The sequence below is a fragment of the Paenibacillus sp. ICGEB2008 genome, assembly GCF_000307675.1.
GTDB classification, from domain to species: domain Bacteria; phylum Bacillota; class Bacilli; order Paenibacillales; family Paenibacillaceae; genus Paenibacillus; species Paenibacillus polymyxa.
In genome coordinates this window covers 1-57671 of sequence record NZ_AMQU01000018.1, presented here as the reverse complement: position 1 = coordinate 57671, position 57671 = coordinate 1, and the positions used below count along the sequence as shown (strand labels likewise).

The window sequence follows — 57671 nt, the reverse complement described above, 5'->3', positions numbered from 1 at the left end:
GAAAATGAATATGTCGTTTTGGATGTGCATGGTGTAGGGTATCGGGTATTTTGTCCCAATCCTTACGCGTTCGCCAAAACGGAAGGACCGGTGGTTATTTACACTCATCATCATGTAAGGGAAGATGCTATTTTACTGTTTGGGTTTGCAACCCGTGAGGAGCAGCAATTATTCCGTAAACTGATCGATGTATCTGGTATTGGACCGCGTGTGGCACTTGGGATTTTGGGAGGCGGTACGCCTGCTCATGTGGTGACGGCGATTTATCAGGAGAATATCACATTTCTCACCAAATTACCGGGAATTGGTAAAAAGACGGCACAACGTATGATTCTAGATTTGAAAGACAAGCTGGACGGTATTGGGGCGTTGGGAATGGCTACCGGATTGTTTGCGGAGCCTGTTGTAGAAGAAGGCCAAGGTTCGTATTGGAGTGAGGCGCGTGAAGCGCTTAAGGCGCTCGGTTACACGGATGCTGAACTAGATAAGGTATGGAGCAAAATGAAGAAAGATGCGAAACCTGATGATTCAGCTGATATTTTGATGAAACGGGCTTTGCAACTGTTGTTTGCCGGATAGGACGCTGATGTCCGTGGATAGGATTCTGGTAAAAAGAGGAGCGATGGAATATGGATGACCGGATTATTTCCGCCAATTTGATGATGGAAGACCAGACGGCGGAGTTAAGCCTTCGCCCCCGTTATCTAAATGAATATATCGGGCAAAATCAGGTTAAGGAAAATCTGAAAGTATATATTGAAGCAGCCAAGATGCGTAAAGAAGCATTGGACCATGTATTATTGTACGGACCGCCTGGATTGGGTAAAACCACGCTGGCTAACATTATCGCCAATGAGTTGGGGGTTAATTTACGTACGACTTCAGGCCCTGCAATTGAAAGACCAGGAGATTTGGCAGCATTGCTAACCAATCTTCAAGAGGGTGATGTTTTGTTCATTGATGAGATTCATCGCCTTCATCGTACAGTGGAAGAAGTTATGTATCCGGCGATGGAGGATTTTGCACTGGACATTATGATTGGCAAAGGTCCGAGTGCACGTTCGGTGCGTTTGGATTTGCCTCCCTTTACTCTTATAGGTGCTACTACACGCGCTGGGTTGCTCTCTGCGCCATTACGTGACCGGTTTGGCGTTATTAGTCGGTTAGAGTTTTATACGACAGACGAGCTGGCTTACATCGTGTCTAGGAATGCGGATATTATGGAGATTGAGATTGTCGGGGACGCGGCGGAGGAAATTGCATTGCGTTCACGGGGAACACCGCGGATTGCCAACCGACTGTTAAAAAGGGTACGTGATTTTGCCCAAGTGGCCGGAGACGGTATTATTCATTCAGAGTTGGCTGCTGAAGCACTAAGGAGACTTCAAATAGATCCACTCGGGCTGGATGAAATTGATCATAAAATGCTTAAGGCTATGATTCATTCATTCCGGGGCGGACCTGTAGGATTGGACACCATTGCTGCGACCATTGGCGAAGAGAGCCAGACGATTGAGGATGTGTATGAGCCTTATTTGTTACAAATTGGTCTTTTACAAAGAACACCTCGGGGACGAACGGTGACTCCGGCGGCATATGCTCACCTTGGAATTCCAATGCCAACAGACCCACGGTGACTAGAAAACCATGGTGAACTTTTAAAAATCATTGAATGCTATTCGAAAGTATGACGATATGAAATGGATAGACAGATAAATTGAGGTAAGAAGTGTGTAAGTCCGATTCGAGCGGGTTCAAAATTTGGTTTATTCCGCCGATGTATTTAAAGGGAAATACGCAGGTCGAGATCCGATAAATCATGTAATAAAAGTGATAGTCAGCTAGAATTGGGGGAGCTAGAAATGAGTGGAGAAACATTGAACCGAAAAAAAACTTTCGGAGCGTGGACAGGCGCCTTCAAACGAGCAGCAGTTATTATGGTATTAGCTACAGCTTGCATACCTTGGTCTTCGGGTGTTCACGCTGCTGCCGCCCAAGAAGATATTCGTGTAGTGATCTTTGCGGATCTAGGTAGCAAATATAAAGCGACAGTCCCCGCTGTAACTTTGAAATCATCAGGAAGCCTGAGTGTCGGCCAGAACAGTGGGGGCAGCTTTCAGGCTTGGATGGGACTGCCGGACAGTACGGCTCGTTTTAGTGTAGACAGCTATCGAGTGAAGGTATTTGAAGGAAATGAAGCGACTGCGATAAAAGCGGCTCAAGCTCTACAAAAGACTAATGATAAACCTACTGTTTTTATCGGTTCAAAAAACGGTAGCTCTGTCTATCAAGTGTATGCGGGATTATATGCTAGTGAACAGTCGGCACAGGCTGCTGTGCAGCGGATTTCCTCAGCAACCGGAGCACAGGCCGAAGTTAAGGGAAACAAACATTGGTCGACGGGAAGCTACGGAACCGAGCAGGAGGCTAATCTTGTTCGCACGACTATTGCTGCCGCAGGCTTTGATGCTTTTACAGTAATTCAATCAAGAGGCCAGTACGCTGTATGGGTTGGAGAAGAAAGTAATGACAGCAAGCTGTCGGCCTTGAAAACAGAACTGGAGAGCAAGCAGCCCAGACTCACCCTTTCCAAAGTGAATACTACTCAAACTGGTCTGATTCTAAGACAGGAAGCAGGAGTAACGACAGGCTCACAGGCGATGTCTCATTACATGCTAAGTGGCTCTAATAACAGCAAGGTAATTGTCAACGGCGGTAATAATGGAATCCAAGTGGTCGAAAGATCACAGCGTACATATCGCGGCGACATGGAGATTGGCATGACGTCAGGACAGCTGGCGCTTGTAAATGAAGTCCCTTTGGAGCAGTATTTGTATTCCGTAGTAGGAGCAGAGGTCTATTCTTCATGGCCAGATGAAGCGCTCAAGGCTCAAGCGGTAGCTGCTCGCAGTTATGCGCTTGCCCAAGGCAATCGGTTTCAGATCGGCAATGTGGTAGATGGCACCCTAAGCCAAGCTTACAACGGTAAGAGCTCAGAACATGCGAATGTCAACGAGGCTGTAGATGCAACAGCTGGTGAAGTTATTAAGAGTGGCGGCAAAGTGGTCGAAGCTGTATTCTCTTCTAATGCGGGCGGTGTGACAGCAGATGCTTCCGAGGTGTGGAATAGTGGTGGTGAAGCGTTTGCGAGCGTGGACAGCTCGGGAGATACTTCGGCACAAAAAGGAGCACAAGAGTGGTATCACGTACTTCTCTCCAGTGGCAAGACAGGCTATATTCGCGAGGATAATGCTAAGGAGCTGGAGGGAGTCACAGAAGCAGGGTTAGACAAAATAACCGTCACTGCGGAAAATACAAATGTGCGTCCTATTCCCCAAATCCAATCAACGGTTACCCCCGTAGCAAAGGCGCAGCCGGGCGAAGAGATGATTGTTTTGGAAAAGGTGCCTCAGTCCGGAGACTATGCATGGGTTAGAGGTCCCTTTACAGCAGCTCAAATTGCTAAGTCCTTGCAAGGAAAAATAACTGGCACGGTACCATCCTCTATTAATCAACTTGATGTCACCAAACGAGGTCCGTCAGGGCGAGTATTGGAGGTTGAAGCAGATGGCACTCCTTTAAAAGTGAAATATCCGGACATGTATCGCTCAGCGATGGGGGGACTGCCGAGCACATTGTTTGATATTGCGAGTACCGGCAGTTATACTGTATTAGGCGCTGATGGAGCTACTACTCATATAAGCGGCACACAAGGCACCCAAATTCTGTCTGCATCTGGCACCAGCACTTCAAGTGGTAACGGGGTGGTCGTCATGAATGAAGATCGCCATGCACGGGTCATCGACAAAACGCAAAGCTTTATTTTTACAGGTAAAGGGAATGGTCATGGCTTGGGCTTATCACAATGGGGGGCCAACGGTTTGGCAGAGCAGGGGTATGATTACAAGAAAATTTTGCAACACTATTACAAAAATGTGGATATAGTTAAGGACTGACCAATATATGAACGTAAACGACTACGATTTTGAACTACCTGAAATATTAATTGCACAGACGCCTTTGCTTGAGCGGACCGCTTCTAGATTACTGACGTTAAACAAAAACAACGGCGAAGTGGGACATCATACATTTTCGGATATTGTGCAGTATCTTCAGCCAGGGGATACGCTGGTTCTGAATGATACCAGAGTAATTCCTGCACGTTTGTTTGGCATCAAGCAAGACACTGGGGCTAAGGCCGAGGTTCTGCTGCTTAAACAACTGGAGGGAGACCGATGGGAAGCATTGGTGAAACCCGGCAAAAAGCTGAAAAAGGGAGCTGTTATTGTTTTCGGTGATGAGCTGAAGGCAGTTATTGAGGAAGAAGGAGATATGGGCGGCAGGGTACTTTCATTTTCATATGATGGTATTTTTCAGGAGATTCTGGATCGCTTGGGGCAGATGCCGCTTCCTCCGTATATCAAGGAACAGTTGGATGATCGTGAGCGGTATCAAACCGTTTATGCTCGGCACGAAGGTTCTGCTGCGGCACCAACGGCAGGGTTACATTTTACAGAAGAATTACTGGACCAAATTAAAGAGAAGGGCGTTACGGTTGCCTTTATCACACTTCATGTCGGTTTAGGGACGTTCAGACCGATGTCGGTGGATACGATTGAAGAACATGTTATGCATGAAGAATACTATTCATTGTCACAGGAAACGGCAGATGTACTCAATGCAACCAAGGCACGCGGTGGGAGAGTCGTGGCAGTGGGAACAACCAGTTGCCGAACGCTGGAGACGGTGGGCAATAACTTCGTAGATGGTGTGCTACAGGCCAGCAGTGGCTGGACACAGATTTTTATTTATCCAGGCTATGAATTCCGTGTGGTGGATGCAATGATTACGAATTTCCATTTGCCTAAGTCCACCTTGGTTATGCTGGTCAGCGCACTAGCTGGCAGAGAGAATATTATGCATGCTTACCAGGAGGCGATTGACCAAAAATATCGGTTCTTTAGCTTCGGGGACGCTATGTTCATTTATTAATTAAGGATGGTAGAGAAAATATGGCACCAGCAATAAGATACGAACATATTAAGACCTGCAAGCAATCAGGAGCACGTCTGGGGCGTGTACACACCCCCCACGGAGTTATTGAGACTCCAACCTTTATGCCTGTGGGAACTCAAGCAACTGTTAAAACGATGAGCCCTGAGGAACTGAAAGCGATGGATGCTCAAATTATTTTGAGTAATACGTACCATCTGTTTCTTCGTCCTGGTCATGATATTGTCCGTGAAGCGGGCGGACTGCACAAGTTTATGAATTGGGATCGTCCTATTTTAACAGACAGCGGCGGATTCCAAGTGTTTTCCTTAAGTGAAATGCGTAAAATTTCAGAGGAAGGTGTTCATTTTCGCTCTCATTTAAATGGAGATAAGAAGTTTCTTTCTCCGGAAGTGGCAATGGAAGTCCAAAACTCACTTGGCTCGGATATTATGATGGCCTTCGATGAATGTCCACCGTTTCCGGCTGAGTATGAATACGTGAAAAAGTCACTGGAGCGTACCAGCCGTTGGGCTGAGCGTTGTTTGAAGGCACATGCGCGTCCTCATGATCAAGGTCTGTTCGCCATTGTACAAGGAGGCATGCATGAAGATCTGCGTAAGCAAAGTGCGGCAGATTTGACTTCCATGGATTTCCCGGGGTATGCTATTGGTGGACTGAGTGTAGGTGAACCTAAGCATTTGATGTATGAAGTGCTCGATTATACGGTTCCTCTGCTTCCTACCAACAAACCACGTTATCTGATGGGCGTAGGTTCGCCGGATGCTTTGATTGAAGGCTCCATTCGTGGTGTGGATATGTTCGACTGTGTACTTCCAACCCGAATTGCTCGCAATGGGACAACGATGACAAGTCAAGGACGTCTTGTCGTTCGGAATGCGAATTATGCAAGCGATTTTGGCCCGCTTGATCCGGCTTGTGATTGCTACACTTGTCGCAATTATTCACGTGCTTACTTGCGACATTTAATTAAAGCAGATGAAACCTTCGGGCTCCGACTGACAACGTATCATAACTTGCATTTCTTAATACAATTGATGCGTAATGTCAGACAAGCGATTATGGATGACAGGCTGCTTGATTTCCGCGATGAATTTTTTGAGCAGTACGGTCTTCATGATAATGATAAAGGCTTTTAAGTTTTAGGGGAGAGTATACGAAAGGGGGATTTAATGTGTTTCATTTTGCTACAGCTGCGGCTGCACCTGGTGGAGCTGGCGGACTTTTTCAAATGATCTGGCCACTGGCTCTGATGTTTGTAATCTTCTATTTCTTGCTGATTCGTCCGAATCAGAAAAAACAAAAGCAGCGTCAATCGATGCTTCAAGCTTTGAAAAAGGGAGATAAAGTAATTACAATCGGAGGTCTTCACGGTACAATTGTGGAGATTACGGACGATGTGGTTGTTTTGCGTGTGAATGATGTGACAAAGCTGACCTTTGACCGCAGTGCAATTAGTAATGCGATTGCAAAAGACACTGCAACTGAGGAAGTTGTTTCTAAATCGTAATATGCGATTGTAATGCAAAAACCGAGCCTTAGAGGGGGCTCGGTTTTTTTGTGTTGCATACATGTCGACTTACTTGCTGAAGTTAATGCCAAACATCCCGCCACCTGCTCCTATGACAAACGCGATTCCTAAGTGCATTAGGTCTTTACCGTTCATGCCTGCATCCAATGCCAAAAAACCGACTAGAAGAACGATTAGTCCATACAGAATGCCTGTAATACCGCCTTGATACCAGCCTTTGTTCGTGGATCTTTTACCAGCGACGAAGCCGCCAGATAGCATGGCGAATGCGTGGACGATGTACGTATACAATGATAAATCCTGTTCTTGCATCTGTGTCATCCACAAGAGTATTGAAAGAATCAATGCGCCAAACAGCATCCATGCAAAGGCATAAAATAAGCCGGATAAAATGGGATGGGCCAGACGAAACGAACACCAGCGGCGAATGAGCTCCATGGATAATTCCTCCTGTACCAAGGTTTGAACTATTATCATTCTATGGCCAAGCTTCCCGGGTTAGTACCAAGTCGTAAGCAGTCTTTCTCTTTATTTCAATAATTTAGCCTTTTGTTTTTTGTATGAGCCAAGTGAGGAACGGTCAGAATACGTGTACAATGAACGGCTAATGTCTTGCCGCAAGTACAGGAGAGGAGGCGAACCTATTGAGTCACGATATTTTTGCTCATATTTTTCGGACGCTGCTCATGTATTTTATTGTATATCTGGTGATGCGCTTGATGGGTAAAAGGGAGATCGGAAAACTGTCTGTTTTCGATCTCGTCATATCCATTATGATTGCGGAAATTGCTGTGTTCAGCCTGGAGGATATAAAACGTCCACTTTATGAAGGGTTGATTCCTTTAGGAGTGCTGTTAATTTTGCAAATCGGGATTTCCTATTTCAGTCTGAAAAGTCGGCGTCTGCGCTTACTATTTGATGGTAGGCCCAGTGTATTGTTCTCCAATGGACAACTAAACAAGGACGAAATGGCGAAGCAGCGTTATAACTTAGATGACTTGCTGTTACAACTTCGTGAACAAAATATAGAAAGTTTGGACGAGGTTGAATATGTCATTCTGGAAACAACAGGTAAACTCACGGTGATTAGCAAGGATATTTACGATGGCGCTAAACGCGAAAAAATAAAGCAGGAACAAAGCGAGAATGATTTGATAAGCAAAGAGCACCAGGAAAATAGAGTCCACCCTTCTCCACAAATCGGTGGAAAGTTTAGATATGAGGGACTGCCGATTCCATTAATTATGGATGGCAAGGTGCTGGATCGAAATTTGGAACGGATGGATATGAACCGTTTTTGGCTTAAAAATCAGATTCAAGCGAAGGGACACAAAGATTTTAAGGATGTTTTCTTATGCTCGGTCAACCATAGAGGGGATGTATATATTACACCACCGGTCTATGGAGAATCTTCAGATTAGCTTTTTTTTATGCTTTAAACCATCTTCTCAGGATTGGAATGCGTGTGAGGTTGTCCCAGTCGATCATTTTGATCAAGGTCATCAGGAAAAGGTACAGAATAATTCCCAAGCCTGCGGCAAAAATAAACTGGAGCCACATTTGATCGAAAATCGTTAAATGTCTGTAGGTATATAATACCGCTGCCGCCATAATGATCATGCCTATCCCGGTTTTCCAGAAGTCAAGTAAACGTACACGAAAGCGAAGCAGTCTGCTGACACTGAAGCCATGTAGGAGGGTAACGATAGCACTGTTAATACAGATGGCGATGACAGCTCCGTAGATACCGTACTGAGGCTGGGAAGCAAGCCATACAATCAGCCCAATTTTGATAATGGCTCCGACAAAGGTGTTCAATAAGGCGCTTCCAGGACGGTCTAACGCCTGAAGTGCTGCCTGAAGCGGGGCCTGAATGTACATAAAAAGTGCAAAGGGCGCCATGAGTTTAAGCATGCCCGCAATATCGCCATTATTGTAGAGCAGCAGACACAGCGGCTCTGCTAATACATACATAATTACGGCAAATGGAGCTCCTGCGACTAAAGCAAGACGAAGCGATTGATGCAAACGTTTGTGAATGGCGGTAATATGCCCTTTCGCTGCTGCTTCGGATAACGAAGGCACGAGTGAAACAGCCAGCGAACTGGTAAGGGCTCCAGGTAGTAATAACACAGGAATAACCATGCCTTGCATCGCTCCATATTGTGCAGTTGCCACGCCAGTTGCAATGCCTGCTACGGCGAGGCTGCGCATGCATAAGATAGATTCGAGCAAATAAGATAAGGAACCGACAAGCCTTCCAGCAGTAACGGGAACGGAAATCGACATAAGACGTGACAAAACGGATGATTGCTCGATATGAACTTCTGAAGGTAAAGGCGCCTTCGGTTGAAGAATGTGATCTTTTCGCTGGTTCCAGGCGTATTGCCACAGCAGCACAACCATGCCAATGAATTCACCCGCCAAAGCACCAAGCATTGCACCTGCAGCAGCGTAGGCTAGCCCATGGGGAAGTAACAAGTAAGCAAACCAAATGACGCAAAAAATGCGCATGACGGTTTCCGCAATGGAGGAGCTTGCGGAAGGGATCATATTTTGTTTTCCTTGAAAATAGCCCCTATAAGCTGAGGAAACAGCAACAATGACAATCATCGGGCTCATACTCACGAATGTATAATACACACGGCTGTCGGTCAGGAGATGGCTTGTGATCCAAGGTGCAAACACAAGACAGATTGCCATGGCGATCAGGCTGAGTGTAATGGTGAAGCGCAAGCTAGTGTGCAAAATACGCCGCGACATTTCGGGTTGCCCCGCCGACTCAGCTTCAGCTACAAGCTTGGCTACCGCAAGAGGGATGCCGCCGGTAATAAGAGTCACTAGTACAATAAAAAAGGGATACCCCTGCTGGTACAAGCCGACTCCTTCGGGGCCGATGATACGCGGGAGTGCGATTCGGGGAATAAAGCCCAGTAGCCGATTGATGATTCCCGCTGCCAATAAAATAATTGCTCCATGAATGAATGTCTGCTTTTTCAATCGCAACTCCCTCTTCCCCAAAATGAAATTCTGCGTCTATGTGTTTCTTTAGAAGATATGCTGAACCTGTCCATGTTCATGACAAGCTTTTCAGCTTAGAAACAAGGTGATCCAGACTACAAGAGGGAGAGTGGTGAATTCTGCTATTGACGAGCGAAATGAATGCATATATTGTTGATTTACGGCTATTTTTCGATGAAAAGAAGGGTTTTCCAAGATCAGGACAGAAATGTTCTATAAAGCAGTCAATAACCCCGCTAATTGCTGATCTGCGGAACCGATAGTCGCTGGGAGGAGGAACGGCCATCGTGGGTATGGAAGAGCTGGATGAGCAGGATTGGGATGACGCAATTGAGATACTCTGTCAAAGTAAGGCAGACGAGCTGATCCTTGTAGGTTATGAACATGTCACCAGTAAGGACGTGTGGAATTGCGTCAGCCATAAATATGAAAAGGAGGGTATTCCTCCGCTGCACAAGCTCGTTAACGATATACTTTCCCTTAAAGCGACGAGCTTTATGAACTATTTGACGATGTCCGCATTACGGGGCTCCACTTTCGAATAGAAGGGGGTCTTTTTTTGCGTTCAAATTGACTGCTTTTTGAGGGGTAGCTATAATAGGAATATTGAGAATGAAAGGGGAACATGGGACGGAATGAAAAGAATTCTAAGTTTCATCGTGGTCGTGCTCATAACTACTGGTGTTATGGTCGGGACAAGCCCGGGCCTACTAAAAAGTTTAAAACTAGGCCTCGATTTAAAGGGAGGCTTTGAAATTTTATATGAAGCCCAGCCTTTGGAAGCCGGGCAGCGTGTAACCAGCCAGTCTCTGATACAAACAGCACAAAGCTTGGAGAGACGTATTAATGCGCTTGGTACGACTGAGCCGGAAGTAACAACTGAGGGGAGCAATCGTATTCGCGTGCGGCTTGCTGGTGTCTCTAATGAGGCGGAAGTCCGCTCCATGCTGAAAAAACCCGCAGAGTTAACCTTCCGTAGTGCAACGGCAGCAGATGCTAAAAAGCCGGGTCAATACAGCAAAATTGAGCTCCGCGGTAATGATTTTGTGGAGAATGGTGCTGTGGTAGGCTATGACCAGCTGAACAAGCCTGAGATTAGTATCAAAGTAAAAGACAAAGCTAAATTTGCAGAAATCACAAAGCGACTTATGAATAAAGAGTTGGCTATTTTCCTGGATGATGAATTACTGTCTGCACCTACAGTCCGTAGTGAATTGACGGATGGCAGTGCTTCGATTACAGGTAGCTACACACGTGATGAGGCGAACAAGCTAGCAGATACGATCAACCTGGGTGCTCTTCCGCTTAAACTGACGGAAAAATATTCTCAGAGTGTAGGGGCTACACTGGGTCAGCTGTCACTGGATCAGACGATCCGTGCTGGTTTGATCGGCTCGGTCATCATTCTGATCTTTATGATTGCAATGTTCCGTGTACCGGGACTGATAGCTAGCTTCTGTCTCATCGTTCATACCTGGCTGGTGCTTGCGATTTTTTATTTGGGCGGTTTCGTGCTCACACTTCCGGGTATCGCAGCCTTCGTACTTGGGATCGGGATGGCGGTGGATGCCAATATCATTACGTATGAACGGATTAAAGAAGAAATCAAGTCAGGCAAAACGATTCGTTCTTCTGTCATTGCAGGCAGTAAGGCATCGTTCCGTACTGTTATGGATGCCAATATTACGACAATTATAGCGGCAGCCGTCATGTTTGGTCTGGGTACAGGCTCCGTTCGAGGATTCGCTCTCGTGCTCATCGTTGATATTGTCGTGAGTATTTTGACAAATATCTTCTTCTCGCGCTTCTTGCTCAATCTGCTGGTTAAAGCAGATGCTGTGAAGAAGGCCAAGTATTTTGGTGTGAAGGAGAGTGATATCAGTGCGCTTTAATTGGGACTATAAATATGTCAAGATGAGCAAGTGGTTTTACACGTTCTCGATTATTATCACATTGCTTGGTATTTTGAGCTTATCGATATTTGGTTTGAATTACGGGGTTGATTTCCGTTCCGGTTCCAACGTGGATGTTAATTTGACTAAGACAGTTACACAAGAACAGATTCAAGCTTTGCTGAACAAGAACGGGATCGGCAAAGAGGTGGATTATACACCAGGTAAAGAGCGTTTCGGCATTCGTTTTTCACAGGTATTGACGGATCAGCAAGTGAATGAATTCAAAACCTCTTTTAACAAAGAGCTTGATCCGAAGGCATCATTTGAGGTCAATACGGTGGATACAGAAATGGCGCAAGAGCTGGAGCGAAATGCAATCTGGGCGATTTTGCTGGCCTCTGTGGCTATTGCTATCTACATTTCGATCCGGTTTGAATGGCGTTTTGCGGTTGCTGCAATTGTTTCGCTGCTGCATGATGCGTTTCTCGTCATTAGTATATTCTCGATTTTCCGGCTTGAGGTGGATTTGACCTTTATTACGGCTATTCTGACGATTGTCGGTTTCTCCATTAATGACACCGTCGTTATTTTTGACCGTATTCGGGAAAATCTGCGATTTGCAAAGAAAAAGTCCAGAACCGACTTGGAGCAAGTCGTCGATCACAGTATTGCACAGACAATGACACGTTCACTCGCAACTGTGTTTACAGTGTTTATTGCCTCCGTCTGCCTATTCATTTTTGGCGGCGAATCTATTCGGATGTTCTCGCTTGCGATGGTTATCGGTTTGCTGTTCGGAGCTTACTCTTCCATCTTCATTGCCAGTCCGCTGTGGGTAGCCTTGAAGGGGAAACAAAAGACGCCTACAGCTGGTGGAGCGGCCAAAACTGCAAAGTCTTAAGTTACGCAAATACCAGTAGTATAAATTAAAGAGAAAGCCGCGTCTGCTTGGGCGCGGTTTTCTAAGGTTTTAAGAATTCGGTTATATTGGATTGGAGCTTTATCGGGAAATGGTTAGTTCAGGATTGAGGGGGAAACGTTGTGAATAGCGAACGCAGCCGATCATTAGAAACTGCGGCGTTGAGCGGAATTGTAGGCAATCTCGCGCTGGCTGTTCTAAAGGGAACCGTCGGTTATGCAGCAAACAGCAAGGCGTTGATGGGGGATGCACTGCACACGGCTGCGGATAGTGCTTCCCGTTTGCAGGAGATGCTGTTTTCCAAGGGTGGTGCAGATCACGGAATGCTGGCGCGGTTGCGGAACGGTGAAAAAGTTCGGACGGTTATATCTGTGGTGCTGGCTATTTTAGTGCTGATGAGCGGACTTCAACTAGCTATTTCTGCTATTCGTTCATTAAGCAGTTCGGAACCGCAAGCTCCCGGTTTGTACGCATTAATTACCGTGTTTATTGCTTTGGTGTTGAGAGAAGCGTTGTTTCAGTTTCAATATCGCTACTCGATTAAACACGGCCATAAAGCGGAAGCGGATCGGTACGCTAACCATGAACGGTACTCGCTATATGCATCGCTGATTGCATTGATCGGCATGATCGGTGCAATGACTGGCGAGGCAATGGAATGGCCTGCATTATTATATCTTGATCCAACTGCAGCTTTGCTGGTAGCCTGTCTGGTGCTGCGTAAAGGATATCTAATGGTAATGAATACCGCTTACCAGGTGCCTGCACAGCCCTTGCAGGAGGAAGACTCCCAGCGCTTTATGGAGACGATTCAACGGGTATATGGTATTGTAACGGTTGAACACTTACATGCTCAGGAAACGGGTCATTTCATAACAGTGGATGTGACGATAAGTGTTAACCCGCGGATTACGGTGCAGGAGGCGCAGGAAATTGCTGATCGAGCCAAAAATTTACTGTTAGCCCGTTTTCCACAGGTAACTCATGTACAAATGCAGTTCATTTCTTACCAAGCCGGGTATCCTTATAAATCCAATCATGAACTGCCAGATAATGATGCGTCGTCCTTGCTTCAATAAGGCAGGCCGACTATGAAAGAAAGGTGAATAGGATTGCTTCATTCGCAGTACAGATGGAAGACCCCGGAGGTTAACCTGGAAGCGGCTCAGCCGTTAACAGAAGAGCTGGGGATTTCACCATTGTTGTCCCGGCTTTTAGTGAACCGGGGCGTCACTACGGCCGGGGAAGCAAACCGCTTTTTGTACGGAAGTGTGGACGATGTACATGACCCATTTCTGCTTCTTGGCATGAAAGAGGCCGTGCCGAGAATTCGCCAGGCTCTGGAGCGCGGCGAGCATATATTAATCTATGGAGATTATGATGCGGACGGCGTATCCAGTACATCATTGATGATTCAGCTTATGCGTTTTCTGAAGGCATCTTATGATATTTACATTCCCCATCGTTCTAATGAGGGATATGGTCTGCACAATCATGCTCTAGATTGGGCACATCAGCAGGGAGTGACGCTGGTCATTACAGTGGATACGGGAATTAGTGCAGTAGAGCAAATTGCTTATGCGACTTCCTTAGGAATCGATGTGATTGTGACTGACCATCATGAGCCGCCTGCTGTGCTTCCCGAGGCTTATACTTTGATCAATCCGAAGCTACCGGATTGTCCCTACCCGTTTAAAGGCCTTGCAGGCGTTGGTGTTGCCCTGAAGCTAGCTCAGGCGCTGTTGAGTGAAGTACCCGAGGAATGGTTCGAAATCGCTGCTATTGGTACGGTAGCTGATTTGATGCCACTACATGGTGAGAATCGGACGATAGTACGTAGAGGGATTCAATCCATGAGAAACTCCGCATTTCCAGGGATTCGAGCGTTGCTTCATGTAGCGGGCGTGGAGATATCCACAGTGACTTCGGTCAACATCGCATTTGCATTGGCTCCGCGGATTAATGCGAGCGGGCGTCTAGATCATGCGGGTCGAGCGGTTTCTCTGCTGACGACAGAAAAAGAGGAGGAAGCAGACCAACTTGCGCATGCGCTGGATCTGCTCAATCGTGAGCGTCAACAAGTGGTCGAACGCATTGTGGAACAAGCCGAGCAGCAATTAGCATCCAAACTAAATGAAGGCAAGCTCCCATCTGTGATTGTTTTGGCTGGTGAGGGCTGGAATGTTGGTGTCGTCGGAATTGTGGCATCCAAGCTATTGGATCGGTATTATCGTCCGACCATTATTCTGGGCATAGATGCGGAGACAGGCATGTGCAAAGGCTCTGCTCGTTCTATTCCTGCATTGGATATATACAGTGCTCTTACAGATTGCCATGAGCTCATGGAGCATTTTGGTGGACATCCTTCGGCAGCGGGGATGACGCTGTCCCGTGACAATCTGGAATTATTCGAAGAACGGCTAAACTGCTATGCAGGTTCCATTTTGACACCGGAGGATTTTATCCCTATAGCTGAGGCTGATATGGTCTGTCGTCTGGATGAGGTGTCTTTACAAGTGGTTGAAGAACTGGAATTACTTCAGCCTTTTGGGATGGGAAATCCTTCTCCACGATTCATATTACAGGGGCTTCAATTGCGCGAGGCTCGTAAAATGGGACGTGAGAAAAACCATGTGAAGCTACTATTGGAGCAGAATGGTTTATCGTTGGATGCGATTGCCTTCCGACGTGGCGATTTGGCTGATTTTTTACAGCAGCAAACGGACATAGATCTGTTGGGCGAGTTATCAATTAACGAGTGGAACGGTAAACGTTCACTTCAGCTGATGATGCAGGATATTCGTGTGCAGGCTCCGCAAATTTTTGATTATCGTGGAGTATCGGACCCACTTGCCGAACTGGAGCGAGGGCTGAGGATCTTCCATCCAAGCTTAGAGGAAAGAAAGAATGATGTTGCGGTGTTGATCCATCCGTCATCCCGGCTTCGGACATCAAGCTCCGTGGGCGCTGAATCCTTATGGTTATACGATAAAGATGGCAGCGTTACTCCTAGTGATGGTCAAAAAGATACACAGCACTCTGTGAAGTCGCTGTTCGTACTGGAGCCGCCAGATACACCCGAGCAGTTTCATGCATTATGGTCTACCTTTGAGAATGTAGAGAACGTATTTCTTCTTCATTCGATCAGTGAGCGTGGCGGCCGGCTCGTGAGCCCCGATAGGGAGCTGTTTAAGCGTATTTACATTGTGCTTTCTCGAATGGGAACACAGCTAATTGATGAAAAAGCAATGCTACCTGCTCTTAGCAGGCAGTGCTCGTGTTCAGTGCGCATGTTATCCAAAGTATTGGACATCTTCGAGGATCTTGAATTTTTGACTCGTACAGATGGTCAATTTCGTTTTGTATCCAATCCGCCCAAGCGGGATTTAACTGCTTCTCCGCGCTATCAGGAATTGTACAATATGGCTGAGATGGAGCAGTATTTACTGGATGCGGACACCAACCAGATGACGAGCTGGATCATGTCGCTTATGAAAGGTGCGTCTTGAGATATTACCTTGTAGTTTTGTAAAATGTATATACTAATTAGAAGTTTACAGTAGGAGGAACTAAGTTGGACTACAAAGAATATATTCGGGTAATTTCCGATTTTCCACAACCAGGGATTAGTTTTAAGGACATTACGACCCTAATGAAAAATGGTGAACTGTATCGCAAGGCGATCAACGATATGAAGGAACTGGTATCTGATTTAAAAATTGATTTGATTGCAGGTCCGGAAGCACGTGGATTCGTTGTTGGTGCACCTCTGGCTTATGCGCTGGGTGTTGGTTTTATTCCCATCCGTAAAAGTGGGAAGTTGCCTGGAGAAACCATTGAGGAAGCATACGGTTTGGAATATGGTAAGGATACTCTGGCTATGCATAAGGATGCGATTGAGCCGGGGCAAAATGTTCTGATTGCTGATGATCTGCTTGCTACAGGCGGAACCATTGCTACATCCGTGAACCTGGTACGCCAACTTGGTGGCAATGTGGCAGGGGCTGCTTTCCTTATCGAGCTGTCTGATCTCAACGGACGGGCGAAGCTGCCTGACGTAGATGTATTTACCCTAATTAAGTACTAAGTGTTTAGAAACCGGGGTTTCCCGGGAAATATTTATACATGGATTGCCTTAATAGTCCGATGTAACATCTCTTTATCTAAAGAGTTGCTCCATCGGACTATTTTTTGATTGTAATTAAATTGGATTTTCTTATTGTAACAAATTACCACGGCTTTTATTGGAAATTAGTTATAAAAAAATAAAATAAATGTCGATAAAAGTGTAAAAAGAAACAGAGGTGGATATACATTGGGTATATTTCAATTTAAGAGTTTACAAGCACGGACACTTTCTACCTTGGTTCCGTTAGTACTTATAACGCTGATTTTAATCAACTTTTTGTCTTATTTTTTTGCCAAACAGAAGCTGGATACGGAAATAAGCCAAAATGCTGCTCATTCCTTGTCGAGGGTTCAAGCAGATATTGCAGCTAACGTAGATCGTCATGCTTTGCTTGTTTCGATGCTGACTAAGAGTGCGGAACAACTGGGAACAGAAATGAACATTGAGGGCTATGGACGACTCTTTGAACAAGAGCTGACATTAAATGATATGACTTACGGGTTAGGGATTTATTTTGCTAAAGATGCGTATGACCCAGGAGTGACATACCGTTCAATATATGTGCATAGAGACGGCGAGCTAGTCAAGCAATCGACTGAATATGACGATCCGCAATATGACTATTTAACGCAGCCTTGGTATACAGAAGCCGTGGAACGTGGTAAAGATATAAATTTCACAGAGCCTTTTTACGATAGCAAGCTGAACATCAATATGATTACGGCAGGGAAAGCATTTTACGACAGGGAGGGGAAACTATTAGGTGTCATTACAGCCGACCTAAACATGACGAGTATCCAGACGTATATTGAAAAAATGAAGTTTGGTACTCAAGGTAGTGCGATCTTAGTGGATAAGAATGGAGCCATTCTGTCATCCGGTCTTCAGTCCTTAAAAGCAGGCGAGCCGTTAAAAAACACGATGAATGCGGAAGCAGCACAATCTATTCAAAGTGGTATGTCTGGACAACTATCCGTACCCATTGATAATGAGGATTACCGGATAATGTACGAAACACTCCCACAAACCGGATGGAAAATCGGTGTATTACTGCCAGAATCGGATTTGAATCGCTCTGCGAATGAAATGCTTAAACTTCTGCTGATTGTTAGTGTTATAGGTATTTTACTAATTATAGGAGCGGTATTGATTAACAATTCAGGCATGATCAAAGAGATTAAAAAAATTAGGCAGATGACCAATCGTATGGCACTTGGTGATTATACCGTTGAATTACCACATCATCGTAAAGATGAATTTGGCCAAATGGCTGATGGGATCAATAAGGTGATTGTTGCAACCAGAGGAATGGCATCACGCTTGAGCGAAGAGTCAGGTGTAATCTCAGGTGTATCTTTAAAAATATCTCAGGAGATTTCCGGAGCGACTAAAGATGCGCACCATAATGCAGGAGAACTGGCGCAGGTAAAGGAAGGGGCAGAGCTTCAGTTGACCGCAGCAGCAGAAAGTGCGACTGCGATGGAAGAAATGGCTGTTGGCATACAGCGTATTGCTGAATCTATACAGCATGTATCCGAGGCTACCACTGAGATTGAACATAAGGCACAACAAGGAAATGAACGGTTGAACGTGGTCAGCCAAGGAATGCATAAAGCGAAAATGTCTATGGATGAGGCAGGCAGGGTAGTAAGCTCGTTAAATGAGCGGTCCGCTCAAATTGGCAGCATTATTGGAATGATTCAGGATATTAGTGGGCAGACCAAGTTGCTGTCGCTGAATGCTTCCATTGAAGCCGCTCGTGCTGGGGAGCATGGCCGAGGGTTCGCTGTAGTGGCTTCAGAAATTGGAAAGCTGGCCGTAAACGTAAGCGAGTCTGCGGAGCAAATTACAAGTCGAATCCTATCCATGCAGGAAGAAACCAAATTCGCTTTGGAAGGAATGCAGCAGGGGGCTCTGGAGATGGATGAAGGCGTATCTATTTTACGTGAGGTGGAAGAACGTTTTATGGCGATGAATCAAGATATTCAGCAGGTGGCGACAGAAGTGCAGGAGGTCTCATCTGCCTCTGAAGAAATGTCGGCAGGCTCAGAAGAAGTTGCTGCATCTATTGGTTATCTTGCAGATATTGCGAAAGCTTCAGCTGAACGTGCAGGCCAAGCCTCGGAACGATCCGAACGGCAGTTGAAGGATCTGGAAGGTATGGACAGTTCTGCCAAGTCACTTACAGGTGTTTCTGATACGCTTAATCAGGTCGTATCCCGTTTTCGTGTGTGATATCTTATTTTAACAATAAATAAAAAAGCCGTGCATAAAAAGACGCCGCTCCATGTAAGAAGGATACTTACACGCTTGTCTATACAGCCTGAGCGTGTTCATCCATAACTAACATGGAGCGGCGTTTTAAAATTGAAAAGTAGATATTAATCTGGTGTTTTTTCAGTTAAAGGTTCCTGCGTTTTATCATTCGACCAGCCGAGCACATCAACCAGCTTGAAGAACAAACTCAGAATAATACCGATGATTGTCGCCAGGGCCATACCTTTCAAGGTGACAGCACCCCAAGTGAGCGTAGTACCGCTGATTCCGACCACAAGCACGATGGTAGCGAGCAGCATGTTGGTTGGCTTGGCGAAATCAACTTTTTGCTCGACGAAGATTCTAAGACCAGAGGCGGCGATCACACCGAATAAGAGCAAGGATACGCCACCCATAACTGGAGATGGAATATTAGAAACAATCGCTGAGAACGTACCCGAGAAGGATAACAGAATGGCAATAATAGCCGCTCCGCCAATAACCCATACAGAGTATACCTTAGTTAATGCCATAACACCGATATTTTCACCATAAGTCGTATTAGGTGTAGAACCAACAAAACCGGAAATGATGGTAGAAATCCCGTTACCCAGCAAAGAGCGGTGGAGACCAGGATCTTTGGACAACTCACGTCCGACGATGTTGCTCGTCACTAGCAAGTGACCAATATGCTCTACGATGACGACCAGAGCAACCGGAAGAATCGTCAGCATAGCCGAAGCATTAAAGGTTGGAGTGGTAATTGCGGGATGAGCGAACAAAGGAGCGTCCGCAATAGCCTGCGTATTGACCATACCCATGAAATAAGCAAGCACATAGCCCACCACGATACCGATTAGAATATGAATGATTTTGGCAAATCCGCGAAACAACACCGCACCCAGAACAGTAACACCGAGCGTAACGAGGGAAAGGGTGATCGTTTTGGGATCTGGCGTCCAGGCTTTAGTAGGATCGGCATTAATAATGCCTGCCATGCCTGCAGCAACCGGAACCAGTTCCAGACCAATCAAGGCTACGATTGATCCCATGACAGCCGGTGGAAAAACGATGTCTAGCCAACGTGTCCCGGCGTATTTGATTACCAGTGCAACGAGACAGAAAATAATACCTGTAACGATGAAAGCACCCAGGGCCATTGCATAGCCATTGCTGCCAGGGTTACTTTTAAGCACAAGACTGACAGGAGCGATAAAAGCGAAGCTGGAGCCGAGATAGGCAGGGATTTTGCCACGGCAGATCCATATGTACAACAATGTTCCGATACCGTTCATGAGCAAAATCATGCCGGGATCGACGCCAAAAATATTGGGCACCAGCACGGTGCTGCCAAACATGGCAAACAAATGCTGTACGCTGAGCAGGATCCCAGGTCCTGCTGGAAGCTTTTCATTAACTTGAATTTCGCGTTGCAACGCAGTTCACTCCTTAGTTCTTTCAATTATTCTTATATACATTAATTACTTTTCGTAATTTTTTCAATATAATTCGTTTCATTTCGTCAACAATCCTGATTTTACTTAACCATGTGTGACAAAATAATGCGACAGTGCCAAACCTGTAATAGTTGACGTGTGGCGTGCTAAGCGTCATAATTGTAGGAAATCACTTTTAAAAGGGAACCTTTGCGCGACATTGATCGGCGGGTTCCATTTTGCATAGAAAGGACACGGAATAGAGCAGAATGGGGATAGAGCAATTACTTAAAAAGGCCGGGGCCTATACCAGAGAAGCAGATCTTATCCGCATCAGGGACGCCTATGATTTTGCCGAGCAGGCCCATTCCGGCCAGACTCGTAAGTCCGGTGAACCTTATATTCTGCATCCGCTTGCGGTTGCTGATATCGTCGTTAATATGCAGATGGATACCATCTCCATTATCGCCGCTCTTTTACATGACGTTGTGGAGGATACGACGGTGTCTTTGGCGCAGATTCGCGAGCATTTTGGCGATACATGTGCGATGCTTGTCGATGGTCTGACGAAGCTGGAGCGTATCCAGTTCCGTTCCAAGGAAGAACAGCAGAACGAAAATTATCGAAAAATGTTTATTGCCATGGCACAGGACATTCGTGTCATCGTCATTAAGCTGGCAGATCGTCTGCACAACATGCGTACCCTGAAATATCAATCGGAAGAAAGCCAGCGTCGAATCGCTTATGAAACGTTGGAAATTTTCTGTCCGGTTGCAAACCGATTGGGTATTTCAGCGATTAAATGGGAAATGGAAGACATTGCTTTGCGCTATCTGAATCCTCAGCAGTATTACCGCATCGCTAATTTGATGCATAAGAAGCGGGCAGAGCGCGAGCAATTTATTGATAATGTCATACAGCGTATCAGAGAGAAGCTGGAAGAGATGGGGATTCAGGCTGATTTGTCTGGACGCCCTAAACATATTTACAGTGTGTTTAAAAAGATGACGACAAAAAACAAGCAATTCAATGAAATATACGATTTGCTGGCGATTCGAATTATTGTGGATAACATTAAAGACTGTTATGCCACATTGGGGATTATCCATACGTTGTGGAAACCGATGCCGGGGCGGTTTAAGGATTATATTGCCATGCCTAAGGCTAATATGTATCAGTCCCTCCATACGACCGTAGTAGGTCCCAACGGAGAGCCTACAGAAGTACAAATTCGCACAGTGGATATGCATCGCACAGCTGAATTCGGGATTGCCGCCCATTGGGCCTATAAAGAAAACAACGGGGCAAATAACACAAACTTTGAGGACAAAATCACCTTTTTCCGAGAAATTCTGGAGCTGCAAAACGAGGCGAAGGATGCTTCGGAATTTGTGGAATCACTCAAAATGGACTTTTTCTCAGACCTTGTGTTTGTCTTTACTCCTAAGGGGGAAGTCATTGAGTTACCGGCTGGATCGGTTCCGCTGGACTTTGCTTTCCGTATCCATACCGAAGTTGGCAATCGAACGATTGGCTCTAAGGTAAATGGAAGAATTGTTCCTTTGGATTATCGTCTGAAAACTGGCGATATCGTGGAAATTATGACGTCCAAGCACTCCTATGGACCTAGTCAGGACTGGCTTAAAATTGCTCAGTCCTCTCACGCGCGCAGTAAAATCAAGCAATGGTTCAAGAAAGAAAAGCGTGAGGAAAATGTAGAAAAAGGCCGCGAAAGTCTGGAACGTGAGCTAAGGAAGCGTGATATTGAGCCATCCGTGTGGATGAGCGAGGACAAACTTCAGGATGTGGCACAAAAGTTCTCTTTTAATGATTCTGAAGATATGCTGTCTGCGATTGGCTTTGGCGGTATAACCGCAGCGCAGGTTTGTACACGTTTGACAGAGAAGCTGCGCAAGGAACAAGAAGAGGCACGTCTAATTGAGCTGACGACCGAGGTTAAGGAGTACAAACCCCAGGGTGATCGGAAAAAAACACCGACCAACGGTGTCAGCGTCAGAGGCGTCGACAATTTGCTCGTTCGCTTTGCACGATGTTGTAATCCCGTACCGGGTGATGACATCATCGGCTACGTAACACGCGGGCGCGGCGTATCTGTTCACCGTACCGATTGCCCGAATATTCCTTCGGGTGTGGGCGAAGATCAGGCGCGTGTGATTGAAGTGGAGTGGGAAGAAGCAGCCGAGGTCAATTATAGTGTCGATATTGAGATTACAGGGCATGACCGCAATGGTTTATTGAACGAGGTGCTCCAGGCCATTTCTGAGAATAAAACTAGCTTCTCGGCCGTGACAGGACGTACAGATAAAAATAAAATGGCAATGATTCACATTACAATTCTTATTCGTAACACGGATCATTTGCATTCTGTTGTCGAACGGATCAAACGGGTAAAGGATGTATACACCGTGCATCGGATTATGCAATAAATTTGTGAAGCATACACGCAGGTTTATATAGCCTTTGTAATACATCTTGGGTACAAAGACTCATAGGTGGCTGAAAGAGCCGTGGTACGACTGTAAGCACCTTGTAAGGGGAAGAGTAAAGGAGCAGCGGATAGGCAATGAAGATCATTATTCAGCGCTGTAAAGACGCTCAGGTAACGGTGAATCAAAAGGTGGTCGGTAAAATCGGAACTGGATTAATGCTGCTGGTTGGTATTGGTCAGGGAGATACGGCAGCCGATGCCGTTTATTTAGCGGATAAAACAGCGGGATTGCGTATATTTGAAGATGCTGAAGGCAAAATGAACGACAGTGTTCTGGATGTCGGGGGGGCCATTTTGTCTGTCTCGCAATTTACGTTGTATGGTGACTGCCGTAAAGGGAGAAGGCCCAACTTTATGGGAGCGGCCAAACCTGAGGAAGCGGAGAAGCTGTATGATTTCTTTAACAGCCAGCTTCGAGCCAAGGGCCTGGAGGTCGAGACGGGGATTTTCGGAGCTATGATGGATGTTTCCTTGACCAACTGGGGTCCAGTGACGTTGATTTTGGATAGCGAACGTTCGTAAGCATCCATTCTTGGTATGATCTGAGAACATGAGTAGAAGAGAATAAAATAGCCGTTTAGAGGGACCATAATGTCATCCCGGTTGGTAAGCAGCCATCTGGAAAGCCTTAAGGGTGACAGGAGAGACGAAGCTATGCGTCAGACCCCAAAAATGGAAGGATATCAAAGCGCGGTGCTACTTTATCCTGGTAGTATGCGGGAGGCAATCAACCTTACTCGTAATGCTGATGCGTTATTACAGCATGTTGCTACAGCTGTGGACAAGCCAGGACGCGGTGTCCTACCGCGTAGGTAAGCCATTTGTAAATGCAGCATTAACGACGTATTGTCTCAAGCGGTTATAAAGAGATCGAAAATAATTATGTAGCAGTACATCAGGGAGGAGCCAACGGGCTCCTTTTTCTTTTTCACTGCTTGGAATTGTTATAAACACAGATCAAGCGGGTAATAACAAAGCGTGGTAAACAAACAAACCTAACTTTAAGCTCGCTTTAAGGATAACCGGAAAGGAGATCTGAACGATAATGATGAGTAAAATTGCATTTTTGTTGGCTGACCAATTTGAGGATTCCGAAATGAAGGTCCCTTATGATGAACTGAAAAAGGCTGGACATGAGGCAGATATTATTGGATTAAAACAAGGTGAAAAAGTGAACGGTAAGCAAGGCAAAGCAAGCTACACTATTGAAAAAGCCATTGCCGATGTGAAATCAAGTGACTATGATGCAGTGATTATTCCTGGTGGATCATCACCGGAAAATCTGCGTTTGGATGCAAATGTTCTGAAGTTTGTAACTGAAATAAATGAGTCCAAAAAAACGATCGGAGCTATCTGTCACGGGCCGCAAATTTTGGCGAGTGCCGATTTGTTACAAGGCCGGACGATTACAGCTTACCCTCCATTGAAAGATGACTTGATTAATGCGGGTGCTCATTTTGAGGATCAAGAGGTGGTGGTGGACGGTAACTTTATTACGTCTCGGACTCCTAAGGATGAGCCCGCTTTTGTGCGTGAGTTGTTAAAGGCATTGTAATTTAACCGTGAATGCTTCCTAGATTTATGCCAGTACAATTCCCAAACGAGGAGGATTTGATATGGCTAAACAGATTCAGGCTTATTTTCGCACAGAAGATGAAGCTGAGGGCGCCAGAGCTTCGCTTCAGGCTTATAGAACTGAACATTTGGAAGTAGGTGCTCTGGATGAGACGCTCGGTCGGGAGACGAGGGTTTTAATTCCGTTGGTCCCTTATAACAATACTGGCTCTGTGAGCACAGGAGGTTCTGCGGGTGCGGCGATTCCAGCCGCAGGGGCTTATGGCGAGAATATTCTACCCGATGCAAAGAATGACGAGGTTAACTCTGGCGCAGCTCAAAGGGATCTGAATGAGGATCGGAGCGGAACAACGAATCATGACGGAGGTTTGCTCCGTGCGACAGATGTGTATATTAACGGTGATCATGATGAATTACGGTATGTATTGTCCGCCAAGGTGAATGATGCCGATTATGATGAGATCATTTATAAGCTTCGTTCCAATCGTGCATATGTGGCGCAGCTGGATTAAAAAGGGAGCGAATGTCACAAAAATGTCGATACACGAGGAAATTAGTCACACTAGAGTGGCTGTAATACAATTGTAATATTCGAAACATCATTCCTTAATATTCGTTGTTTATAATAACAGCATGACCCCCTTTTGATATATCTTTTTAAACCTGCGGACCGTTTCCGCAGGTTATTTTCTTTTTATAAGACTAATTTATATACCGAAAGTTGCAAAAGGGCTAACAATCTAGGACACAAAATAAAATGGAAGATCATTTAATTTGACATTGACTATCTTTTTATATAAAGTGTAAAAAGATACTAAGTCCCGAAATGACCCAAAATATAACGAATAGCATATATCCACTTCCAATTAAGGGACTGAAATATTATTACTGAAACAGTTAGGAAGTGTCGAAATGGGTAATGAAATCGAGTGGTTTGCAGAGATAACTCCTGAGCTTCATAAATGCTGTGGAGGCAAAGGAGGGATGCTTGCAAGGATGCTTCAAGCAGGTTATCCAGTTCCTGACGGTTTTATTGTTTTCCCGCAGGCCTTTCAAGGGGAGAAGCTTAAAGAAAGTGCATGGCAAGAAATGATTAGGTATTTGGAAAAGCTTCGTAAGAATTACTCTAATGTCTCATTTGCAGTAAGGTCTTCAGCTTTGAGCGAGGATTCAGCATTAGCTTCTTTTGCAGGAGAATTTGAAAGCGTCTTGGAAGTACAAACAAATGACGACGTTCTGAAAGCTTTGCATGTGGTTCACCATTCTCAATACAGTGAGAGAGTGCGGGCATACAGTGTAGTTCAGGGGTTTGAAGAAGCACATGAAATGGCGATTGTAGTTCAAATAATGGTTCCTTCTAAAATCTCAGGCGTCCTTTTTACAGCAGACCCTATATCGGGCAATCGTTCAGTAATGTCTGGAAATTTTGTATTTGGATTAGGGGAGCAGTTGGTATCAGGTGAGGGGAATGCTTGTGCTTTTTCTTTATTCAAACCGTCAGGTCGATATGAAGGACCACAAGAGTTACTACCTTATTTCAAAAAGCTATATCGGCAAGCCTCCCGTCTAGAAAAGGAGATGGGAGAACCACAGGATATTGAATGGGCTATTGCCAATGGAAAACTCTTTTTTTTACAAGCACGACCTATTACTACTTTAAGTCCTGGAAATATGGATACATTTGAGTGGAATGATTCTTTAACAGGTGATTTTCTCTGGACGAACACTAATGTAGGTGAATCTATTTCAGACGTGGTTACTCCCCTAAGCTGGTCTATTATTCGTGCACTGGATGAAGAACATAATGTGATTCCGGGTTATTATCTAATGTCAGGTAATATTTGTGGAAGGGTATACTCTAATATTAGTGTATCACTATCTGTTTTTTCTGCTTTTGGATGGAATAAAAAGTCATTATTAAAAAAAAATGAGCAATGTATTTGGGGAAATACCAGATAAAATTCAAATCCCTGTGTACCCATTTTCAAAAAAAGAGCTTATCAAAATAATGCTTCCCAAAATGGTATATGCTTTTAAACAAACCCGAAAAGCTACAAAGTTCATACCACAGCACATTAAAAAAAACACCGAATTGGTGCATTCAAACAGAAGAGTTAATTCGCAATGTCCAGTCCAAAGAAGAATTGATAAGATTATGGCGTGAGCAGCTTTGGCCAAAGAATATTGAAGCGATGTGGATTGCTTTGGAAGGCCCCAGCAGTAAAATGCAAAATTTTGTTCGATGGAAAGAAAAGTTAGAGAAATGGATTGGACATGAGGATACCAGTGTGCTTCTAACTAATCTGAAAGGAACTACAGGTTTGGCGAGCTTGGGGCCTGTTGTTGGTATATCTTCAGTAGTAAAAGGTGAAATGAGTCAGGAGGATTATCTGTTGGAATTTGGGCATCGAGGACCACATGAGTTTGAGCTATCGATCCCTGGTCCAAGAGAAAATCCAAGTTGGCTGGAAAAACAGATCAAAGAAGCAAAGAAATCTGGTATGAATGTAGACGAATTATTATATAAGCAACGTGAACAAAATGAAATGGTGTGGAGAAGACTAGAACAGCGCTTTCCATACAGAATAAAGAAGCTGAAACGTATAGTAAAAAAAAATTTCTGAAGGACCGAACTTAAGGGAAACTGTTCGTTCGGAATGGACGCGTGTGTTCAGGTTAAATCGCTCTTTCGCGCTGAAAGCAGGAAAGTTGATGGGGATAGGAGAAGATGTGTTTTTTCTGTATATAGATGAAATATTGACCTGGCTTGTGAGAGGGAGCCTAGATATGGATTGTATTTCGATCAGAAGAACGAACTATTTAAAATATAAGCAATTACCTCCGTTGCCATCGATTATACGCGGGCGTTTTGAACCTTTAAAATGGATGGAAGATCCGAATCGTAGAGTAGATTATTATGATCCATATATACCGGTAGAAATTTCAACTAATTCGGAAATGATTGAAGGAATTGCAGGATCGGCAGGCAGAATCGAGGGGACTGTACGTGTACTCAGTCATCCAGAGGAGGGAAGCCAACTTCTTCCTGGTGAAATTTTGGTAACCTCGACGACAAATGTAGGCTGGACCCCAATTTTTCCAAAAGCAGCTGCAATTATAACAGATATAGGAGCACCTCTGTCACATGCTGCTATTGTAGCTAGAGAACTAGGCATTCCAGCTGTTGTAGGCTGTGGAAATGCTACTACAAGGATGAAAACCGGCGACAAGGTTATAGTTGATGGTGGGCAGGGAATTGTACTAATAAGGTGAGAAAATTAATTTATTGAATTTCTCAATAGATATCAGCCTGATTCAACATTAGTTCCTTTACACTATATATTCAATTATATGAGTTGGTATTGTGGTGGTTTTGATGTAAATACAGTCAGGAATATACGATTCTGGGTATCGTGAAGTACAAAGGATCATGATAAACTGAATGTAAACGCAAAATCGGGCAATAGTGTGTATAGGATCAGGAATATATGCTAAAGCAAATTGTTCGATGAGGAGCGAAACTTGAATGAGCAATCTATTGAGGAGTGAAACAGATGTCACTAGAACACCAGCAAAATCTCGGGCTGAGGGAGCGAAAAAAAGCAAAAACCATTGCATCGATTCAAATGCATGCGTTACGCCTATTTAGTGAACTGGGATATAACGAAACTACTGTGGAACAGATTGCAGAAGCAGCGGAGATTTCACCAAGTACCTTCTTTCGATATTTTTCAAGCAAGGAGGATGTGATCATTACAGATAACTACGATCCTCTGCTTATATCTGCATTTGAGGAACAACCAGCTCATTTAACTCCACTTCAAGCTGTGCGTAATGCTATGTTATCAACCACGTCTGACATGTCTGGCGACGAAATGTCCACAACACGTGAGCGTAACCAACTCGTGATGTCAGTACCGGAACTCCGGGCTGCAACCTTAAATAATTTGACTGATACAATGCATATGATAGCTGAAATGGTCTCCAAACGGGTAGGGAGAGATCCGGGAGATTTGCAGATTCGGACCTTTGCGGGTGCTGTTATAGGTGTTAACATATCAGTTATGTTGCACTATGCGGAAAATCCTAATGAAAATTTTTCTGAACTATTATCCCAAGCATTAAACCTCTTGGAGACTGGTCTACCACTATCATAAATGGATGAAATTACATTTTATTATATTAAATAAAAAAATGTAAGCTGCGTTCGGTGTTCTACCGGAGGCAGCTTATTTCGGTTCAGAATACATAAACTATATATTGTATCATTCGTTGATTTTTTTATGATAGCATGAACCATCTCCTGTTCGTATCGACTTTTGGATGTAGTAAGATTAAATGCATAAATTCAACAAATGATATTAGTGTAAAGTTATTATATATTCGTGATACTGCATGATTTAAGGAATGATTCCAATTTGGTAATAAAAAATTATATGTCGAAATTTGCATGAAATTAGTTGTTGATTAATGTTTTTCCTTTTGATAATATCTATTTCATAATCAAACAATAAAAGGTAATAAATAGAATATTTAAAATTTAATTTTTTCAGCGTCTCTACTGAGAAGGGATTGACAGCGATTATGAGCTGGTATGTGCTGCATGTCGAAACCGGACAAGAAAATGTGGTTCGAGCGATGATACGTAAATTCTACAATCCATCGTTAATGTATGCGATAGTTCCCAAACGTAGGCTATTAGAAAAAAAACAGGGTCACATTTATGAAGTTTGTCGAACGATGTTTCCAGGTTATGTATTTGTGAATACAGAGATGAATGCTAAAACTTATAATGATCTTAAGCGGCTTCCTAAATGCTACCGACTTCTAAATAGTTTTAATCATCGTTATCATCAAATACAGTCTAAAGAACTAAGAATAAATTCAGAAGATAGAGTTGAATCCTATTCATTTTCGAAAATTGACGACGATGAAATGAGACCAATTCTCCAACTTATTGATAATGATGAAATTATAGGATATTCATCTTTGTATCTGAGAAATGCAAGGGCCGTTGTATTTGAAGGTCCCCTAACGGGGGAGGAAGAAAGAATAAAGAAGATTGATGCACGGAAAAAAAGAGCGAGGATTATTTTGAGGCTGAATGGTGTAGAAAAATGTATTGATGTAGGAATTAATATTGTTCCAGTATCGGAAGATACTCAAGATGTGCATCAGCTTAAAAAATCAGAGTGAAGCCAACTGATGCTTCGGTACATTGGTGTAGCGCTGAGGTCATATCTAGCAGTTGTGTGTGTAGTCTATTGAAAAGTAGATGAGTGGGCGAAGCTATGCCCCTTTCCTAAATTCATACAGTTGATGACAAGAATTCTTTATTCAGTTCTAAATATAATAGGGTCGTATTTAAAGGATGCGAAGCGCATCCTTTTTGTTATATTTATAAGTTAGCCAGGAAGTGTACATTTTTGAGTATAAGGAGATGTTGAGGTGCATGCAAAGTTCCGAAAATCTTCATGAAAAACAAAATGATATTGCTATTATAGGTATTTCTGGGTTATTTGCCTCTGATTCTACAATTGATCAACTCTGGAATCGTCAAAAAGAGGGAAAAGCATTTGTCAAAAACTTATCTGAAATACGACAACATGATACGAATTCATATTTGAATTGGATCACAGGAGAAGGGGCAAACAAAGCTATTTCATTTGCACGCCATGCTTTTTTGGATAGTATTGATTGTTTTGATTATCCTTTTTTTTCTATATCTTTTGAAGAAGCATGTTTGATAGATCCTTCTCTTCGTCTATTGTTGCAAGTAGTGTGGCATACACTAGAAGATGCAGGGTATGGCGGTAATACATTGTATGGAACCAGAACAGGTGTGTTTTACGGTGAAAGTGATCTTCCGGAATATTCATATGCTCAGATGGTTGCCGATGTTAATTCTGTGTTAGGTGGTCCATGTGCTACAGAAAATTTATCTTCGTTAATTCCAAGTCGGATCTCATATTTAATGGACTGGCACGGTCCAACTGTAGTAACCAACGCTGCAGATGCTTCATCGTTAGTTGCAGTGCATCAAGCTTGCCAATCGTTACGGGCGGGAGAGTGTGAACAGGCGCTTATAGGAACGTCCCGCATTAATTTGTTTCCCATACATTCATACGGCACTGAAGTGGATGATGGAGAAGGGGTTATGGCGATCCTGATCAAACCCTTAAACAAGGCAATATTGGACGGTGATCACATTCATGCGGTTATAAAGGGCTCGTCGACAAATCATCATGGACGAGTACGTGATAGCGGTACATATAAGGATTTGCTTGTACAAGCATGGAAAAATGCAAGTATAGATCCTTCGACCATCTCATTTATAGAAACACATAGCAATAAAGATAACTTAGAATATGTAAGGGAAAGAGAGGGAATAAAGTCTGCATTTTCACATTTGATGAGAACGCAGGAGCAACTTCTTTTAGGGTCTATAAAATCTTCTATTGGACAGTTGAAGCATGCTTCCGGTCTAGCGGGGTTATTACAAGCTGTTATGGCATTAGAATATGAGGAACTGCCATCAGCAGTGTATAATAAATTGGAAAAAACTAACGTTTCCCCAGGGGGGCCTTCTGCATGGCATAGCGATATTATAAATCTTTCAGCAGAAGTTTTGCGGTGCGGTGTTAATTCCTTTGGTAGGGGAGGAGCCAATTGTCATGTTATTTTAGAAAAATTTCCAAAGGAAAGTACAGAGGAGAAAACCCAGGGTTGGGAGATGCTTACTCTATCGGCTCAGAGCGTGTCAAGCTTGCTGGAGTTAATGAACAGTTACAAAGAGTGGATGATTCAATCTGAAGGATATCGATTAGGCGACCTATGTTATACCGCAAATGCTGGTCGTAAACACTTTCGATATCGGTCGGCTATTATAACTTCAAATAGAGAGGATCTATTAAATAAGCTGACTGTGTTGAGTACAACAAATTTGGAATTGTCGGAGATATCAGGAGTATATTATAGCGAGTTGGAAAACCACGAACCTGTAATTGAGAAAGTAATGGAAACATGTATGAAGAAATATGAAACACGTGAAAAAGCGCTGAACGAACTTGGACAGTTGTATGTACAAGGAGTAGAGTTTGATTGGAATGAAATATATAAAGAATGTGATTATAAAAAAATCAGCCTACCTGTCTACCCATTTGCAAAGCTGCGGTGTTGGATAGATCCGTCGGTGAGGATTCTAAATAATATTGAAAATGAAACGGAAAATAGAGAAATACTCATATTAGAATTATTTAAAAAATATCTTGGCTTCTCTCACATAAAATTGGAAGACAATTTTTATGAATTAGGCGGAGATTCTATTACAGCTATCAAGATTGTGAATGAATTGAATGCTATTTTGCATACGGATCTAAAAGATGTGGATGTGCTTAAAAACCCGTCTGTGGCACAGCTGACCGAATTGTTGAGGAAGACTGAAGGAATGACGAGTGTTTCAGTCAACACCATAATAAGACAACCTCCTAAACCTTTTTACCCGTTATCATCTGATCAAAGCAGAATATTTGTAATGATACAGTATAATCCTGATTTTACGATGTATAACAAGCCAGTGGCTCTTGTTGTGGATGGAAACTTGGATTTTAACAGGCTACAAACGTCCATCGATCGAATAGTGAGAAGACATGAAGCATTAAGAACGTCATTTGATGTTATAGATGGAGAGCCGATCCAAATTATTCATGATGATGCAAGAATAAAAATGGAAATGTATCCATCAATATTGAAGGAAGATGAACTGGAACTGATGATGGAAAAATTTACAAGACCGTTTAATTGGAGAACGGCACCTTTGGCAAGAGGAGCTCTAGTTCAACTAACAAATGGAAAACAAGCGCTGGTCTTTGATTTCCACCATCTAATCTCGGACGGTACTTCGCTATTGATTTTTTTCAAGGAGCTCATTCACTTCTATAAATTAGATCAGGAGTTGGAGCCGCTTACAGTTCAATTTAGAGATTATGTGGTATGGCAAAATGAACGAAAACATTCTTCAGAGCAGGAACAGAAGCAGCAATTTTGGGTATCAAAATGTGCTGCACCGATTCCAAAATTAAATTTACCTACAGATTTTGAAAGACCAGCTTATAAAACCTACCAAGGTTCACAAATCTGTTTGCGAATGAACTCAGAGTTAGCAGAGAGTGTATATCGTTTTGCTAAGGAAACAGAATCAACGATATATGTTGTGTTGCTTGCAGTCTATCATTTACTGCTAGAGAAACAGACTGGACAAAACGACATTATCATCGGCTCTGTATCCCAGGGAAGACCTCACAGAGAAGTAGATCCTGTCATGGGTATGTTTGTCCATACCATAATCATGCGTAATTGTTCCAGCACACAGAACACGTTTCATGAATTTATCAATCAGGTTAGAATAAATACGCTTCAATGTTTTGAACATCAAGATTACCCGTTTGAAGATTTGGTAGCTATATTACAACTGGATAGAGATAGAAGCCGTAATCCTTTATTTGATGTAGCATTTATTTTGCATAATATGTACACATCTCTGAAAAGTCCGGAATTTTATGAAATGTATAATTATCCATTTCATAATGGAGTTTCACTGGTTGATCTTGCTTTGGAAGTACATGAGACTGAAGAGGGGATTTCTTGTAACTGGGAGTACAGTACTTCGCTGTTCCAACAAGAAACCGTGAAAGTATTAGCTGAAGACTTTATGGCTATCTTGGCACAGCTAATGCACCAACCAGATATTCCACTTGGTAGTCATTCTTGCCTTCACAAAAATGTGAACATTGTAGAAGATGTTAAATTCTTGTTTTAGATGAATGATCTAGAGTAGCAAGTAGGAGGGCAACTAATGGATATTATTTCTAAAGGAGAAATAGAACAACCTTCAGATCAAGTTGGCTTGGACTTTTGGAGTTATACTTTGGATAAAAGGATAGACATTACTGAGTTCCCCCATGACTATACTGGACAAGAATCTACACCGAATAAAGCTTTGAATACTCGTCTATTTTCTGAGGAAATTCAGATTAGATTATATGAAATGAGCCGTCAATCCCATCTGGGTGTATTTATGGTTTTGGTATCAGGCATAAAGTACGTTTTATCCCGGTATACTGGTCTGCAAGATATAGTTGTGGGGACACCCGTTTTAAAAATGGGAGATAATAAGACCAAAGGAAACTCGTGTGTTTTGCTTCACAGTAAACTTATCACAGATATGACGATCCGTGATTGGATCAACACGATGAAGGAAACAGTGACAAAAGCATTTCAACATCAGGATGAAGCGTTTCACAGTATAGTACAGCGAGCAGGAATCGTATATTCAGATGACACCAAACCAATGATAAAAACACTTGTATTATTCGGACCTATTCAGTCAAGGGAAATCATAGATGAGATTCATTCGGAGATCATTTTTGACTTTGATTTAGTTGAGGGAGTACTATCTTTGTCAATTAAGTACTCTCCCCAACTGTTTTCTGCCGCTACGATTGAACATCTGGCAGATGCATTGTTTCTGTACTATGCCTATATATTGAAAGATACGAAAACAATTCTGGAAGAGCTTGAACTCCTTTCTGAGAGTAATCGCCACCAAATACAGTATCAATTTAACAAGCCGCAAGAATTGCAATCCGGTGCTGCTTACACATTTCTTCAATTATTCAATGAGCAGGTTCGAACACAACCTGAGAAAACCGCTCTAATCTTTGATCATCAAGAATGGACGTATCAAGAGCTAAACGATCAGGCTGATCGTTTGGCTCTTGGCCTCGTAAAAAAATATCACCTGCTCCCAGAAGAAGCAGTTGCCGTGTATATGCATAGATCACCTTATGTATATATAGCTATGTTAGCGATTTGGAAGGCAAGTGGCGTGTTTGTTCCTATTGACCCGACTGTTCCATTGGAACGTGTTACAGATATTCTTCGGGAAGGGAATGTACGCATTACACTAACAACAGCTGCTAACAAGCAAGCTTTACAGGGAATTAATCCAAAAAGCGAATTGCTGGAAATTGTTTTCTGCATAGATACAGATGATCTGAGTGTCATGGAAGTAGAACCTTTGTCAATGAGCAATTCTGGTGGATCATTGGCCTACATCATTTTTACATCTGGATCAACCGGGAAACCTAAGGGGGTTGAGATTGAACATCATTCAATCGTGCATTTCTTACATGCTATCGATGAAGTAATTGCGCCTGTTTCACCTCAAGTCATTCTTAATGCTGCCAGTATAGCCTTTGATTTATTTATATCTGAGGCCTTGTATGGTCTTTTCAAGGGAATTCAAGTCGTTATTGCTAATGAACGAGAGCATATAAATTCTGCTGAGTTGGGACGTTTAGTAGAAGAACATCATATCGATGTCATGATGATTACACCTTCGCGACTGCAACTAATGATGCATCACAAGGAATCTGCAAAAGCACTACAGCGTATTAAAATGTTTCTTATTGGTGGTCAAGAATTGAAGATAGGTTTTTTGCGTGAGATTCAACAATTGACTAAAGCTTATATCGTGAATGTCTATGGACCAACGGAAGCGACGTGTTTGGCGACATCAGCTGTATTGAATGGGGCTTTCCAAGTCACGATTGGTCGCCCATTGAATCATTATAGATGCTACATTGTAGATGAAAAGAATCGTTTGCAACTGATCGGTGGAGTCGGGGAATTGGTAATAGCCGGGACTGGCGTGGCACGGGGATATGTGAACAATCCGAGGTTGACTGAGGAGAAATTCATTGAAGACCTGCTGTATGAAGGACAAAGAATGTACAAGACAGGCGATTTGGCACGTTGGTTGCCCACAGGAGAGATTCAATATCTAGGACGGATTGATAATCAGGTGAAAATAAGAGGATATCGCATTGAAACTAGTGATGTTGAAATCGCTTTAATATCTCACCCAGATATTCGTGAGGCGGTTGTGCTTGTCAATTCAGGACCAAATGGTGTTGAGGAACTGGTTGCTTATTTGATTAGTGATCAAAAGTTGAGCTTTAACGTCGTTTACGATTTTTTAAAGCTGAAGTTGCCTGAATATATGGTCCCGGTGCGCTATGCTCAGGTGTCTGCTCTCCCTTTGACGGTAAATGGGAAAATTGACAAATCTGCTTTAGCAAGCATAAATCAGCTGAAGTTGTCTAGAGCTACACTATATCGTGCACCCATGAATGATATTCAGAGAATTTTAGTAGAAGTATGGCAGGATTTGCTTGGAGTTGAACGGATAGGAATTGATGATAATTTTTTTCAAGTTGGAGGAACTTCCTTGTCTGGAGTCAAAATGGTGGCACTGTTGAGTGACAGATACACTATCTCTATTAATGATTTATTTGATTATCCGACTATCGCTCAACTGTCTCTGCACGTGGTTGAACATACAGGATATTTTCATCATTTACTTGAAGTGATGAAGCCTCCAGATGTTCCTTTGGATATAGATATGCAAATGGTTACATCACTTGCATCAAGAGAAGTGGCACTACAGACATACTTGGCAAAGGTAGAGGCTTGGCGAGATCGAGATCTCACACTGAAAAAGCCCTACAAGCATATTCTCTTGACAGGTGGTACAGGTTTTTTGGGTACACATCTTCTACAGGAGCTTCTCCAAAGTTCAAATGCACGAATTACCCTTTTGATAAGAGGAAAGTCTCGATCAATATCAGAAGACTATCTTCAAGAGAGACTTCAATACTATTTATTAGAAGAACATCATAAAGCAGGATGGAAAAGAGTGTCTGTAGTTTGTGGTGATGTAACACTATCGAACTTGGGTCTGGAATTTGCAGAATATGAGAAATTGGCTGAGAACGTTGATTGTATCATTCATACGGCATCATTGACCAGACATTACGGCACAGCAGCAGAATTTGAAAAAGTGAATATCGACGGTACTCGACATATACTTCATTTTGCTGCTTTCAAGAATATTAAGGACATCCACTTTACATCCAATATGAGTATCGGTACAGGAAGTGATATTCAGTTGTTTGATGAGTATATTGAAGAGATTGGGGCTATTCGAGCGGATATTAATAATCATTTTCTGAAAAGTAAAATGGAAGCTGAAGCACTTTTGCGGACCGCTAGAGAAAGGGGGCTGAATTGTACAATTTATCGCTTAAATTCTCTTAATAATAATACTCAAACAGGAAGATTTATGGTTAACAAGGAGAGCAATGCATTTTATTCTTTTGTAAGTGCAATGAATAGCATCGGTCTTTTTCCAGATTTGCACGAACCAATATTGGATATGACAGGTGTAGATCAAGCCGCTAAAGCTATTGTTACTCTTTTCGACCGACCTGTGCTGCATAATCAAAATCACCATGTATTTAATCCTCATCGAATCAGTTGGGGACAGTTAGGGAGAAAACTACAATCTATCAATGGAAAAATAGAACTGGTGGACTACGATTTATTTATACGTATCATTACTCAAAAATTTAATGACTCTTTTACTCGCAAAGAAGTTATAAATATCATTCTCAATCTTTTTTTACTCCGCAACACTGAATGGTTGAATTATTTACGTGTATGTGACCGAACAGAACTTATACTTAAACGTCTTGGATTTGAGTGGGTAACTATCGGGCAGCAACAGATCGCATGCTACCTTAGCTGATTCTTATATTTAGATACAGGGATAGGGAGGTGCAGTGGTTGAAGTGACAGATCATTGAGGGAGGAAATAGAAGATGATGACCATTGGGTTAGTCGGTGGATTAAGCTATGAATCGACGTTATTTTACTATAAGTATATTAATGAGCGTGTCAATCAGCAGCTTGGAAAAACCCATTCGGCCAAGTTGATTTTAAACAGCTTGAATAATGAGGAGGTTTTGTCTCTCGTAAATGCGAATCGAATGCAGGATGTTACGGATATATTAGTCAATGCTGCAATCGTAGTTGAGAGAGCTGGGGCTGATTGTTTGCTGATATGTTGTAATTCGGTTCATCAAGTAGCAGAAGAAGTACAACGTCATATTCGCATACCTCTTCTTCATATAACAGATGCAGTTACAGATAAAGTTTGCAAAACAGGTGTTAAACAGGTTGGACTTATTGGAACTAAGTTTACGATGAAGGAAACATTTTATAAAAATAAATTAGAATCTAAGGGGATTAATGTTATTCTTCCAGACCAGTTTGATCGTAATTATATACACCAAGTGATTTTTAGTGAATTGGTTCTGGGTAAATTTTCCGAGAAGGCTAAGAGAAACTTCCAACACATTATCCTTAAATTAATCTCTGAAGGTGCTCAGGGAGTTATACTGGGCTGCACAGAGATTCCGTTACTTATTAATCAAAAGGATGTTAGCGTTCCTGTTTTTGATACTACTACATTGCATGCAGACAGTGGAATTGACTTTATGTTTGGAAGTATGAACACTAGAGAGGAGTTATCACTATGGAAACAACAAATGTGAATAGTATTGAGGTTAAGCCGCAATCTATACCGCCACAGGCTAGTGTTATGGGGTATATCGGTAGTTATTTTTTCTCGTTTGTGATCAAGACTGCAACAGAGTTGGGTGTGTTTAAAGGCTTGCAGAAAGGGAAAAAAACGAACGACGCGTTAGCGACTCATCTGAACCTAGACTCAGTTTCATTACGCAGATTGTTAAGAGCATTAGTTGCCATGGATCTCCTTAAGGTTGATGAATTTGGAAATTATGAAGTAACTGTGTACGGAGCTACATTGCAACCAGGAGAAACCCCTCAATCAATTGAGCCCATTGCTAATTATTTACTTGGTGATTTTATTGTTGAACCTATGATGAATTTGGGATATAGCATTCGAACCGGCCAACCAGCATTTGACAATTCTACGTGGTTCGAAGCTGGGAAAATAAATATTGAGCAGCAACAAGTGGTAAACCGAGCAATGGAAGTATATTCAAAGGTAAGTTTACCGACAATACTGAATTCATATTCATTTGACGAGTTTGATGTCATTGTAGATGTTGCGGGTGGTCTAGGGCAGATATTGGCTGGTATTCTGGATAAAAATATAAATAGTCGTGGAGTTTTATATGATTTACCATCAACGATTGAGCGAGCAAAAGAATATATACATTCCGTGGATATGACAGGACGTTGTGAGTTAATTGGTGGAGATATGTTTGAAACGGTTCCTACTGGTGGAAATCTCTATATTATCAGTAAAGCATTAAACGATTGGGATGATGAACATGTTCTATCTGCACTCAGTAATATACGTTCAGCAATGGTAAATGACTCTAAATTAATTATTATAGAGATGCTTGTTAATGATGAGCATCCAACAAAAGAAGAGGTAATTCGGGATTTGTTGTTTCTAGCCATCACTCCGGGTGGCGGTGTTAGAACTCAGTCGGAATTTGAGGTGCTGATACAACGTTCTGGTTTGCAAATTACACGTATTATTCCCACTTCAGATCAGTTCTGCATTATTGAATGTGAGCAAAAACAATAAATAAAGCTTTTTATAAGAATCTAAATTCTGTTTTGCAAAGTTATGTTCATCATAAGATGAACATAACTTTTTTTCATATGCATGTAAGAAGAGAGGGATGGTGTATGTACCAGCCAGTTGTATTTATGTATCCGGGTCAGGGATCGCAGTATTATCATATGGGAATTAAGCTGTACAAACATAATGATGTGCTTCAAGTGTGTATGGATACATTAAATGACCAGGCGTACGAAATTATCGGGAACTAGAGCCAGATTAGTTTTGGAAAGTTGCTCGTAAACCGGTTCGATTCGCTGAGGTAGTAAGTTCTATAACGCACAAACAAAAGGAAGATATCTATATTAATATGGGATCTTCGGGTACATTGGCCAATGTTATGAAAAATCTGCCTGTATATAATCCAAAACAAACGGCTTTGTCTATAATGACACCCTTTCATAAAGACTGTAGTCAATTGGATGACATTATACGACGTTATGCTGACTCAAAGGAGAATGGCGTATGTTAGCATTTGTTTTCCCCGGACAGGGCTCGCAGCGTAAAGGAATGGGTGAAGGATTATTTGACGAATTTCCTGAGCTTACACGGCAGGCTAATACCATTCTTGGGTATTCCATAGAGGAATTATGCTTAGTGGATGCGCACAACCAGTTGCAAAAAACGCAATTTACACAGCCTGCTTTATACATTGTTAATGCACTTATGTATCTAAAAACGTTGCAAGTAAGTAGTGTTTCTCCCGAAATTGTAGCAGGGCACAGTCTAGGGGAGTATAATGCATTGTTTGCCGCTGGCGCCTTTGATTTTGCCACAGGTTTGAAGTTGGTAAAAAAAAGGGGAGAATTAATGAGCCTTGCCGCTGGCGGAACAATGGCAGCCATTATAGGAATGGATATTAACAATATCCAGCAAATTATAACGCAGAATAGACTGGACGGCATTGATATAGCTAATCTGAATTCGCCACAACAAATAGTGATATCCGGATTAGAAGAAGATATGGAGCGGGCTAAGTTGATTTTTGAGGCGACTTCTTCCATTACTTATATTCCACTTACTGTGAGTGGAGCTTTCCATTCCAGATATATGGAGGAGGCAGGGAATAAATTTGCTGCTTATTTAGATGAATTTAGATTTTTTGATTTAAACATACCGGTTATATCCAATTTTAGTGCCAGACCCTACACTAAGTCAGAATTAAAATCAAATCTAGTTCGACAAATGACAAGTTCTGTGAAATGGTGTGAGACCGTCCAGGTTCTCTTAGGATTGGATCATGTGGAAATCAAAGAAATTGGACCAGGTCATGTTTTGACAAGTTTGACGCAAAAAGTTAAGCAGGGAGCCGCTCCCATCACTTTATCTCGGGAAGAATGGAGTTTTACAGAGTCTGAACAAATTCAGCAAGCTCATAGTACTAGGGCACCCGCTAGTCCGCTTGTATCTGGGATTACACCAGAATTTCTTGGTTCTGAGGAGTTTAGAAAGGATTATGGCATCAAATACGCCTATTTGGCCGGAGCTATGTTCAAAGGGATTTCATCCAAAGAGATGGTAGTTAAGATGGGAAAAGCAGGTATGATGGGTTTTTTGGGAACTGGAGGATTAGCTATTCCTCAGATTGAATCTGATATCCAATATATTCAGCAGGAGTTGGATGAAGGGCAAGCTTACGGAATGAATTTTTTACATACACCCGGCAAGCTTGATAGGGAAAAAGATCTTACTGAACTTTATCTCAAATATGAAATACGTAATATAGAAGTTTCTGCATTTATTAATATAACAGAATCACTAATCCGCTATCGTGCTAATGGTTTATGCGAAAAATCAGACGGAACAGTAGAGATTCGCAACCGTGTTATCGCCAAGGTATCCAGACCAGAGGTCGCGGAAAACTTTTTGAGCCCGGCCCCTGTTTTATTAGTGAAAAAAATGGTCCAGGCTGGTCAAATTACGCAAGAACAAGCGAATAGATTGGCTCAGGTTGCAATGGCAGATGATCTATGTCTTGAAGCTGATTCGGGAGGACATACAGATGGCGGAGTAGCCTACGTATTAATGCCTGCTATCACGAGGTTACGTGATGACATGATGAAGAAGTATGAATATAAGAAAAAGGTGAGAATCGGTGCAGCAGGTGGCATCGGTACTCCTGAAGCCGCAGCAGCAGCATTTATGTTGGGCGCAGATTTTATAGTTACTGGTTCAATTAATCAATGTACTGTAGAGGCAGGTACTAGCGATTATGCTAAAGATATGCTGGAACAAATCAATATTCAGGATACGACCTATGCTCCGGCGGGGGATATGTTTGAATTGGGGGCCAAGGTACAAGTGCTGAAAAAAGGTGTGTTTTTTCCGGCACGAGCTAACAAGCTCTATGATCTATATCGTCAATATAATTCTTTAGAAGAGATTAATGATAAGGATCAGAAACAAATTCAGGAAAAATACTTCAAGCGAAGTTTTGATGAAGTATACGAGGAAGTTAGACGACATTATCCACAACAGGAGATTGAAAAAGCTGAACTAAACCCCAAGCGTAAAATGGCTTTGATTTTTAAGTGGTATTTTGCTTATTCGTCGTATTTAGCCTGCAGTGGGGAAGCGGACAATCGACTCGATTATCAGATCCAATGCGGTCCAGCACTGGGCTCATTTAATCAGTGGGTAAAAGCTACAAGGTGGGAACCCTGGCAACATCGTCATGTAGATGAAATTGGCATCAATATCATGACAGAAACAGCCAAAATACTTAATCAAAGATTTATTGCGTTTCATGGAGCATGTTTATGAGTAAAGTTCAATCGGGAAGAGTGAGGCGGATGAGATCCAAAAAGGCAGATATTGCGGTGGTAGGTATGTCATGCCGTTTTCCAGATGCTTGTGATTATAACCAATTTTGGAATAACCTCGAAAAAGGGGTAGACTCTGTTCGGGAAATTCCTCTTGATCGCTGGGATGTGAAGAATTCTTATGCAATGGATATGGACAAGCCTACCCAAAGCATAAGTAAGTGGTGTGGTTTATTAAATCATGTTTATGACTTTGATCATCAATTTTTCAAGATATCTCCTCGTGAAGCTATTCATATGGACCCTCAGCAAAGATTAATTTTAGAGGAGACTTGGCATTGTATTGAAGATTCGGGAATCTCTTTAGCCACACTTCAACATAAACAAACTGCTATCTATGCAGGTGTTATGACGACAGATTACCGCCAAGAGATGATAGATGTAGATCACGGAATAGACAGTTATGCATGTTTAGGCAATTTTGAAAGCCTGTTATCAAATCGTATTTCCTATACGTTTGACTTTCGGGGGGCGAGTCAAACTATCAATGCTGCTTGTGCTTCTTCACTTGTTGCAGTACATGAAGCGAAGCAAGCCTTAAGAATTAGGAAATGCGACTATGCATTAGTTGCATGTGTGAATCTGAATCTTCATCCATGGAAATATATCTCTTTTTCAAAATCTCGTATGCTAAGCCCTGACGGAATATGCAGAGCTTTTGATCTACATGCTAACGGTTATGTACCTGGGGACGGGGTAGCTGTTCTTTTACTGCAGCGTTTGGATGAAGCTGTTAAAGATCATAACCATATCTATGGCATTATCAAAGGATCAGACGTCAATCATTCCGGAAAAAGTCAGTCAATTACAGCCCCGCGTGTACAAGCACAGCAAGATGTCATCAAAGGTGCATACCAAGATGCAGATTTACGTCCCGAAATGGTCAATTATGTGGAAGCTCATGGGACAGGCACTTCTTTGGGAGATCCGATCGAATTGGAGAGTTTAACACGGGCATTCCGACAATTTACAGATAAGAAGCAATTTTGCAAGATTGGATCTGTAAAAACTAATATCGGCCATTTGGAGAGTGCTGCTGGGCTAGCGGGTATCATCAAAGTATTAATGATGATGAAGCACAGAAAAATTCCAAAAACCCTCCATCTTAATACTCTAAATCCGATCGTAGATTGGGATAATTCTCCGTTTATCCCTGCAAACGATTTATCATCTTGGGAATCCGTTGAGGAAGGTGACTCATTGCGTGCCAGTGTCAGCTCTTTTGGTTTTGGTGGTGTCAATAGCCATGTATTGCTTGAGGAGTATCAGAGCGCCGAAACAGACAAGCTATTCCATACCAATAGAAGTGAATTTTTTGTTTTATCTGCGAAGACTACGCAGGCATTGGATAATTTACAAGAGATATGGAAGACATTCGTTACTACTGATGATTTTAAAGCTCAAAGTTTAAGTGATATAAGCAGTGTATTGCTTATGGGCAGAGAGGCATTCCAGTACCGGTGTGGAATATTGGTACGGCATAAAGAAGAATTGAAAGAAAAAATATTGGCTGACGATTTGCCTCAAATGAAAGCGGTGAAATGCTCGTGGGAACTGAATATTACTAATCTTGCTTGGGAAGGTTATGCCGATATTGAGCCATTATATGTAGAATGTAGTTTATTCAAGCAGGTTATCGATGACGCCATGAAGAGATTAAGAAGTTTGCATTTAGGTCGAAAAATAAGCAGTAGTTTCTTTCAGGAGTCATGGACGGGGGTGGAAAAGTCACTATACCAGCTAATTTCAGGGTATGCATTCGCCTTTTCACTCATTTCACTGGGGCTGACTCCTTCCGTCGTAACTGGACATAATGATGGCTGGTGGGTTGCGATGGCTATAAGTGGCATTCTGAAATTGGAGGATATACTAACTATAAAAATAGGGAAAAGTGAGCTGAAGGACCTGGAATTTTCTTGTCCTGCTATTCCTCTTCGAGAGCCCGTTACAGGTGAAATTTGTGTGCCTTTGCAATGTAATGAAGCTTATATCCATGATCTAATCAGTTTGACAGAAAGCGGAGTGGAAGAACAGTCGGGTCCTCCAGCATCCAAATCACCAAATGATTATGGACTTCAAACATACATCCAGAAATCAAAGTTGTTATATCCTGTACAGCACACCTTTAAAGGATACATTGACGATTGGGAATCAGTCATTCAAAAAGAGACAAGCTGCAGTATTGTCGGTATATTGTGTGAAGAGCAACTTTTAAATAAAGAGAATATAACCCCCAATTTACTCTTGATTGTGCTTGTGAGCTCCTTGAGAAAGCTGTATAGAAAATGGAATTTAGAAGAGCAACAATTCGTAATTGGATCACGATTGGAAGAAATAATGGATTTGCTAGATGAAGGGGTCTTGCCCAAAGAAACACTTGTACAAATAATGTTACAAACCAATACAGTAGAACGAGCAGTTGAAATTATAAATAATAATTTGATGAAAATTCATTCTGATCGTAAATATCCATTAATGAAAAAATACTATCAAAATGAAATAAAAATGGAAATGAACCTAGAATGGATCAGCTTGATAGAAAATGTAGATCATGTTTTGTTACAACAAGCGGAATTAGAGGTTGTATATATAGACAACTGTGATACAGTCGCTGACTCTGGCATACATTTTGGAGGAGCAAGCGATGTGATTACACAGTTTTACCAAAGTATTTTTCAACTGTGGATGAAAGGAGTACCAATTCATTGGAACCAACTATTTCAAGGAAGATCGTATCATAAAATTGGATTGCCAGTGTACTCATTTGATCGGAATACATTCCGGATCAATGAAACAAAAGAGCAACCATTGGTAAACGATACATTCGAATTAGAGGATTTGAAGCTTAAACAACTACTGCTGAGCCTTGAAAAAGGTGAACTGGAAATTGACGACATCAAAAGGGAGATGGGGGATGCGTGGTGTCAGACGATCAATTCACAATAAATGAGATTTTACATTTGATTAAAGAGGGAAAGATGACCTCAGACAAAGGATTTGAGCAGATTCGTAAAATCAGAGATAGCACATCTCCCCTGAAATCAGCGAAACGAGCAAGCACATACTATCAGCCACTATGGAGAGAATGTCATTCTAATCTCGCTGGAGGAGTTCCCAAACAGATTATAGTTTTCGGTAAGGATTTAGGTCTTTGGAATGGTTTTAAAACGCGCGGAATTAAGACTGTGCTTGTACAGCCAGGGAATGCTTTTCGCTCTGTGCAAGATGACGTCTATGAAATAGATCCTTTAAATCCGAAGGACTATGAAATGTTGTTCGGCGCTCTAAAACAAAACCATCAAACTATCGAAGCCTTTATTTACGCTTGGTCGGACCAACGGTTTGTATCAGAGAAAGAAGAATTACAAATCCAACTTGAGCATGGAATCTATTCATTGTTCCACCTCAGTAAAGCATTAATGAAAGAGACTTTACCCAAGAGATGTAAGTTACTCTATGTTTATCAAGGAAGCAATCAGCCACAAAACGCGGGAGTGTCGGGTTTTGCCAGAACTCTTCGAAAAGAAAATCCCGCATTAATATGTGCTACTATCGAACTGAGCGAATCGCTTGAAGCATCTCTTGATCAACTGTTAAGTGAGTTTTCAGCAGATGATGATGAGGTTGAAATTCGTTATCTGGAACATAAACGCTTTGTACGTTATATGTCGCAGATCAATGAATTGGGTAAGTCTAATATTTCCTTGAGGGAAAAAGGAACTTATGTGATTACCGGAGGTTTGGGAGGATTAGGCTCCATTTTCGCTGGATACTTGGCGAATAAGTACAAAGCTCGTCTAGTTGTCGTAGGACGCTCCCCTCTCACATCCGAACATGAGCAAAAGCTCAAGCAATGGGAACGATGTGGGGCGAGTGTTCTGTATATACAGACGGATATTTCATTGCGTGAACAATGCATTGCACTGATTGCCAAGGCGAAAGAGAGATTTGGTCATATTCATGGTGTAATACACGCAGCAGGCGTACTGCGGGATGCGTATATTTTGAAGAAGTCAATTGATCAGATAGAGGAAGTACTGGCAGCTAAGCTGTATGGAACAATATGGATGGATGAGGCGACCCGTCATGAAGAGCTGGATTTTTTCCTGATGTTCTCTTCCATCATGTCAGTTATAGGGAATGCAGGTCAGTGTGATTATGCATATGCAAACGCTTTTATGGATTATTATGCTCATTATCGTACAAGTATACTGCAGATGAATGGACTCTATGGAAAGTCTTTATTGATAAATTGGCCACTATGGAAAGAGGGTGGAATGACGGTAGATGCCCCTACCCTTACTTTCATGGAGAATACCATGGGAATTCTCCCCATCTCCAATGAAGAAGGGATTAGAGCATTTGAAGATGCGTTACATATGTCGGGAGATCAGATGATTGTTATAAAGGAGAATCCGACGAAAAAAGTAAAAGTGTTTAACTCCACTTCTAGTATTAAGAAGAAAGTCTCTGCGAAGGGGCAACTTTCTGAATCGGATGAACAGATAATTTACCGTGGCTTGTGCGAAGATATCCGAATGATTACTTCGGAAATTCTATTTGTTGATAAAGATACGATTGAAATGGATACAGACTACAGTGAATACGGGTTTGACTCCATTTCTACCACGGATTTTATTAATCGGATTAATCAAAAACTTCACTTGGAGTTGACTCCGCCTGTATTCTATGAATTTGTGAATATGGGCTCTTTTGTTTCTTATTTAAAGGAAAACTATACAGAACGAGTAGCTTCTTTTTATGCTGTCAATTCTTCAACTTCTTCATTCTGCTCGGCTGAATCCGCAAAAGAAGTAGTAGTAGAATCAGCGAATATTCCAGTGAATATTCCATCTCAAGTCTTTGGGAACGTAACTGAACCCATTGCTATTATTGGCGCTGCCTGTAAAATGCCACAGTCAGATAACCTCAACGAATTTTGGTTAAATTTAGAGGCGGAAAAGGATCTGATCACCGAAATTCCGTCAGATCGATGGAATTGGGAAGACTATGATGGCGATCCGACCAAGGAAATAGGTAAAACCAATATTAGATGGGGCGGTTTTATGAAAGACATAGATGCTTTTGATGCCTTTTTCTTTGGTATTTCCCCTCGAGAAGCAGAATTAATGGATCCGCGGCAGAGAATTTTTTTAGAGACTGTTTGGAAAGTAATTGAAGATGCAGGTTACAAAGCTTCTGAATTGTCCGGCAGTAGGACGGGGATTTTTGTTGGTGCTGGAAGCTCTGATTATGACGATTTGTTAAGAGAGCACAGGGTAGAAATACAGGCACACACACCGACAGGGTTGTTTAATTCCATTCTAACCAATCGTATTTCATATTTACTGAATTTTCATGGCCCAAGCGAACCCATTGATACGGCTTGTTCCAGTTCTTTGGTCGCCATACACCGCGCTGTGGAAAGCTTGCGTAGTGGTGAATGTGAAGTTGCCATTGCTGGTGGCGTGAACGTTTTGGCAAGTCCCAATCTATATATTGCTTTGGCTAAGGCCGGGATGTTATCTGTAGATGGAAGATGTAAGACGTTTGACAAGAAAGCAAATGGATATGTTCGTGGTGAAGGGAGTGCAGCGGTAATGCTAAAGCCTCTCTCACAAGCCAGACAGGATGGTGATCATATTTATGCGGTGATTAGAGGAACAGCAGTTAATCATGGTGGTCGTGTTAATTCACTTACAGCACCCAATCCAAATGCACAGGCAGATTTAATCGTAGATGCGTGGACGAAATCAAGAGTGGACCCGTCTACTGTGAGCTATATAGAAGTTCATGGTTCAGGAACATCTCTGGGCGATCCAATTGAAATTAACGGACTCAAAAAAGCTTTTAATGAACTATATACCGCCTGGGAAGGACAACCAACGGATAAAACCCATTGCGGGATAGGTACAGTGAAAACAAATATAGGTCATTTGGAATCAGCAGCGGGTATCGCAGGTCTAATCAAAATTGTACTTTGCTTGAAGCACAAAAAGCTACTTAAAACATTACATTATAGGGATATAAATCCATATATTAAACTAGAAAATAGCCCGTTCTACATTGTAGAAAGCACGAAAAAATGGGAAAGGACAGCACATGATATTCCTCGACGTGCAGGTGTAAGTTCCTTTGGTTTTGGTGGAGTAAATGCCCATGTGGTTGTAGAAGAATATGAGCAAAGCTATGGTCATAAACCTAATGAACCACAGATTTTCTTGTTTTCAGCCAAGAATAAAGACGCACTTTGTCGCTATATTGAGGAAATTCGACCGTTTTTATTATTAAAACCTGAAGCCAATATGAGTGATATCGCTTTTACGCTCCAGATCGGCAGAGAAGTTATGGAGGAAAGGCTAGCTATCGTTGCATCAAGTATCGGGGAGTTGGTAGGGAAACTAGATCTGTATCTTCAATCAAACAGCAATATAGAAAATGTTTACACGGGAAATGTAAAGTTAAGTAATTCCTCTTTGCAGGCTTTAATAGAGGGAGAAGAGGGAGCTACGTTTATGAACCTGCTCATGAGCAATAAAAAGTTGGAGAAGCTTGCCCAGTTATGGGTGAAGGGTCTGGATATTGAGTGGACATTATTGCATTCTCATGCCAAACCACAGCGAGTATCGCTTCCGACGTATCCTTTTGAAAAACAACGCTATTGGGTGCCAGATACAAAAATACAAGCAACTACAAAAGAAGAGCGCATTTCCCGTCTACATCCATTACTACATGAAAACACTTCTATCTTATCGGAGCAGCGGTTTTGCACTGCTTTTACTGGGCAGGAATTCTTTGTGAAGGAAGAACAGGGGACCGACTATAAGATTGTTCCTGCAGAGGTCTTAGTAGAAATGGCAAGAGCAGCAGTAAAGTGGTCAACCGAAAACCAACCGGAAGAACATAAATATATACGATTGGAAAATATGGTTTGGGGAAGTCCCATTTTAATTCAAACAGAAACTATACAAGTAACCATTGCAATCTATGCCGAGGAACAGAATGAAATCAGCTTTGAGATTTATCAAGCCGGTAAGCAAGGGCAAGAAATAAAAGTATATAGTCAAGGTTATGCCAGTCTGAAAGATAGCATGGACCTTAATTATGTTGACTTACAGGCCGCGCGTATGGAATGCAATCAACAACTGTTATTGTCTGTTGATCACCTGCCGGAAATTGAGGATATTTACGCTGGTGCGGACGTGATATTGGTAAAACTGTCATTATCAAACAATATATCTGAATCCGCACAGTTATATGCGATTCATCCTAATTTGATTCATGCAATTACCCAATTGTCTGCGATATGGCAGACTCACATGGAAAATAAATACTCCCATACTGACATATCCTATCATCCTGCATCTATAAAAGAACTTGACATCTATCATTCATGTACATCCAATATGTGGGCTAAGCTTGAGTATTGTTCCAATAGTAGGGATGAGGATTGTATGTCGTCACTGGATGTAGAACTGTATGACGAGCAGGGAAAGGTATGCATACGTATTAGAGGTCTGGTAACAGTGTCAAATGAATATCCTGATATTCAGATCGGATTCTGATTATTCTTAGGAAGAATTCAATTATAGAAGGGGGTTTGGCCATGACAAGTACTATGATGCTTGAGCCGAGATGGAAAGAACAGGCTATCACAGAAAAGAGAACACTATCAGTACATTTTCGGCATGTTGTCATGCTTTGTGAGATGGACCCAGCTATGTGTGAACTCATAGATATTCAGCTTAACGGAACAACTTGTATTTCTCTACAGACTGAACAAACTTCCGTGGAAGAGCGGTATCAGGCTTACACCGTTCAGGTATTTGAAACCATCCAACAGTTAATTCAAGACCGAACCTATCAGGATATCCTTGTTCAAATTATAGTTAGCCGTGAAGGTGAAGGCAGACTTTTTACAGGGCTTGCGGGGATATTGAAAACAGCGCAGCTTGAATATCCGAAACTATCTGGGCAACTGATTGAAGTAGATCCTAATGAAGACGAGAACCTCTTGATTCAAAAAATCACAGAAAATAAGAATAATCCATCAGAAGGTCGTATTCGTTATATAAATGGAAAAAGACAGGTTATGCATTGGAAATTTATATTAGAGAACGAAAGTGTCCAAGATTGGCTGGAACAGGCTTCACCATGGAGAGATGGTGGCCTGTATTTATTGACAGGAGGTACTGGAGGATTAGGAAAGATTTTTGCCAGAGAGATTGCGGAGAGTACTGAATCTTCCAATATCATACTTATGGGTCATTCTCCTCTGGATGAGTCTAAGAAGAAGTGGATATGTGAACTTCAGAAGTTAGGGGCACACGTTGTTTATAAAAACCAGGATTTGAATGATAAAGAGGGGGTAGTTGAATTCATAAATACCATAGAGAGAGAATATGGTCATGTTAACGGTATTATTCATAGTGCTGGGATCATTCAAGATGACTACATTGTAAATAAAAGTTCAGAAGAGTTCAGAACTGTCCTTGCACCCAAAGTGTCAGGATTATTGTGTTTGGATGAGGCGACCAAAGGCATGCAATTGGACTTTATTATATTGTTTTCATCAGTGGCTGGAGCGCTTGGAAATCCTGGTCAGGTCGATTATGCTACAGCAAATGCATTTCTGGACGCTTATGCAAGCTACAGGAATGATTTGCAAGAGCTTGGATTTCGGCATGGCCGGACGTTATCCATAAACTGGCCACTGTGGAGAGAAGGCGGTATGCAGATTGATGAATCCATTGTCAAAATATTAGAAGAGCGTACGGGGATGTCACCCATTTCAACAGAAACAGGAATTAGTGCGTTCTATAAAGCATTCAGTCTAGGTCAGGAACAGATAATGTTGATCCAAGGGAATCGGTTAAAAATAGCTGATTATTTGAAAAAAAAGTATTGGTGAGCAGCCTGTAGTTGCGGTTAAAAAACACCCAGTAGAAGTAGACCATGAACAGCTAATGGAAAAGACATTGTCTAAACTCAAATCGTTACTTGCAGAAGAAATAAAATGGGATGAAGAACGTATTAATATCTTTGAACCATTAGAAAGTTACGGAATTGATTCTATACTCATTTTGCAGCTTAATCAGAAGCTAGAGCATACTTTCGGGGAATGTTCGAAAACTATTTTTTATGAATATAGGACTTTACAAGAATTGGCCCTTTATTTCATTTCGAATTTTAAGGAAGCTTGTATACTGTGGACAGGATTGACTCACTCATATGCAACTCCAAAGAAATCTTTGAAAACAACAAAAGATGTCCAGCAGAGAAAAACGATTTTGGTGCCGCGTCATGGAGTTAAGCGCAAATCCCGAATGGAAATTACGTCGTCAACTGATAAAGAGGCCGATCCAATTGCCATTATCGGAATAAGCGGGCGTTATCCTCAAGCAGATCATCTACAAGAATTCTGGTCTAATTTAGTAAGCGGAAAAGATTGTATAACAGAACTGGATGAGGAAAGATGGGAGCTGGACTCTTTTTATCATCCGGATCGTGAAGAAGCGATTCTTCAAAATAAAAGCTATAGCAAATGGGGGGGATTTGTCCAAGGATTTGCCGATTTTGATCCTTTGTTTTTTAATATCTCTCCCCGGGAAGCTATGAGCATGGACCCACAGGAGCGCTTGTTTATACAAGCTTGTTGGGAAGCATTGGAGGATGCAGCTTATACACGCGAGCAATTGAAGACACATCATCAAGGAAGAGTAGGTGTGTTTGCAGGAATTACCAAAACAGGATTCAATCTATATGGGCCAGATATGTGGAAGAAGGGAGAAACTTTGTTTCCGCATACATCGTTCAGCTCACTAGCGAATCGGGTGTCTTATTTGTTGAATTTAAATGGACCTAGCATGCCAATTGATACAATGTGTTCATCATCTTTGACAGCTATACATGAAGCTTGTGAGCACCTTCGGCATGGTCAATGTGAAGTAGCTATCGCAGGAGCTGTTAATTTATATCTTCATCCTTCCAGCTATGTACAGCTATGTGGCCAGCACATGTTGTCGGTGGATGGAAAATGTAAAAGCTTCGGGCAGGATGCCAATGGATTTGTCCCTGGAGAGGGAGTTGGTGTGTTTATATTAAAGCCGCTATCCAAGGCTAGAGCAGATAAAGATCATATTTATGGCTGTATCCGTGGGACAAGTATAAATCATGGCGGCAAAACCAATGGATATACTGTTCCCAATCCATCTGCCCAAGCAGAGCTTATTCAGAGTGCTATCGACAGAGCTGGTGTAGATGCCCGAGCCATCAGTTATATCGAAGCTCATGGAACGGGAACTCTCCTGGGAGATCCTATTGAAATTACTGGACTTACGCAAGCGTTTAGAACATCAACGAAACAATCACAATTTTGTGCAATCGGCTCAGTTAAAAGCAATATTGGACATCTGGAAGCTGCTGCTGGTATGGCAGGCATGACTAAAATACTTTTACAAATGAAACATCAGAAAATTGTACCCACTTTACATGCGACACAATTGAATTCCAACATTCCTTTTTCAGACACTCCATTTGTGGTTCAAAGGAAATTATCAGAATGGAACCGCCCCGTAGTGGAGAAGGATGGAAAACGAAAGGAGTATCCCAGAATAGCTGGTATTTCCTCATTTGGAGCAGGTGGGGCTAATGCACATGTAATTATGGAGGAGTATACGGAACCCGTTGAAGCCATAGCTTCATTTGAAGTGAACTCAGAAAAAGCCATCGTTGTATTATCCGCAAAAAATGAAGACAGACTATTTGCAAAGGTACATCAGCTACTGACTTTTATAGAAGAAGGGCAAATTCAAGATGATCATTTACGGAACATGGCCTATACACTCCAAATAGGTAGAGAGGCTATGGAGGAACGTTTGGGTTTGATGGTGGGTTCTGTCAAGGAACTGAAAGAAAAACTGAAGTTATTCTATGAAAATAAGAGTGATTTCAAGGATATTTATAGGGGGAGAAGCAAGCGTAATAAAGAGTCAGTGATGTTGCTATTAGCAGATGAGGATATGAGGAAAGCCGTATCGGCATGGATTCAGAAGAAAAAGTACACAAAACTTCTTGATCTTTGGGTAAAGGGAGTAGATATCGATTGGACTCAAATATACGAAGCGGATATTCCTAAAAGAATAAGCCTCCCCGTATATCCATTTGCCAAGGAGCGGTACTGGATATCCGAACGATCCCGAACTGACATAAAGGACAGCGTATATTCTTCAGTAGCAGGGTCGACCTATATTCATCCGTTGCTTCACCGCAATACATCAGATTTAACGGAGCAAAGATACAGCTCCATATTTACGGGTGAGGAATTCTTTTTGACTGATCACCAGATCAGGGGGCATAAAGTCTTGCCGGGTGTGGCACATTTGGAAATGGCGAGAAAAGCCGCAGAGTTGGCAACAAACATGTCTTCAGCAGATCAACTTACCATTAAAATAAAAAATGTAGTATGGGCCAGTCCGGTGATGGTTGATACGCTGCCTGTTGAAGTACATATCGGATTATACATGGAGGATAAAGGAGAGATTGGTTATACCATCTACAGAAAGTCTGAGGATGGAACAGATAATTTTGTGAATAGCCAAGGCCGAATCGAAATATGCACGAACATCAAAACACAATCTCTGGATATCTCAAGTCTGCAAGCAGACTGTAATCAAACTAGCATGACGGGGGCCGCTTGTTATGAAGCTTTTGAAGAAATGGGTTATTCTTACGGTGAAGGACATCGAGGAATTGAGGAACTCTATGTCGGGACAGGTCAGGTTTTAGCGAAACTACGTCTGCCGTCAGTGACGAGTGATTCAGGGAAGGCATATGTTCTACATCCAGGTTTAGTCGATTCAGCTTTGCAGGCAACCATCGGATTGTTCCATCAGCGACACACAGGGAATAATCCACTTTTGCCGTTTGCCTTACAAGAAATTCATATCATACAGCCTTGCACTTCTATCATGTGGGCGCGCATTCGTTACAGTGAAGGATATGACGTAGGAAGCTCATTGGTAAGAGTGGATCTGGATATATGTAATTTTTATGGGGATATATGCATTGAAATGAAAGGGCTAACTTCAAGGATTTTAAAGGAAGAAATTACGGTTGAATCCAATATCACTACATTAATGTTGTCACCTGTATGGAAACAGCAAACTATTGAACAGGCAGTCCTAACTATGGGATACACTAAGCACGTAGTCTTGCTCTGTGAACCTGAGGAAAGATGGATAGGACCATTACGAAAAGAACTTCGCGATGCGGTGTGTGTCCCTCTATTTTCCAAAGCCATACATGCGGTAGATAGATATCAAGATTATGCATTACAGGCTTTGGGAGAAGTACAAAAAATTATTCGAGATCAGGCTAATGGACAGGTGCTAGTGCAGATTGTAGCTTTCAATCCGCTAGAACGGTATATGTTCACTGGCCTATTAGGCTTGCTCAAAACCGCGCAAATTGAAAGCAGTAAAATTATAGGACAAATGCTTGAGATTGATGCAGTTGAAACGGTGGAACAACTTATTAGTATGATTACAGAAAATGCTCAATTCTCACCTGGGCTACATGTTCGTTACTATGAGGACAGGCGTTGGATCTCGGAATGGGAAGAAATTGATAGACAAGTCGAAAACACAAAGCCTTGGAAGGATAATGGAATATATCTGATTACTGGTGGCGCAGGGGGACTGGGGCTTGTTTTTTGCGAGGAAATAGTAAGAAACTCTCGTCGTCCTACTGTGATTCTTGTCGGGAGATCTCCACTGGATGAACTTGTGAAGTCCCAATTAACTAACTTTAAAACATCCGGGGCTAGGGTTTTATACAAAAGGATAGATATTACAGATCGTCAAGCAGTCCGTGTATTGATGGAAAGCATTCAAGAGGAGTATGGAACTTTAAATGGTATTATCCACAGCGCAGGTGTAATCTACGATAGTTTCATTCTGAACAAGCAGACGGAAGAAGTAATGAAGGTAATGGCTCCCAAGGTTGCTGGCACAGTGTATTTGGATGAAGAAAGTAAAGAGTTTGATTTAGACTTTTTTGTTCTATTTTCATCTGTTGCTGGGATTTTAGGGAATGCTGGACAATCTGATTATGCAATGGCCAATTTGTTTATGGACAGCTACGCTGAGTATCGGTCCGCATTAGAAGCTTCTTGTCAGCGAAAAGGACAGACTTTGGTAATGGATTGGCCTCTTTGGAGGGACGGAGGTATGCGTATGGATACGGATACCGAGAAGTCCATGCTACAAAATACTGGCATGCAGCCAATTAGTATTCAAACTGGATTGGATATTTTTTATCAGGCCATGTCATCAGGAAGAAAACAGATTATGGGCATATATGGTCAAGCCTCGCGAATGAGGGATAAACTGTTCTCCTTAAAAAAAGTGAAAATCAAGCCCATTCAGCCACTTTCGAAAGCTGCTGATGATACGGAAAAACTGCTGCATGAGGTGCTTATTATTTTGGCGGAAACAATATCCAATGTTCTGGATGTGAGTGCTAAGGATATTGATGATGATGCTGAATGGGGAGAATATGGATTTGACTCTATTTCATTAACTCAACTGGCTAATCGTCTTAACCAGGCTTATGAATTGGATTTAACTCCAGCTCTATTTTTTGAGTATTCAGGAATTCGGGAGTTTGCGAAGTATCTGTTATTAGAACACCGTGATTCTTTCAATTGGCAGGCGTCAGAGCATCTGGGGCATGGAGAAGCGTTACCAGAACTATCGAAAACGAAAAGTGACTTAGGAGCTTGGAAATGGGAAGAAACAGCAAAGCTTCATTCCAGACGTATGAACTCCAGATTTGTTGTTCCTGCCCTACAAGAACATACAGTTTTGGAACCTGTGGCCATCATCGGAATAAGTGGAATTTTCCCTATGGCAAAGAATGTAGATGAATTGTGGCAAAATCTTGTCCAAGGCAGAGACTGTATTACTAAAATTCCTCGTGAACGTGAGGAATGGGGTATCTATGATCTGGATTTGAATGCGGAGGTGCCGTGGGGTGGTTTTATAAGTGGAGTGGATGAATTTGATGCTCTGTTCTTTGGAATTACTCCCCGAGAGGCCGAATTGATGGATCCTCAGCAGCGTTTGCTTATGACCTATGTTTGGAATGTCTTGGAGGATGCTGGATATTCAGCTAGAGCGATATCAGGAACCGGGATGGGATTGTTTGTAGGAACAGGAAGAACAGGATACAGTGAGTTGCTTTCCAAGTCCGGTACAGTAGTCGAAGGATACTCGTCCACAGGGAAGGTACCCTCCATAGGACCGAACAGAATGAGTTATTTTCTTGATATTCATGGTCCTAGTGAACCTATTGAAACTGCCTGTTCCAGTTCCTTGATTGCTGTTCACAGAGCAGTCCAGGCGATCAGAAACGGGGACTGCGAAACGGCTGTTGCAGGCGGCGTTAATACGCTGCTTAGTTCAGAAGATTATAAAAGCTTCTATAAAGCGGGAATGCTCAGCAGGGATGGGAGATGTAAAACCTTTTCGGACCAAGCGAATGGCTATGTTAGAAGCGAAGGAGTTGGTATGGTGCTCCTAAAAAAACTGAAGGATGCTGAACTGGATGGGGACCAAATCTATGCAGTTATACGAGCGACGGGAGAAAATCATGGTGGCAGAGCCAACTCTTTGACCGCACCTAATCCGAAATCACAGGCAAAATTATTAAATTCTGTATACCAAAAGGCAGGGATCAGACCTGATACAGTAGGCTATATCGAAGCTCACGGTAGCGGTACGCCACTAGGAGATCCTATTGAAATTAATGCACTGAAGCAGGCGTTCCAAGAATTGGGGAATGAGAGTCACAATGGTATTGACAAATCCGGTTATTGTGGATTAGGAACTGTGAAAACTAATATCGGACATTTAGAATTGGCGGCAGGCATCGTTGGTTTAATTAAAGTTGTGCTGCAAATGAAGCATCAAACGCTTGTGAAGAACCTGCATTTAGAAACTGTAAATCCATATATCGAACTAGAGGATAGCCCCTTCTATATCGTTCAGGAGACCTGTAAGTGGGAGCCGCTGTTGGATGATGAGGGCAAGGAGTTGCCAAGACGAGCAGGAGTTAGTTCCTTTGGTTTTGGAGGAGCGAATGCACATGTGTTAGTGGAAGAATACATTCCGCAGGAGAACCAGATGGACCATTTCGGCGCTGCACCACGTACACCCGTGATGATCGTCCTGTCAGGCAAGGATGAGCAGCGGCTGCAGGAGCAAGTGCTCCAATTGCTTGAGGCGATGGAGCAGGGAAATTACGGTGACGACAGGCTGGAGTCCATCGCCTATACCCTACAGGTCGGACGGGAAGCCATGGAAGAACGACTGGGATTAATCGTGGAATCCGTCTCGGATTTAGCAGCACAGCTGAGGGAATATGCGGAGCATCAGAAAGCTGGCAGATGGTTTTGCGGAAATGTCAAACGCTACAAGGAAACGATATCCGCCTTGGAGGCAGATGAGGATATGCAGGAGACGATCCGTCAGTGGATTTATAAAGGAAAATATGCCAAGCTGTTGGATTTATGGGTGAAGGGCTTGAGCATGAACTGGCAGGCGCTGTATGGAGAAAAGCGGCCGCTCCGAATCAGCCTACCCACGTATCCATTTGCGCGAGATCGGTACTGGGTTCCGCAGGCGGAAGGGAAGGAAGCGACCGGGCGAAGCTGGGAGGATACGGACTCTCGATGGCATCCGTTGCTGCACCGGAATGTCTCGGTATTGTCAGAGCAGCGGTATGCTTCCACGTTTAGCGGTGAAGAATTTTTCCTAACAGATCACAGAGTGCAGGGACGTAAGATGCTGCCAGGGGTAGCCTATCTGGAAATGGCCCGAACAGCGGTGGAACAGGCGCTGGAGGTGAAGCCGGGAGGGTGGCTTACGTTGCAATTGCAGCAAGTGACCTGGATACAGCCCATCACAGTCGAAGAGCAGCCGGTAGAGGTAAGGCTCCGTCTGATGGCTGGCGAGGAAGGTGACATCGGTTATGAAATCTACA

At 42.5% G+C, this 57671-nt stretch carries 36 protein-coding genes and 1 pseudogene (1 of these 37 running past the window's edge); 34 read left to right on the top strand and 3 right to left on the bottom strand.

Translation table 11 applies throughout. The features are described from left to right. From ruvA to yajC, 6 genes are all read left to right on the top strand, one after another. A protein-coding gene (gene ruvA, locus C400_RS0117780; RefSeq protein WP_016819143.1) for a Holliday junction branch migration protein RuvA crosses the window boundary here: on the top strand, positions 1 to 579 show its 3' portion. 36 nt of this gene lie to the left of the window's left edge; 579 of the gene's 615 nt are visible here — the last part of the coding sequence; the start codon falls outside the window, past its left edge; the stop codon is at positions 577 to 579. A gap of 50 nt (positions 580 to 629) precedes the next feature. Next, positions 630 to 1637: a Holliday junction branch migration DNA helicase RuvB gene (gene ruvB / locus C400_RS0117775; RefSeq protein ID WP_016819142.1), complete on the top strand. Its 1008-nt coding sequence runs from the start codon at positions 630 to 632 to the stop codon at positions 1635 to 1637. Between the two features lie 225 nt (positions 1638 to 1862). After that, positions 1863 to 3956, top strand: a complete 2094-nt coding sequence (locus C400_RS0117770; protein WP_017427791.1) for a SpoIID/LytB domain-containing protein — start codon at positions 1863 to 1865, stop codon at positions 3954 to 3956. A gap of 7 nt (positions 3957 to 3963) precedes the next feature. Further along, positions 3964 to 4992, top strand: coding sequence for a tRNA preQ1(34) S-adenosylmethionine ribosyltransferase-isomerase QueA (gene queA, locus C400_RS0117765; RefSeq protein ID WP_016819140.1), 1029 nt, complete (start codon positions 3964 to 3966; stop codon positions 4990 to 4992). Between the two features lie 20 nt (positions 4993 to 5012). Further along, positions 5013 to 6152, top strand: coding sequence for a tRNA guanosine(34) transglycosylase Tgt (gene tgt, locus C400_RS0117760; protein WP_016819139.1), 1140 nt, complete (start codon positions 5013 to 5015; stop codon positions 6150 to 6152). 35 nt (positions 6153 to 6187) lie between these two features. Then, complete coding sequence (gene yajC, locus C400_RS0117755; RefSeq protein WP_016819138.1) at positions 6188 to 6523, top strand: preprotein translocase subunit YajC; 336 nt, start codon at positions 6188 to 6190, stop codon at positions 6521 to 6523. 69 nt (positions 6524 to 6592) lie between these two features. Here the strand turns inward: yajC and C400_RS0117750 are convergent, their stop codons facing one another. Beyond that, entirely contained in the window at positions 6593 to 6982 is a 390-nt protein-coding gene (locus tag C400_RS0117750) for a TIGR04086 family membrane protein (RefSeq protein WP_016819137.1), read from the bottom strand. Positions 6983 to 7188: 206 nt separating this feature from the next. Here C400_RS0117750 and C400_RS0117745 point away from each other — a divergent pair, with 206 nt between their 5' ends. Then, on the top strand, positions 7189 to 7965 hold the full coding sequence (locus C400_RS0117745) for a DUF421 domain-containing protein (RefSeq protein ID WP_016819136.1): 777 nt from the start codon (positions 7189 to 7191) through the stop codon (positions 7963 to 7965). Positions 7966 to 7972: 7 nt separating this feature from the next. Here C400_RS0117745 and spoVB read toward each other — a convergent pair whose 3' ends face one another. Beyond that, positions 7973 to 9544: a stage V sporulation protein B gene (spoVB, locus tag C400_RS0117740; protein WP_017427790.1), complete on the bottom strand. Its 1572-nt coding sequence runs from the start codon at positions 9542 to 9544 to the stop codon at positions 7973 to 7975. A gap of 308 nt (positions 9545 to 9852) precedes the next feature. On the opposite strand from spoVB, the gene C400_RS0117735 reads away from it, so the two are divergent. From C400_RS0117735 to C400_RS0117705, 7 genes are all read left to right on the top strand, one after another. Continuing rightward, entirely contained in the window at positions 9853 to 10110 is a 258-nt protein-coding gene (locus tag C400_RS0117735; protein WP_013372642.1) for a post-transcriptional regulator, read from the top strand. 90 nt (positions 10111 to 10200) lie between these two features. Further along, on the top strand, positions 10201 to 11457 hold the full coding sequence (gene secD, locus C400_RS0117730; protein ID WP_016819134.1) for a protein translocase subunit SecD: 1257 nt from the start codon (positions 10201 to 10203) through the stop codon (positions 11455 to 11457). Further along, positions 11447 to 12361: a protein translocase subunit SecF gene (gene secF / locus C400_RS26285; RefSeq protein WP_017427789.1), complete on the top strand. Its 915-nt coding sequence runs from the start codon at positions 11447 to 11449 to the stop codon at positions 12359 to 12361. Before secD ends, secF begins: the two co-directional genes overlap by 11 nt. Before the next feature lie 140 nt (positions 12362 to 12501). Next, the gene (locus C400_RS0117720; RefSeq protein WP_017427788.1) at positions 12502 to 13458 is read left to right on the top strand and encodes a cation diffusion facilitator family transporter; all 957 of its coding nucleotides are present in this window, start codon (positions 12502 to 12504) and stop codon (positions 13456 to 13458) included. A 33-nt stretch (positions 13459 to 13491) separates the two neighbouring features. After that, complete coding sequence (gene recJ / locus C400_RS0117715) at positions 13492 to 15888, top strand: single-stranded-DNA-specific exonuclease RecJ (protein WP_017427787.1); 2397 nt, start codon at positions 13492 to 13494, stop codon at positions 15886 to 15888. A gap of 65 nt (positions 15889 to 15953) precedes the next feature. After that, positions 15954 to 16466 carry an adenine phosphoribosyltransferase gene (locus tag C400_RS0117710; protein WP_013372637.1) on the top strand — a complete coding sequence of 171 codons (513 nt, stop codon included), beginning with the start codon at positions 15954 to 15956 and terminating at the stop codon, positions 16464 to 16466. A gap of 228 nt (positions 16467 to 16694) precedes the next feature. Beyond that, complete coding sequence (locus C400_RS0117705) at positions 16695 to 18743, top strand: methyl-accepting chemotaxis protein (RefSeq protein WP_017427786.1); 2049 nt, start codon at positions 16695 to 16697, stop codon at positions 18741 to 18743. 146 nt (positions 18744 to 18889) lie between these two features. Here C400_RS0117705 and uraA read toward each other — a convergent pair whose 3' ends face one another. Continuing rightward, complete coding sequence (uraA, locus tag C400_RS0117700; protein WP_017427785.1) at positions 18890 to 20200, bottom strand: uracil permease; 1311 nt, start codon at positions 20198 to 20200, stop codon at positions 18890 to 18892. A 269-nt stretch (positions 20201 to 20469) separates the two neighbouring features. Between uraA and C400_RS0117695 the strand changes: the two genes are divergently transcribed. From C400_RS0117695 to C400_RS0117605, 20 genes and pseudogenes are all read left to right on the top strand, one after another. Beyond that, on the top strand, positions 20470 to 22647 hold the full coding sequence (locus C400_RS0117695) for a RelA/SpoT family protein (RefSeq protein WP_016819128.1): 2178 nt from the start codon (positions 20470 to 20472) through the stop codon (positions 22645 to 22647). 137 nt (positions 22648 to 22784) lie between these two features. After that, on the top strand, positions 22785 to 23231 hold the full coding sequence (gene dtd / locus C400_RS0117690) for a D-aminoacyl-tRNA deacylase (protein WP_013372633.1): 447 nt from the start codon (positions 22785 to 22787) through the stop codon (positions 23229 to 23231). 69 nt (positions 23232 to 23300) lie between these two features. Beyond that, entirely contained in the window at positions 23301 to 23525 is a 225-nt protein-coding gene (locus C400_RS26945; RefSeq protein ID WP_128574148.1) for a hypothetical protein, read from the top strand. A gap of 232 nt (positions 23526 to 23757) precedes the next feature. Beyond that, on the top strand, positions 23758 to 24264 hold the full coding sequence (locus tag C400_RS0117680; RefSeq protein ID WP_026065470.1) for a type 1 glutamine amidotransferase domain-containing protein: 507 nt from the start codon (positions 23758 to 23760) through the stop codon (positions 24262 to 24264). 61 nt (positions 24265 to 24325) lie between these two features. Next, on the top strand, positions 24326 to 24796 hold the full coding sequence (locus C400_RS0117675) for a hypothetical protein (protein ID WP_017427782.1): 471 nt from the start codon (positions 24326 to 24328) through the stop codon (positions 24794 to 24796). Positions 24797 to 25196: 400 nt separating this feature from the next. Continuing rightward, positions 25197 to 26243 carry a PEP/pyruvate-binding domain-containing protein gene (locus C400_RS28045; RefSeq protein ID WP_232795393.1) on the top strand — a complete coding sequence of 349 codons (1047 nt, stop codon included), beginning with the start codon at positions 25197 to 25199 and terminating at the stop codon, positions 26241 to 26243. Between the two features lie 68 nt (positions 26244 to 26311). Further along, positions 26312 to 26908 carry a hypothetical protein gene (locus C400_RS28040; RefSeq protein ID WP_232795392.1) on the top strand — a complete coding sequence of 199 codons (597 nt, stop codon included), beginning with the start codon at positions 26312 to 26314 and terminating at the stop codon, positions 26906 to 26908. Positions 26909 to 26996: 88 nt separating this feature from the next. Continuing rightward, the gene (locus tag C400_RS28035; protein WP_232795391.1) at positions 26997 to 27557 is read left to right on the top strand and encodes a PEP-utilizing enzyme; all 561 of its coding nucleotides are present in this window, start codon (positions 26997 to 26999) and stop codon (positions 27555 to 27557) included. Between the two features lie 281 nt (positions 27558 to 27838). Continuing rightward, the gene (locus C400_RS0117665; protein WP_017427781.1) at positions 27839 to 28441 is read left to right on the top strand and encodes an acyl-CoA-like ligand-binding transcription factor; all 603 of its coding nucleotides are present in this window, start codon (positions 27839 to 27841) and stop codon (positions 28439 to 28441) included. 427 nt (positions 28442 to 28868) lie between these two features. Continuing rightward, a complete protein-coding gene (loaP, locus tag C400_RS0117660; RefSeq protein ID WP_017427780.1) occupies positions 28869 to 29480 on the top strand; it encodes an antiterminator LoaP in 612 nt (203 codons plus the stop codon). Positions 29481 to 29736: 256 nt separating this feature from the next. Beyond that, complete coding sequence (locus C400_RS0117655) at positions 29737 to 33102, top strand: condensation domain-containing protein (protein ID WP_017427779.1); 3366 nt, start codon at positions 29737 to 29739, stop codon at positions 33100 to 33102. Positions 33103 to 33138: 36 nt separating this feature from the next. Then, positions 33139 to 36933 (top strand): non-ribosomal peptide synthetase family protein, encoded by a 3795-nt coding sequence (locus C400_RS0117650; RefSeq protein WP_017427778.1) that lies wholly within the window; start codon positions 33139 to 33141, stop codon positions 36931 to 36933. A gap of 73 nt (positions 36934 to 37006) precedes the next feature. Next, complete coding sequence (locus C400_RS0117645; protein WP_017427777.1) at positions 37007 to 37741, top strand: aspartate/glutamate racemase family protein; 735 nt, start codon at positions 37007 to 37009, stop codon at positions 37739 to 37741. Beyond that, on the top strand, positions 37723 to 38769 hold the full coding sequence (locus C400_RS0117640; protein WP_017427776.1) for a methyltransferase: 1047 nt from the start codon (positions 37723 to 37725) through the stop codon (positions 38767 to 38769). The genes C400_RS0117645 and C400_RS0117640 overlap by 19 nt, the downstream gene beginning before the upstream one ends. A gap of 104 nt (positions 38770 to 38873) precedes the next feature. After that, on the top strand, positions 38874 to 39017 hold the full coding sequence (locus C400_RS27215) for a hypothetical protein (protein ID WP_017427775.1): 144 nt from the start codon (positions 38874 to 38876) through the stop codon (positions 39015 to 39017). A 253-nt stretch (positions 39018 to 39270) separates the two neighbouring features. Further along, positions 39271 to 41568 (top strand): ACP S-malonyltransferase, encoded by a 2298-nt coding sequence (gene fabD, locus C400_RS0117625; protein ID WP_017427773.1) that lies wholly within the window; start codon positions 39271 to 39273, stop codon positions 41566 to 41568. Continuing rightward, complete coding sequence (locus C400_RS0117620; protein ID WP_193190572.1) at positions 41565 to 44573, top strand: type I polyketide synthase; 3009 nt, start codon at positions 41565 to 41567, stop codon at positions 44571 to 44573. The genes fabD and C400_RS0117620 overlap by 4 nt, the downstream gene beginning before the upstream one ends. Next, positions 44549 to 49192 (top strand): type I polyketide synthase, encoded by a 4644-nt coding sequence (locus C400_RS0117615; RefSeq protein WP_017427771.1) that lies wholly within the window; start codon positions 44549 to 44551, stop codon positions 49190 to 49192. Before C400_RS0117620 ends, C400_RS0117615 begins: the two co-directional genes overlap by 25 nt. 41 nt (positions 49193 to 49233) lie before the next feature. Further along, positions 49234 to 50538 (top strand): SDR family NAD(P)-dependent oxidoreductase, encoded by a 1305-nt coding sequence (locus C400_RS0117610; RefSeq protein WP_017427770.1) that lies wholly within the window; start codon positions 49234 to 49236, stop codon positions 50536 to 50538. A gap of 52 nt (positions 50539 to 50590) precedes the next feature. Continuing rightward, positions 50591 to 57671 (top strand): annotated as a pseudogene (locus C400_RS0117605) (SDR family NAD(P)-dependent oxidoreductase); the annotation flags it as partial.

What these genes read in the sequence shown, in the direction of transcription:
- C400_RS28035 (WP_232795391.1), top strand. Translation starts at nt 26,997, where the DNA reads ATGGGGATAGGAGAAGATGTGTTTTTTCTGTATATAGATGAAATATTG.
- C400_RS0117640 (WP_017427776.1), top strand. Translation starts at nt 37,723, where the DNA reads ATGGAAACAACAAATGTGAATAGTATTGAGGTTAAGCCGCAATCTATA.
- C400_RS0117655 (WP_017427779.1), top strand. Translation starts at nt 29,737, where the DNA reads ATGCAAAGTTCCGAAAATCTTCATGAAAAACAAAATGATATTGCTATT.
- C400_RS0117750 (WP_016819137.1), bottom strand. Translation starts at nt 6,982, where the DNA reads ATGGAGCTCATTCGCCGCTGGTGTTCGTTTCGTCTGGCCCATCCCATT.
- loaP (WP_017427780.1), top strand. Translation starts at nt 28,869, where the DNA reads ATGAGCTGGTATGTGCTGCATGTCGAAACCGGACAAGAAAATGTGGTT.
- queA (WP_016819140.1), top strand. Translation starts at nt 3,964, where the DNA reads ATGAACGTAAACGACTACGATTTTGAACTACCTGAAATATTAATTGCA.
- C400_RS0117610 (WP_017427770.1), top strand. Translation starts at nt 49,234, where the DNA reads ATGACAAGTACTATGATGCTTGAGCCGAGATGGAAAGAACAGGCTATC.
- C400_RS0117675 (WP_017427782.1), top strand. Translation starts at nt 24,326, where the DNA reads ATGGCTAAACAGATTCAGGCTTATTTTCGCACAGAAGATGAAGCTGAG.
- dtd (WP_013372633.1), top strand. Translation starts at nt 22,785, where the DNA reads ATGAAGATCATTATTCAGCGCTGTAAAGACGCTCAGGTAACGGTGAAT.
- tgt (WP_016819139.1), top strand. Translation starts at nt 5,013, where the DNA reads ATGGCACCAGCAATAAGATACGAACATATTAAGACCTGCAAGCAATCA.
- C400_RS28040 (WP_232795392.1), top strand. Translation starts at nt 26,312, where the DNA reads ATGCTTTTAAACAAACCCGAAAAGCTACAAAGTTCATACCACAGCACA.
- C400_RS0117770 (WP_017427791.1), top strand. Translation starts at nt 1,863, where the DNA reads ATGAGTGGAGAAACATTGAACCGAAAAAAAACTTTCGGAGCGTGGACA.
- C400_RS0117650 (WP_017427778.1), top strand. Translation starts at nt 33,139, where the DNA reads ATGGATATTATTTCTAAAGGAGAAATAGAACAACCTTCAGATCAAGTT.
- C400_RS27215 (WP_017427775.1), top strand. Translation starts at nt 38,874, where the DNA reads ATGTACCAGCCAGTTGTATTTATGTATCCGGGTCAGGGATCGCAGTAT.
- fabD (WP_017427773.1), top strand. Translation starts at nt 39,271, where the DNA reads ATGTTAGCATTTGTTTTCCCCGGACAGGGCTCGCAGCGTAAAGGAATG.
- C400_RS0117665 (WP_017427781.1), top strand. Translation starts at nt 27,839, where the DNA reads ATGTCACTAGAACACCAGCAAAATCTCGGGCTGAGGGAGCGAAAAAAA.
- C400_RS28045 (WP_232795393.1), top strand. Translation starts at nt 25,197, where the DNA reads ATGGGTAATGAAATCGAGTGGTTTGCAGAGATAACTCCTGAGCTTCAT.
- C400_RS0117620 (WP_193190572.1), top strand. Translation starts at nt 41,565, where the DNA reads ATGAGTAAAGTTCAATCGGGAAGAGTGAGGCGGATGAGATCCAAAAAG.
- C400_RS0117645 (WP_017427777.1), top strand. Translation starts at nt 37,007, where the DNA reads ATGATGACCATTGGGTTAGTCGGTGGATTAAGCTATGAATCGACGTTA.
- ruvB (WP_016819142.1), top strand. Translation starts at nt 630, where the DNA reads ATGGATGACCGGATTATTTCCGCCAATTTGATGATGGAAGACCAGACG.
- secD (WP_016819134.1), top strand. Translation starts at nt 10,201, where the DNA reads ATGAAAAGAATTCTAAGTTTCATCGTGGTCGTGCTCATAACTACTGGT.
- C400_RS0117680 (WP_026065470.1), top strand. Translation starts at nt 23,758, where the DNA reads ATGAGTAAAATTGCATTTTTGTTGGCTGACCAATTTGAGGATTCCGAA.
- C400_RS0117695 (WP_016819128.1), top strand. Translation starts at nt 20,470, where the DNA reads ATGGGGATAGAGCAATTACTTAAAAAGGCCGGGGCCTATACCAGAGAA.
- C400_RS26945 (WP_128574148.1), top strand. Translation starts at nt 23,301, where the DNA reads ATGTCATCCCGGTTGGTAAGCAGCCATCTGGAAAGCCTTAAGGGTGAC.